The 56,073-nt window shown below is 72.8% G+C and carries 51 protein-coding genes and 2 pseudogenes (1 of these 53 cut by a window edge); 33 read left to right on the plus strand and 20 right to left on the minus strand.

Annotated elements, in window-relative coordinates:
• Nucleotides 1–595: the 3' end of a DUF4139 domain-containing protein gene (locus OG580_RS01095; RefSeq protein WP_267041730.1), read on the plus strand. 1,496 nt of this gene lie to the left of the window's left edge; 595 of the gene's 2,091 nt are visible here — the last part of the coding sequence; the start codon falls outside the window, past its left edge; its stop codon occupies nt 593–595.
• Between the two features lie 8 nt (nt 596–603).
• Nucleotides 604–2,166 carry a DUF4139 domain-containing protein gene (locus tag OG580_RS01100; protein WP_267041731.1) on the plus strand — a complete coding sequence of 521 codons (1,563 nt, stop codon included), beginning with the start codon at nt 604–606 and terminating at the stop codon, nt 2,164–2,166.
• An 89-nt stretch (nt 2,167–2,255) separates the two neighbouring features.
• On the opposite strand, the gene OG580_RS01105 is transcribed toward OG580_RS01100, so the two are convergent.
• Nucleotides 2,256–3,449 (minus strand): MFS transporter, encoded by a 1,194-nt coding sequence (locus OG580_RS01105; protein WP_267041732.1) that lies wholly within the window; start codon nt 3,447–3,449, stop codon nt 2,256–2,258.
• A gap of 132 nt (nt 3,450–3,581) precedes the next feature.
• On the opposite strand from OG580_RS01105, the gene mgt reads away from it, so the two are divergent.
• Nucleotides 3,582–4,793 carry a macrolide-inactivating glycosyltransferase gene (gene mgt / locus OG580_RS01110; protein ID WP_267041733.1) on the plus strand — a complete coding sequence of 404 codons (1,212 nt, stop codon included), beginning with the start codon at nt 3,582–3,584 and terminating at the stop codon, nt 4,791–4,793.
• 134 nt (nt 4,794–4,927) lie between these two features.
• Here the strand turns inward: mgt and secD are convergent, their stop codons facing one another.
• Together secD and OG580_RS01120 are read right to left on the minus strand one after the other, a co-directional pair.
• Nucleotides 4,928–7,243, minus strand: coding sequence for a protein translocase subunit SecD (gene secD / locus OG580_RS01115; RefSeq protein ID WP_267041734.1), 2,316 nt, complete (start codon nt 7,241–7,243; stop codon nt 4,928–4,930).
• A gap of 144 nt (nt 7,244–7,387) precedes the next feature.
• Nucleotides 7,388–7,804: a hypothetical protein gene (locus OG580_RS01120; protein WP_267041735.1), complete on the minus strand. Its 417-nt coding sequence runs from the start codon at nt 7,802–7,804 to the stop codon at nt 7,388–7,390.
• Between the two features lie 202 nt (nt 7,805–8,006).
• On the opposite strand from OG580_RS01120, the gene OG580_RS01125 reads away from it, so the two are divergent.
• Complete coding sequence (locus OG580_RS01125) at nt 8,007–8,729, plus strand: 1-acyl-sn-glycerol-3-phosphate acyltransferase (protein WP_267041736.1); 723 nt, start codon at nt 8,007–8,009, stop codon at nt 8,727–8,729.
• A gap of 26 nt (nt 8,730–8,755) precedes the next feature.
• Here the strand turns inward: OG580_RS01125 and OG580_RS01130 are convergent, their stop codons facing one another.
• From OG580_RS01130 to OG580_RS01150, 5 genes are all read right to left on the minus strand, one after another.
• Nucleotides 8,756–9,823: an enoyl-CoA hydratase/isomerase family protein gene (locus OG580_RS01130; RefSeq protein WP_267047849.1), complete on the minus strand. Its 1,068-nt coding sequence runs from the start codon at nt 9,821–9,823 to the stop codon at nt 8,756–8,758.
• 381 nt (nt 9,824–10,204) lie between these two features.
• Entirely contained in the window at nt 10,205–10,888 is a 684-nt protein-coding gene (locus OG580_RS01135; RefSeq protein WP_267041737.1) for a GNAT family N-acetyltransferase, read from the minus strand.
• A gap of 285 nt (nt 10,889–11,173) precedes the next feature.
• Nucleotides 11,174–11,914, minus strand: a complete 741-nt coding sequence (locus tag OG580_RS01140; RefSeq protein WP_267041738.1) for a ribonuclease H — start codon at nt 11,912–11,914, stop codon at nt 11,174–11,176.
• 52 nt (nt 11,915–11,966) lie between these two features.
• Nucleotides 11,967–12,884 carry an AAA family ATPase gene (locus OG580_RS01145; protein ID WP_267041739.1) on the minus strand — a complete coding sequence of 306 codons (918 nt, stop codon included), beginning with the start codon at nt 12,882–12,884 and terminating at the stop codon, nt 11,967–11,969.
• Nucleotides 12,885–12,886: 2 nt separating this feature from the next.
• Nucleotides 12,887–14,095, minus strand: coding sequence for an RNA ligase (locus OG580_RS01150; protein ID WP_267041740.1), 1,209 nt, complete (start codon nt 14,093–14,095; stop codon nt 12,887–12,889).
• A gap of 237 nt (nt 14,096–14,332) precedes the next feature.
• On the opposite strand from OG580_RS01150, the gene OG580_RS01155 reads away from it, so the two are divergent.
• Nucleotides 14,333–14,692, plus strand: coding sequence for a hypothetical protein (locus OG580_RS01155; protein ID WP_267041741.1), 360 nt, complete (start codon nt 14,333–14,335; stop codon nt 14,690–14,692).
• 326 nt (nt 14,693–15,018) lie between these two features.
• On the opposite strand, the gene OG580_RS01160 is transcribed toward OG580_RS01155, so the two are convergent.
• Complete coding sequence (locus OG580_RS01160) at nt 15,019–15,588, minus strand: dihydrofolate reductase family protein (protein ID WP_267041742.1); 570 nt, start codon at nt 15,586–15,588, stop codon at nt 15,019–15,021.
• Between the two features lie 156 nt (nt 15,589–15,744).
• Between OG580_RS01160 and OG580_RS01165 the strand changes: the two genes are divergently transcribed.
• The 3 genes from OG580_RS01165 (at nt 15,745) to OG580_RS01175 (ending at nt 19,334) form a co-directional block, all read left to right on the plus strand.
• Nucleotides 15,745–16,326 (plus strand): dienelactone hydrolase family protein, encoded by a 582-nt coding sequence (locus OG580_RS01165; protein WP_267041743.1) that lies wholly within the window; start codon nt 15,745–15,747, stop codon nt 16,324–16,326.
• A gap of 196 nt (nt 16,327–16,522) precedes the next feature.
• Nucleotides 16,523–17,698 (plus strand): YncE family protein, encoded by a 1,176-nt coding sequence (locus tag OG580_RS01170; RefSeq protein ID WP_267041744.1) that lies wholly within the window; start codon nt 16,523–16,525, stop codon nt 17,696–17,698.
• Between the two features lie 259 nt (nt 17,699–17,957).
• A complete protein-coding gene (locus OG580_RS01175; protein WP_267041745.1) occupies nt 17,958–19,334 on the plus strand; it encodes an NAD(P)/FAD-dependent oxidoreductase in 1,377 nt (458 codons plus the stop codon).
• A 52-nt stretch (nt 19,335–19,386) separates the two neighbouring features.
• On the opposite strand, the gene OG580_RS01180 is transcribed toward OG580_RS01175, so the two are convergent.
• Nucleotides 19,387–20,145, minus strand: a complete 759-nt coding sequence (locus OG580_RS01180) for a hypothetical protein (protein ID WP_267041746.1) — start codon at nt 20,143–20,145, stop codon at nt 19,387–19,389.
• A 307-nt stretch (nt 20,146–20,452) separates the two neighbouring features.
• Between OG580_RS01180 and OG580_RS01185 the strand changes: the two genes are divergently transcribed.
• Nucleotides 20,453–21,532, plus strand: coding sequence for a dihydrodipicolinate reductase (locus OG580_RS01185; protein WP_267041747.1), 1,080 nt, complete (start codon nt 20,453–20,455; stop codon nt 21,530–21,532).
• Complete coding sequence (locus tag OG580_RS01190) at nt 21,529–22,017, plus strand: carboxymuconolactone decarboxylase family protein (RefSeq protein ID WP_267041748.1); 489 nt, start codon at nt 21,529–21,531, stop codon at nt 22,015–22,017. Before OG580_RS01185 ends, OG580_RS01190 begins: the two co-directional genes overlap by 4 nt.
• 113 nt (nt 22,018–22,130) lie before the next feature.
• On the opposite strand, the gene OG580_RS01195 is transcribed toward OG580_RS01190, so the two are convergent.
• Together OG580_RS01195 and OG580_RS01200 are read right to left on the minus strand one after the other, a co-directional pair.
• Nucleotides 22,131–23,774, minus strand: a complete 1,644-nt coding sequence (locus OG580_RS01195) for a GMC oxidoreductase (protein WP_267041749.1) — start codon at nt 23,772–23,774, stop codon at nt 22,131–22,133.
• Nucleotides 23,775–24,197: 423 nt separating this feature from the next.
• Nucleotides 24,198–25,316: an asparaginase gene (locus tag OG580_RS01200; RefSeq protein WP_267041750.1), complete on the minus strand. Its 1,119-nt coding sequence runs from the start codon at nt 25,314–25,316 to the stop codon at nt 24,198–24,200.
• 136 nt (nt 25,317–25,452) lie between these two features.
• Between OG580_RS01200 and OG580_RS01205 the strand changes: the two genes are divergently transcribed.
• The 12 genes and pseudogenes from OG580_RS01205 (at nt 25,453) to ehuA (ending at nt 35,334) form a co-directional block, all read left to right on the plus strand.
• A complete protein-coding gene (locus tag OG580_RS01205) occupies nt 25,453–25,917 on the plus strand; it encodes an Lrp/AsnC family transcriptional regulator (protein ID WP_267041751.1) in 465 nt (154 codons plus the stop codon).
• Between the two features lie 94 nt (nt 25,918–26,011).
• A complete protein-coding gene (locus tag OG580_RS01210) occupies nt 26,012–26,800 on the plus strand; it encodes an alpha/beta fold hydrolase (protein WP_267041752.1) in 789 nt (262 codons plus the stop codon).
• An 18-nt stretch (nt 26,801–26,818) separates the two neighbouring features.
• Nucleotides 26,819–27,605: pseudogene (locus tag OG580_RS01215) on the plus strand (M20 family metallopeptidase).
• 259 nt (nt 27,606–27,864) lie between these two features.
• Nucleotides 27,865–28,668 carry an endonuclease I family protein gene (locus tag OG580_RS01220; protein WP_267041753.1) on the plus strand — a complete coding sequence of 268 codons (804 nt, stop codon included), beginning with the start codon at nt 27,865–27,867 and terminating at the stop codon, nt 28,666–28,668.
• Between the two features lie 342 nt (nt 28,669–29,010).
• Nucleotides 29,011–29,514 carry a diaminobutyrate acetyltransferase gene (gene ectA, locus OG580_RS01225; protein ID WP_267041754.1) on the plus strand — a complete coding sequence of 168 codons (504 nt, stop codon included), beginning with the start codon at nt 29,011–29,013 and terminating at the stop codon, nt 29,512–29,514.
• Nucleotides 29,515–29,565: 51 nt separating this feature from the next.
• The gene (ectB, locus tag OG580_RS01230; RefSeq protein WP_267041755.1) at nt 29,566–30,837 is read left to right on the plus strand and encodes a diaminobutyrate--2-oxoglutarate transaminase; all 1,272 of its coding nucleotides are present in this window, start codon (nt 29,566–29,568) and stop codon (nt 30,835–30,837) included.
• Nucleotides 30,838–30,886: 49 nt separating this feature from the next.
• Nucleotides 30,887–31,306, plus strand: a complete 420-nt coding sequence (locus tag OG580_RS01235; protein WP_267041756.1) for an ectoine synthase — start codon at nt 30,887–30,889, stop codon at nt 31,304–31,306.
• A 63-nt stretch (nt 31,307–31,369) separates the two neighbouring features.
• A complete protein-coding gene (gene thpD, locus OG580_RS01240; protein WP_267041757.1) occupies nt 31,370–32,266 on the plus strand; it encodes an ectoine hydroxylase in 897 nt (298 codons plus the stop codon).
• Entirely contained in the window at nt 32,263–33,180 is a 918-nt protein-coding gene (gene ehuB / locus OG580_RS01245) for an ectoine/hydroxyectoine ABC transporter substrate-binding protein EhuB (protein WP_267041758.1), read from the plus strand. Before thpD ends, ehuB begins: the two co-directional genes overlap by 4 nt.
• An 87-nt stretch (nt 33,181–33,267) precedes the next feature.
• Nucleotides 33,268–33,930: an ectoine/hydroxyectoine ABC transporter permease subunit EhuC gene (gene ehuC, locus OG580_RS01250; RefSeq protein WP_323182676.1), complete on the plus strand. Its 663-nt coding sequence runs from the start codon at nt 33,268–33,270 to the stop codon at nt 33,928–33,930.
• Nucleotides 33,930–34,565 (plus strand): ectoine/hydroxyectoine ABC transporter permease subunit EhuD, encoded by a 636-nt coding sequence (gene ehuD, locus OG580_RS01255; RefSeq protein ID WP_267041760.1) that lies wholly within the window; start codon nt 33,930–33,932, stop codon nt 34,563–34,565. The genes ehuC and ehuD overlap by 1 nt, the downstream gene beginning before the upstream one ends.
• A complete protein-coding gene (gene ehuA, locus OG580_RS01260; protein WP_267041761.1) occupies nt 34,555–35,334 on the plus strand; it encodes an ectoine/hydroxyectoine ABC transporter ATP-binding protein EhuA in 780 nt (259 codons plus the stop codon). Before ehuD ends, ehuA begins: the two co-directional genes overlap by 11 nt.
• 111 nt (nt 35,335–35,445) lie before the next feature.
• On the opposite strand, the gene OG580_RS01265 is transcribed toward ehuA, so the two are convergent.
• Entirely contained in the window at nt 35,446–36,294 is an 849-nt protein-coding gene (locus OG580_RS01265; RefSeq protein WP_267047850.1) for an RNA polymerase sigma factor SigF, read from the minus strand.
• 212 nt (nt 36,295–36,506) lie between these two features.
• On the opposite strand from OG580_RS01265, the gene OG580_RS01270 reads away from it, so the two are divergent.
• From OG580_RS01270 to OG580_RS01280, 3 genes and pseudogenes are all read left to right on the plus strand, one after another.
• On the plus strand, nt 36,507–36,932 hold the full coding sequence (locus OG580_RS01270) for an ATP-binding protein (RefSeq protein ID WP_267041762.1): 426 nt from the start codon (nt 36,507–36,509) through the stop codon (nt 36,930–36,932).
• Nucleotides 36,933–37,140: 208 nt separating this feature from the next.
• Nucleotides 37,141–37,359 (plus strand): annotated as a pseudogene (locus OG580_RS01275) (flavodoxin family protein); the annotation flags it as partial.
• A 187-nt stretch (nt 37,360–37,546) separates the two neighbouring features.
• On the plus strand, nt 37,547–38,263 hold the full coding sequence (locus OG580_RS01280; protein WP_267041763.1) for a flavodoxin family protein: 717 nt from the start codon (nt 37,547–37,549) through the stop codon (nt 38,261–38,263).
• Nucleotides 38,264–38,428: 165 nt separating this feature from the next.
• Here OG580_RS01280 and OG580_RS01285 read toward each other — a convergent pair whose 3' ends face one another.
• Complete coding sequence (locus OG580_RS01285) at nt 38,429–39,685, minus strand: MFS transporter (RefSeq protein ID WP_267041764.1); 1,257 nt, start codon at nt 39,683–39,685, stop codon at nt 38,429–38,431.
• Nucleotides 39,686–39,823: 138 nt separating this feature from the next.
• Between OG580_RS01285 and OG580_RS01290 the strand changes: the two genes are divergently transcribed.
• From OG580_RS01290 to OG580_RS01300, 3 genes are all read left to right on the plus strand, one after another.
• Entirely contained in the window at nt 39,824–40,705 is an 882-nt protein-coding gene (locus OG580_RS01290; protein WP_267041765.1) for a winged helix-turn-helix transcriptional regulator, read from the plus strand.
• A 286-nt stretch (nt 40,706–40,991) separates the two neighbouring features.
• Entirely contained in the window at nt 40,992–42,266 is a 1,275-nt protein-coding gene (locus OG580_RS01295; protein ID WP_267041766.1) for a VWA domain-containing protein, read from the plus strand.
• The gene (locus OG580_RS01300) at nt 42,266–43,093 is read left to right on the plus strand and encodes a hypothetical protein (RefSeq protein WP_267041767.1); all 828 of its coding nucleotides are present in this window, start codon (nt 42,266–42,268) and stop codon (nt 43,091–43,093) included. Before OG580_RS01295 ends, OG580_RS01300 begins: the two co-directional genes overlap by 1 nt.
• 118 nt (nt 43,094–43,211) lie before the next feature.
• Here OG580_RS01300 and OG580_RS01305 read toward each other — a convergent pair whose 3' ends face one another.
• The 3 genes from OG580_RS01305 to OG580_RS01315 form a co-directional block, all read right to left on the minus strand.
• On the minus strand, nt 43,212–43,691 hold the full coding sequence (locus OG580_RS01305) for a (2Fe-2S)-binding protein (RefSeq protein ID WP_267041768.1): 480 nt from the start codon (nt 43,689–43,691) through the stop codon (nt 43,212–43,214).
• Nucleotides 43,692–43,705: 14 nt separating this feature from the next.
• Nucleotides 43,706–46,099, minus strand: a complete 2,394-nt coding sequence (locus OG580_RS01310) for a molybdopterin cofactor-binding domain-containing protein (protein WP_267041769.1) — start codon at nt 46,097–46,099, stop codon at nt 43,706–43,708.
• Nucleotides 46,100–46,311: 212 nt separating this feature from the next.
• Complete coding sequence (locus OG580_RS01315; RefSeq protein WP_267041770.1) at nt 46,312–46,668, minus strand: hypothetical protein; 357 nt, start codon at nt 46,666–46,668, stop codon at nt 46,312–46,314.
• A 185-nt stretch (nt 46,669–46,853) separates the two neighbouring features.
• On the opposite strand from OG580_RS01315, the gene OG580_RS01320 reads away from it, so the two are divergent.
• The gene (locus tag OG580_RS01320) at nt 46,854–47,732 is read left to right on the plus strand and encodes a type 1 glutamine amidotransferase (protein WP_267041771.1); all 879 of its coding nucleotides are present in this window, start codon (nt 46,854–46,856) and stop codon (nt 47,730–47,732) included.
• 193 nt (nt 47,733–47,925) lie between these two features.
• Nucleotides 47,926–48,363, plus strand: coding sequence for an OsmC family protein (locus OG580_RS01325; protein ID WP_267041772.1), 438 nt, complete (start codon nt 47,926–47,928; stop codon nt 48,361–48,363).
• 24 nt (nt 48,364–48,387) lie between these two features.
• On the opposite strand, the gene OG580_RS01330 is transcribed toward OG580_RS01325, so the two are convergent.
• The 3 genes from OG580_RS01330 to OG580_RS01340 all read right to left on the minus strand — a co-directional run bounded on the left by OG580_RS01330 (nt 48,388) and on the right by OG580_RS01340 (nt 53,814).
• On the minus strand, nt 48,388–50,616 hold the full coding sequence (locus OG580_RS01330; RefSeq protein ID WP_267041773.1) for a sulfatase-like hydrolase/transferase: 2,229 nt from the start codon (nt 50,614–50,616) through the stop codon (nt 48,388–48,390).
• A 257-nt stretch (nt 50,617–50,873) separates the two neighbouring features.
• Nucleotides 50,874–52,310, minus strand: coding sequence for a carboxylesterase/lipase family protein (locus tag OG580_RS01335; protein ID WP_267041774.1), 1,437 nt, complete (start codon nt 52,308–52,310; stop codon nt 50,874–50,876).
• A 55-nt stretch (nt 52,311–52,365) separates the two neighbouring features.
• Nucleotides 52,366–53,814, minus strand: coding sequence for an MFS transporter (locus tag OG580_RS01340; protein ID WP_267041775.1), 1,449 nt, complete (start codon nt 53,812–53,814; stop codon nt 52,366–52,368).
• A 343-nt stretch (nt 53,815–54,157) separates the two neighbouring features.
• On the opposite strand from OG580_RS01340, the gene OG580_RS01345 reads away from it, so the two are divergent.
• From OG580_RS01345 to OG580_RS01355, 3 genes are all read left to right on the plus strand, one after another.
• The gene (locus OG580_RS01345) at nt 54,158–55,108 is read left to right on the plus strand and encodes a LysR family transcriptional regulator (protein ID WP_267041776.1); all 951 of its coding nucleotides are present in this window, start codon (nt 54,158–54,160) and stop codon (nt 55,106–55,108) included.
• Between the two features lie 42 nt (nt 55,109–55,150).
• On the plus strand, nt 55,151–55,516 hold the full coding sequence (locus OG580_RS01350) for a hypothetical protein (RefSeq protein ID WP_267041777.1): 366 nt from the start codon (nt 55,151–55,153) through the stop codon (nt 55,514–55,516).
• A 176-nt stretch (nt 55,517–55,692) separates the two neighbouring features.
• Entirely contained in the window at nt 55,693–55,989 is a 297-nt protein-coding gene (locus OG580_RS01355; protein ID WP_267041778.1) for a hypothetical protein, read from the plus strand.
• The last annotated feature ends 84 nt before the right edge of the window (nt 55,990–56,073 follow it).

Consider the following 56,073-nt stretch of genomic DNA (forward strand, 5'->3'; position numbering starts at 1 on the left):
GTCGGACGGCACCTGGCACACCGTCACCGTGGGCGAGATCGCGGTCGGTCTGCGCACCGAGTACCTGACCGTACCGTCCGTCGAGCAGACGGTGTACGCGACGCTGGTGCTCTCCAACGCCACCGACCAGGCCCTCCTCGCCGGCCCGGTGGAGGTCACCGTCGACGACGACTTCCTGCTCACCGCCGCGCTGCCCACGCTCGCGCCCGGCGGCGTCCGCCGGGTGGGGCTCGGGCCCGCCGAGGGCATCCGGGTCACCCGCCGCACGAACCTGCGCGAGTCGACCTCCGGTCTGCGCAACAACACCACCGTGCTCGACCACCGCGTCCACGTGGAGCTGGCCAACCGGCTCCCGAGGCCCGTCACCGTCGAGGTCCGTGAGCGGGTTCCGGTGACCTCCGAACCGGACGTACGGATCGAGGAGCGCGCCGACTGGACGGCGCCCGGGAACGGCACGGGTCCCGATCGTCACGCACCCGGCACCCGCGTCTGGCGGGTCGACCTGCCCGCAGGCGCCACCACCGCCCTCGACGGCGGCTACGAGATCCGCATCCCGACCGGCAAGGCCCTGGTCGGCGGCAACCGCAGGAGTTGACACCCGCCATGTCCACGCCCCCGAAGCCGATCGCCCTCCCCGTCACCGCCGTCACGTGCCTGGAGGATCGCGCCCACATCGAACGGACCGCCGTGCTGGACCTGGAAGCCGGGGTCCAGCGTCTGCGCCTCGGGCCGGTCAGCGCGCTGGCCGTCGACCGTACCCTCCACGCCGAACTGACCGCCGAGCACTCCGCGACCGTCCTCGACGTACGGATCGTCCGCGCCTGGACACCACGCGGGCCGCTGCCGTCGGCCGACGACGACTCCCCCCTGCGTCTGCGCGCGCAGGCCCTCGAAGAGGAGCGGGCGGCCCTGGGCCGCCGATGCGATCGGTTGCGGGCCCGCCTCGACCTGCTCGGGCGGCTCGCCGCCGACCTGTTGCGGGAGATCGGTGAGGGCGTCGGCTACGGAGAGCCCGAACGCCCTCGCTGGTCCCAGGAGTTGGACCGGGTGGACGCGGAGCGCGACACGCACGGCGAGGAACTCCGCGCCGTGGAGGCGCGCCTGGTCGTCGTCGAAGCCGAACTCGGTGGCACCAAGCGGGCCATGAGCCTCGCCGAGGAGGAGCCTGCCGAGCTGGTCGGACATGTCGAGCTGACCGTGGAGACCGCGGCCGCCGGGCCGGTGGCGCTGCGGCTGAGCCATCTCACCCCGTGCGCGCTGTGGCGTCCGGCCTACCGGGCCGTGCTCGACGGGGACTCGCTGACGCTGGAGACCGAGGCGATGGTCTGGCAGCGCACCGGCGAGGACTGGTCGGACGTATCACTCACCTTGTCGACGGCCCGTTCGGCGCTGGCCACCGATCCGCCGCGGCTGGACGAGGACCGGCTGGCGCTCCAGGAGCGCTCCGCGGCGGAGCGCCGTACCGTCGACGTCGAGCTGCGCGAGGAGGAGATCGGAACTCTCGGGCCGGTCCCCGTGCTCGGCCTGCCGGGGGTGGACGACGGTGGCGAGACCCGGGTGCTGCGGCCTCCGGCTCCGGTCTCGGTGCCCGGGGACGGCCGCGCCCACCGCGTGCCGCTCTCCGCGTTCACCACGGCGGCGCGGAGCGAGTACGCCTGCGCTCCGGAGCTGTCCCCCCTGGTCACCCAGGTGGTCCGGTGTGACAACGCGTCCGGTCACGTGCTGCTCGCCGGGCCGGTGGACCTGGTCCGCGACAGCGGGTTCAGCGGCCGCGGGACCCTGGAGTTCACCGCCGTCGGCGCCCCGGTCGAGCTGGCCTTCGGCAGCCGCGACGACTACGGAGTGGTCCGGGAGACCGAGGAGTCCCGCGACACCGCCGGCATCACGCAGCGGACCGTGGTCACCCGCACGGTCCGGCTGCACCTGTCACGGTTCTCCGCCCCCGGGGAGCGGGGCGACCGGCTGGTGGCGCTGCGGGAGCGGATCCCGGTCTCCGAGGTCTCGGCGGTGGAGGTGCGTCTGCACAAGGACGCGTGCTCCCCGCCGCCCGACGGGGTCGACGCGGAGGGCATCGCCCGCTGGGACGTCGCTCTCCCGCCGGGCGGGCGCCGGACGGTCACCCTGGTGTACGAGCTGACGGCGAGCTCCAAGGTCACCGGGCTCTGACCCGCCCGCCGGAACCGGCGGGCGGCCCCGGTCACGGGGCGCCTCGGTCCAGGGCGCCCGGTCACGCACCTCTCGATCATCGGCCTCGGTCACGGGTTCCTCACCGTCACCTGCCGCCGGATCAGGTACGCGGCGGCCGAGGCGACCAGGAGCAGCATGCAGGCGATGAACACCAGTCCCGCGCCTTCGAGTCCGAGCGGATCGGCCAGCAGCCCCACGCCGATCACGGGGATCGAGATTCCGGTGTACGCGACCACGAACAGGGTCGAGACCACCGCCGCGCGCTGCCCCGCCGGCGCCGCGGCCGCGACGGAGGAGAGCGCGGCGCGGAAGGCGAGGCCCTGTCCTGCTCCGCCGACCACGGCGGACAGGACGATGAGTACCAGCAGGTCCGTGTACAGCGCCGCCGCGAGGAGGACGAGGCCGGCGAAGAGGACGGCGCAGCCCAGGGTGAGGGAGCGCGCGACCCCGACCCGGCCGACGGCCAGTTGTCCGGCGGTGGAGGCGAAGAAGGCGAGGGCCACGACCAGGCCGCTGACCGCGTGGTTGTCCACGTGCAGGTAGCGGGCGAGGAACGCGGGACTGACCGAGGTGAACACGCCGAAGAGGGCGAAGCCGACGAAGGAGGCGATCGCCGCCGGCACGAAGGCCGCCCGCACCTGGGCCGGGAGGGCGGGCCGCCGCGGCCGTACGGCGGACAGCGGCTTCCGCTCGCGGACGGTCTCGGGGAGCCGTAGGAGGACGACGGCGCTGACGGCCACCAGGGCGAGGTGAACGGCGAACGGCAGCAGCAGGGGTTCGGGGGCGTACTCCGCGAGGACGCCGGCGAGCAGGGGGCCGCAGCCCAGACCGCCCATGTTGGCGGCGGTGGCGACGAGCGTCGCGCGGGACTCGCCGCCTCGGGGGGCCAGTTCCATGACGTACACGGTGGCGGCTCCGGTGAAGAGACCGGCCGAGAGTCCGGAGAGCAGCCGGCCCGCGTACAGCCAGCCCACGGTGTCGGCGCACAGGAAGCAGATGGCGCTCGCCGCCGAGAACCCCAGGCCCCAGAGCAGCGTCGGCCGTCTGCCGATGGTGTCGGAGGCGTTGCCCGCGAGGAGGAGTACGGCGATGACCCCGAAGGCGTACACCGCGTACACGACGGTCACGGTCAGCTCGGAGAACCCGAACTTCTCCTGGTAGAGGGGGTAGAGCGGCGTCGGGAGCGTGGTGCCGGCCATGCACACGACGAACACGGCCCCGCCGAGCAGACACGGGAGCCAGCCTTGGCGTTCACCTTGCATGCCGCCGACCGTATCCCCGCACCCGGGCGACCCTGCGGCACGAACTGCGGAAACCGCTCCGACGTCACCCGGCTCGTCCCGCCATACGCAAGCGAGTAGACGATACGTATCGTCTCGTCTACAGTGGTCGTCATGACCACCCCTTCCCCCGCACACATCGCCATGTTCTCCATCGCCGCCCACGGGCACGTGAACCCGAGCCTGGACGTCATCAGGGAACTCGTCGCGCGCGGGCATCGCGTCAGTTACGCCGTCCCCGCCTCCTTCGCCGAGAAGGTCGCGGAGACCGGGGCCACGCCCGTCGTCTACACCTCGACGCTGCCGACCGATGACGACCCGGACGCCTGGGGCACGGAGCTGATCGACAACATCGAGCCGTTCCTTGCCGACGCCGTGCAGGCGCTGCCCCAGCTCGCCGAGGCCTTCGACCAGGACCGGCCGGACCTCGTGCTCCACGACATCACCGCCTACCCGGCCCCCGTCCTCGCCCACACCTGGGGCGTGCCCGCGCTCTCCCTGTGGCCGAACCTCGTACCGTGGGAGGGGTACGAGGAGGAGGTCGCCGAGCCGATGTTCGCCGAGCTCAAGGCCTCGCCGCGCGGCAAGGCCTACTACGCGCGCTTCGAGGCGTGGCTCGCCGAGCACGGGGTCGACACCCACCCCGACCGGCTGATCGCGCGGCCGCGGCGCGCGGTCGTCCTCATCCCCCGGGCGCTCCAGCCGAACGCCGACCGGGTCGACGAGTCCGTCTACACCTTCGTCGGCGCCTGCCAGGGCTCGCGTGCCGACCAGGGAGAGTGGCACCGGCCGGCCGGTGCCGAGAAGGTGGTCCTGGTCTCGCTGGGCTCCTCCTTCACCAAGCAGCCGGACTTCTACCGGGCCTGCGTGGAGGCCTTCCGCGAGCTTCCGGAGTGGCACGTCGTCCTGCAGATCGGGAAGTTCGTCGACCCGGCCGAGCTCGGCGAACTGCCGGACAACGTCGAAGTGCACTCCTGGGTGCCCCAGTTGGCGATCCTGCGGCAGGCCGACGCGTTCGTCACCCACGCGGGTGCGGGCGGCAGCCAGGAAGGCCTGGCCACCGGCACCCCGATGGTCGCCGTCCCGCAGGCCGTCGACCAGTTCGGGAACGCCGACATGCTCCAGTCACTGGGGGTCGCGCGCCATCTGCCGATGGACGACGTCACCCCCGAGCGGCTGCGCGAGGCCGTGCTCGGTCTCGTCTCCGACCCCGAGGTGGCCCTCCGGGCCGCTCGGATCCAGAAGGAGATGGCCGAGGAGGGCGGTACGCCGCACGCCGCCGACCTCGTCGAGGCCGAACTCGGCCTCGGCGGCGACCGCCCCTGACACCCCCACCTCCCGTCTGCCCCCTACTGAAGGCGCCCGAGGGCGACCGGATACGGCGGGTGTCAGCCGTGCCCCGCGCGAGGCGGCCCTGCCGACGGGACCGGCCGCGCGCGCGGCCGGTCCCCCGGACAGGGTCAGACCACGGCGCCCGACCGTTCCCGTTCGACGCCGGCCCGCTGCCGGGGCGCGGCGGTTCCCCGGGGCGTGGGCGCCGGGTGGCGGGACTCCAGGGTCACGGCCAGCGGCATCGCGGTGAAGACGGTGGAGGCCATGCCGATCACCACGCCGGCCAGCAGGGCGACGGAGAAGTCCGTCAGCGAGTCGCCGCCCAGGACGGCCAGCGCCACGAGGACGAACAGCGCCCCCATGCCGGTGTTGACCGTCCGCGGGAGGGTCTGGGCGACGGCCCGGTCGGCGAGGTCCGCCAGCGGGACACCGCCGCCCCGGCGCCGCAGTTCCCGCAACCGGTCGAGGACGACCACGGAGTCGTTGACGGAGTAGCCCACGACGGTCAGGAGAGCCGCCAGGAACACGCTGTCCACGGGCTTCCCGAGCCAGGCGAACAGACCGACGACCAGCAGCACGTCCTGGGTCATCGCCGCCACCGCGGCCGTCGCGTACGTCCAGCGGAACCGTACGGTCAGGTACAGGAGTTGCGCCGCCACGGCCAGACCGAGCGCGATGAGAGCGTGTGTACGGAGTTCCCCGCCGAGGCTCGGGCCGATCAGGTCGTCGCGCTCCACCTCGACCGGGCCCGCGACCCGGGTGAGCGCCTCCCGGATCTCCCGCTGCTCGCCGTCCCCGGTCTCCCGGGTGCGTACCGAGACGTCCTGGTCGCCCGTCGTCTGGACGACGGCGTCGGCGAAGCCGGCGGCCACGACCGCGGCGCGGGCCGTGTCGGCGTCCACCGGGCGTTCGGCCGTGTACTGGACGACCCGGCCGCCGGTGAACTCGACGCCGAGCTCCACTCCCCGGACGCCGATCCCCGCCAGCGCCACCGTCAGGAGGACGACGCAGGTGGCCAGCCAGCGGCGTCGGCGGGCCATCAGCCGGGGCACGCGACGGTTCAGCCGCGTCCGCAGCCGGCCGAGGCCGGCCATGCCGGTCACCGCGGGCCGCCGCCGCGCCACGGGCAGCCTCAGCGCCCACTCGGCGAGGAGCCGGGTGATGACCATCGCGGTGAGCATCGAGGCGACGACGCCGATGGCGAGCGTCACCCCGAAGCCCTTGACGGGGCCCGAGGCGAAGACGAACAGCAGGCCGGCCGCCAGCAGGGTGGTCACGTTGGAGTCCGCGACCGCGCTCCACGCCTTGCCGAAGGCCGTCGCCACCGGTCGGCGTGGATCGCGCGCGACCGTCGTGCGGCCCAGCGCCGCGTACTCCTCCCTGGCCCGCTCGAAGACCAGGACGTTCGCGTCCACGGCGATGCCGACGGCCAGGACGAACCCCGCGAGTCCGGGCAGCGTGAGGGTGGCTCCGAGGGCGACCACGGCGGCGTACGAGATCAGCCCGTACAGGAGAAGGGAGACGGTGGCGAGGGCGCCGAGCAGGCGGTACACCACGATGACGAAGATTCCGGTGCAGGCCAGGCCGATGACGGCGGCGAGGGCGCTGGCCCGGATCGCGTCGGCGCCGAGCGTCGGGCCCACGGTGCTCTGCTCGACCGTCGTCACCGGGACGGGCAGCGCGCCGCCCTCGACGAGCGCCGCGAGGTCGCGCGCCTCCTGCGCCGAGAACCCTCCGGTGATCTGCGTCGCGCCGCCGCCGATGCCGGCCCCGCAGGGGACGCCCGTCTGCATGGCGGGAGCGGAGACGATCCGGTCGTCGAGCACGATCGCGACCCGGCGCGCGGGATCCCCGGGCGCCGCGCAGGCGGCCTGGCCGGTGAGCTGCGACCAGGTGTCCGCCGCTCCGTCGCGGAAGGCGAGATCGACGGTCCAGCCACGGGCGTTCACGGTGTCGAGCACGGCCTCGGCGTCCTCGACGCCGTCGCCGGTGAGCGCGGGTGCGGCGAGTGCGAGGAAGCGACCCGGGGCGTCCGGGTCGGCGAGGACCCGCGACCCGTCACGGGCCGGCGCTCCGGCCGGCCCTTCGGTGGCGCCGGTGACGGCGTGGAGGGTGAGCTGCGCCGTACGGCCGATGACCTCGGCCGCCTTGCGCGGGTCGCGCAGTCCGGGGAGTTCGACGACGATGCGCCGTTCGCCGGACCGGGCCAGCGAGGGCTCCGCGACGCCGAGGCCGTCGACGCGCTTGCGGAGCACCTCCAGGGCGCGGTCGGTGGCCGCCGCGTCGGCGCGTACGGAGGGCGAGTCCCGGGTCTCCAGGACGATACGGGTCCCACCGCGGAGGTCGAGTCCGAGGCGGGGCGGGGTGGTCAGGGTGATCCAGAGGGAGAGCGCGACGACGGCGAACGCGAGGAGCGCGCGCCAGAGGACGGCACGAGAGGACATGAGGGACTCCACGGACGGCGCACGGGCGGCGGGCGACCACTCGGGTCGAGCCCTGCCGTCCGTGCCGGACGAACGGTCGGATGCGCGCCGATGACGGACCGTCCGGGACATGCCGATGGCCCGGACGGCGGGCGCGGGAGAACGTCAGCTGTGCCGGGGAGAGGGAGGACCGCGGGGATCCCGCGGCTCGTGGCGGTCGCCGGGCGGCGCGCGCTCACGGCGGGCATCGCCCGCGAAGACGCCACGGGAGGGTACGGAGAGGTCGGCCACCGCGGCGGCCGGCGCCGCGGGAGGCATCGGGAACCGTACGGAGTGCTCGACGGCGACCGGGAGTTGCGCGACGGCGACGGGCGCGAGGTGCGGCTCCGGCGGCGCGACGACGCGCACGGGGGACGGGGTCTCCGCGACGGGCGCGGGGACCGGGGCCGTCGCGACGCGGCCGTGGCTCGCGGCGGGCGCCGCCTCGGCCGGGCCGCCCGGGGTCTGGAGCAGGAGGAGGGACCACAGCGCGACGAGGATCGCGGGCAGGAGGGCCGTGAGCTGCCGCGCGGTACGTGACACCGGTCCACCCCCTCCTCGCCGTACGGCCCGAACTTCCTTCGGCCACAGCCTAGACGGCACTGCTGACGCCCCGCCACCGCCTCCCTCCACGGGGGTCCGGCTACGCAGCTCGGATGAGTACGCGTGCTCATGCCGGTCCTGCGGGGCCCCGGGACGATGGTCGTGTCACCGCTTCGGATACTCGGATCCAGGGAGCCCGCCCGTGCTCAGCCGTATCGCAGCGCACCTCGTCCCGTTCTTCGGGCGCCTCACCGTCACCACCGACCCCGGGGCCCGTCTCGAACCCGGCAGCATCCTCGTCGTGAACCACACCTCGCTGGCGGACCCGGCGCTCGTCCTCGCCGCGCTCCGCGGGCGATTGGCCGTGGAGCCGGTCCTGCTGGCGGCCGCGGGGCTCTGGCGGGTGCCGGTCCTCGGCCGGGCGCTGGCCCGTGAGGGCCACGTGCCCGTGCACCGGAACTCGGCCCGGGCCGCCGCCGCCCTCGACCACGCCGCGGTCGCGCTCGCCTCGGGGCGGCACGTGATGCTGTACGCGGAGGGCCGCATCCCGCCCCGCCGCGACGCCGCGGAGAACCCGCCGGAGCTGTTCCGCACGGGGCTCGCGCGGCTGGCGCGGGCGACCGGCGCGCCCGTCGTCCCGATCGGGCAGGCCGGGGCGCGCCGGATCACCTCCGGAGGCCGGACGAAGCAGATCGCCGGGGTCCTGACGGCCCCCGTCCGCCGGCCCGGCCTGCACGTCCACATCGGTACGCCCATCCGGCTGCCCGCGGACGTGGCGGAGGCGACCGCCCTGGCCCACGGCGCGGTCACGGAGGCCTGGCGGACGGCGGCCGGCGCCCTCGGTGAGCCGGCGGCGATCGGCGGGACGGGTTCCGTCGCTCCGTCGCCCACCCGGCGGCGGTGGCCGGCGCGGCGCCGGGGCTGACGCCGGATCCGGCGTCAGGCGCTCCCCTACGCGGACGGGAGCGTCGCCGCCAGTCCGAGGTCGCCGCCGCGCGGGGGCGAGAAGTAGCGCGTGACGTCCGCGTCCGTGACCTCGGGGAGGGTCGGCGGGGTCCAGTGGGGGTCACGGTCCTTGTCGACGACCTGCGCGCGGATGCCCTCGACGAGGTCCGGGGTGGCCAGCGCCGCGCAGGAGACGCGGAACTCCAGGTCCAGGACCTCCTCCAGCGTGGCGAGCGCACGGGACCGGCGGAGAGTGGCCAGGGTCGCCTTGAGTGCGGTCGGGGACTTCGTCAGGAGGGTGGTGGCCGCTTCCTTGGCCGCCGGGACGCCCGTCCCGAAGAGGCTCTCGACGATCGCCTCGACCGTCTCGGCGCGGTAGCAGGCGTCGATCCACTCGCGCTGCTCGGCGAGGATGCCGGGCGGGGGCGTCACCGTGTGGCGGGCGACGGCCTCGTCGGCGGTCAGCCGGGTCAGGTCCCGGGCCAGGGCGGGCAGTTCGGCGGAGGGCACGACATGGTCGGCGAGGCCGGTGAGGAGGGCGTCGGCGGCGCCGACGTGGCCGCCGGTGAGGGCGAGGTGGGTGCCGAGTTCACCGGGAGCGCGGCCGAGGAGGTACGTACCGCCGATGTCCGGGACGAAGCCGATGCCGGTCTCCGGCATCGCCACCCGCGAGCGTTCGGTGACGACGCGGACGGAGCCGTGGGCGGAGACGCCGACGCCACCGCCCATGACGATGCCGTCCATGAAGGCGACGTACGGCTTCGGGTAGCGCGCGATCCGGGCGTTGAGCCGGTACTCGTCCCGCCAGAAGGCCTCGGACGCGGTGCCCCCGGCACGGGCGTCGTCGTGGATGGCGCGGATGTCGCCGCCGGCGCAGAGGCCCCGCTCCCCCGCACCCTCGATGACGACGGTGGTGACGTCCGGGTCGTGCTCCCAGGCGGTGAGGGCTTGGTCCACGGCGAGCACCATGGTGTGGGTGAGCGCGTTGATGGCACGGGGGCGGTTCAGGGTGATGAACCCGGCCTGGCCCTCCGTCCGGAGCAGTACGTCAGGCGTTCCGGTCGGCACGATCACTCGGTCCCTTCCCACGGCGGCTCGCTGTCCCGGTCACCGTACCGGGCCCGTGCGGGGTACGGATCGATCTGATCGAACAGTCTGTCGGGGCGGGCTGAGCGCCCGGGACGCCGGCCGGCTTCAGCCGCCGAAGAGCACCGAGTAGCCGGTGATGCCGGCGCAGCAGACGTTGATCATGCCGGTCACCGTAGGCGCGGGAGAGCGTGAGGGCGGGAAGGACTCATCCGCTTCTCGCGGATCCTGATTGCACGGTGCACGGCCAGTGATCGACCGCTACCCCGCGTCCTCGATTGCGAGTCCTTCCCGTCCCCTCCATGGAACCACCGCTCCGGCGGGGGCGCGAGCGCCCGTCGGAGCGGTGGTCCGGGTCTCCGGGGCGTGTCAGGCCGGGAGCAGGTCCTGCGGGACGCGCACCTGGCGGGGGGTCGCCAGGCGGAGCTCGAGGATGTCGCGGACCGTGGGCCACTCCTCGTCGAGGACGGAGTAGAAGGCCGTGTCGCGGACCGCGCCGTCGAGACCGCGGGAATGCGCGCGGCGGACACCTTCGCAGGTGACGCCGAGGCGTTCGATCGCGATCCGTGAGCGGGTGTTGCGGGCGTCGGCACGGAGGGTGATGCGGCGGACGCCCCAGGCTTCGAAGGCGTGCCGGAACATCAGGTACTTGGCCTCGGTGTTGATGCCGGTGCCCCGGGCGTCGCCGGCGATCCAGGTGTTCCCGATCTCGGCGGCGTCCGGCACGGCGGTCAGGGGATCACCGTGGGGCAGGCCGGGAACGGGGGGCCAGACCAGGGGGCCCCGCCAGTAGTCGAGTTCGAGGAATCGGGTCGATCCGATGACCCGTTCGTCGGCCGTACTGATCACTGCGAACGGCAGGCATCTGCCCGCCGCCTGATCTGCGAGTGCGCGGCCGATGTAGTCGAGGGCCGATTCCAGGCCGTCGGGTACGGGGGTGAAGGCGTAGGCCGCTCGGTCCGCCCCGCCGGCCCGGGCGAGGGCTTCGGCGTGCCGCATCGCCAGCGGCTCCAGGCGCACGGTGCGCCCGGTCAGGAGAACAGGTACTGGCACGGATCCTCGGGTCTTTCACGGGCAGGGGCAGCTCCCACCGCGGGGTGGCCGCGGCGGCAGCAGGAGGGAGGTTCTCGCCGGGTGCCGATCACGTCAAGAGCGACAAACAAGCAGGTAAAACGGTTCGTCACCGGTGCGAGGAGGAACAGTATGCAGCCACAACCGCTCGGAGAACAGAACCCGGAACGAACCCGGATACACGCGTGGGTGAAGCCTGTCGCGTACCCGGATTCGCCGGTCTCACGGGACGGACGGAGCCTCCCGCCAGTCGGACAGCCAGTCCGCTCAGACGCAGGTGGGATGGCCCCAGCCATCGGTGTTCTTCGCGATGGTCTCGCCCTTGTCGTACGCCTTGCCGCAGCGGCAGCGGCCCGAGAATCGGGCCTTGAGCGTGCCGCCGTTCGGGCGACTCCTGCGGGCGGAAGAGGCCTCGGAACGGGCCGAGGAGGACCCCGACGGCCCTGCCGACCCCACCGACCCGGCGGACGCCCTGGGCGCGAACGCGCGCGTACGGGGCGCGGAGGCGCGCGTCGAGGGTTCGGGCGGGGGCAGCGGGGCGCCCGTGGCGGAGCCGAGGGGCTCCTGCGTACGGGCACTGTGACTGGCCGCGCGGTCGGCGGCGTCGTTGAGGGGATCGCCGTCGACCTGGTGCGCCGGGACGTACACGAAGTCGACGTCCCGGCCCGTGAGCAGCGCGTCGATCCGGACGACGAGGTCCTTGTTGGCGACGGGGGTGCCGGCGGCCGTCTTCCAGCCCTTGCGCCGCCAGCCCGGGAGCCAGGTCGTGACGGCCTTCATGGCGTACTGCGAGTCCATGCGGACCTCGGCCGGCACGGCCGGGTCGAGGGTTTCGAGCAGCCGTTCCAGGGCCGTGAGTTCGGCGACGTTGTTCGTCGCCCTGCCGAGCGGGCCGGCCTCCCAGCGGTCGACTGATCCGTCGGCGCCGCCGATGACCCATGCCCAGGCCGCGGGGCCGGGGTTTCCCTTGGACGCGCCGTCGCACGCCGCGATGATCTTCTGAACCATCCCACGATCCTGACACGGCTGCGGGGGTGGGCGGCCCCACCCCCTCCGCCGGTCAGAAGTTGCCGTAGTTGACCTGCCAGGTGGGCAGGCCCATGCGGCGCCAGAGGGCGACGACGCGGTCGCGGTCGTCCAGGGAGACACGGACGGCGTAGCGGTGGCGGACGTGGGCGTCGAACAGCTCCGCCTTCACGATGTCGTCGCCACGGCCGTCGCCGGAGGCCCGCATCCACAGCTCGTCGTAGGGCACACCGTGGCGGGCGAGCCACTCCTCGGTCATCACCCGGGCGTCCTCGCTCCGCCCGGACAGCAGGACGATCCGGTCGCTCTCGGCCTGCCGGAAGGCGCGCAGCGCGTCGCGTACGGAGACGTTGAGCAGGTCGAGGTCGCAGCGCGTGAAATCGAAGGGACCGCGGTCGCCGCGCAGCGCGAGGGTGCCGTCGATGTCGCACATGACGGCCGACGGAAGGGCGGGGTCGGGGACGTACGGCGTGCCGGCCGACTCGCCGCCGAGCCACTCCGCCGTGAGGCGCCAGCCGCCGCGGGTGGCCTTGGCGTGCTTGTCGGCGAGGATCCGGATGATCTCCTCGCCGACGGGCCGCTCGCGGGCCGCGTCGCGGCGGACGCACTCGTCGACGGGGACGTCGGTGAAGTCGTGGACCACGAAGGTCACGGGCCGGCCGACGACGGCGGCCTTGAGCCGCTTGGGGATGTGCGGGGTCAGATGGGTGTTGTCGACGACGACGTCGAATCCGTCGTCGACGGCGGCCCGGACGGCCGCGTCCTGGATGTCGAGGACGGTCCGCTCGTGGGTGTGCGAACGGCCGCGCTCGGGGGCGGGCACGTCGAGCATGGTCCGGAGGTCGTCGAGGTTGACGCGGCGAACGCGCCCCTCGGCGGCTGCCTGCAGGGCGCGGGCGGCCGTCGTCTTCCCGGAGGCCGGGAGTCCGGTCATGACGTGGACGACAGGCACGGTCAGTTCTCCTCGTCGCGAGTGAAGGGGTCGGTGGCCTCGGGGCGCAGCTGGCGCCAGACGAGGAGGTCGGTGGGGCGGCCGTCGAGGCGCAGGAAGAGCAGGGCGCGCAGGGCCTTGTCGGGCACGCCCGCGGCGGCGCGGGCGAAGGCGGCGCGGTCGCCCGCGAGGTGGGCGAGCGGTCCGTACGCCTCGTCGAGGGCGCGCTCGCGGCGGGTGGCGGCCTCTTCGAGGCCGGTGATCACCTCGCGTACCCAGGCGTCGAACTCGTCGGGGACCTGGTCCAGGAGGGCGTCGAGCGGCTTGCCGCCGGCGGCCTCGACCTCGGCGACGGAGCAGCCGAGGCCCTTGGCCAGCTGTGCGGCGGGCACGGCGGCGAAGCGCTGGATGCCGTGGCCGCGCCAGATGTCCCGTTCGGTGACGCCGGTGAGCACCTTGTGGAGGCGGACGTACTCGGCGATCTTGGCCTTGGCGCGCACGCCGGAGGCGAAGCGGAGGACGAAGCCCTCGGCGTCGGTGCCGGTGGCGGGGGCACCGCCCGGGAGGGTGTTGGACTCGGTCAGGGCGACGAGCTCGGCGACGGTCATCGCGGGCCAGACGCGGACGACGGAGCCGACGGGCTCCCAGGCGCCCGCGGCCTCGGCGAGGGGCTTCTCGGTGCCGTCCGCGTCGAAGGCGGCGAGCAGGACGAGGTCGCGGCGGTCGCCGTAGTTCACGACGATCCGGTTCTGCGGGTAGAGGATCTCGGCGAGGTACGTCACACCGGGGGTCAGGCCCGTGGTGTCGGCGGCGTCCAGCCGGCGCTGGGCCCAGGTGGCCTGGGTGCTCGTGAAGGAGCCCTTGGAGGCGGCGCGCCAGCGGCCCTCGTAGTGGAAGACGACGGCGAGGCTGCCGTCGACCTTGTCGTACACCTCGAAGGGCTCTTCGGGCAGCGGCGGCGCGTAGGGACGGCCGGAGGTGTGCTCGGAGAGGTTGAAGAACTTGGGGAGGGGCAGCGCGACGATCCGCCCGCTGGTGTCGTCGGCGACGAGTCCACGGCAGCGGGTGGTGGCCCGGTTCCAGCGCTGTTCGTACTGGCACGCGCGCGTGTACGTGTAGATCGACAGCGGCAGCTCGGGGTGGCGCTTGCGGGTGATGTACCCGGCCGTGAGGGCTTCGTCGAGCTCCTCGGGCGCCATCAGGTCGTGCAGAGTCAGGGTCGCCTGGCTCATGGTGGTCCCTCCCATTGGTCCGGTGATCCATTCTCGGGGCGGGGTGACCGGAGGGACAGCGAATATTGCCCGTGGGAGGCGGGGTGGAGGCCCGTCGGGGGCGGCCGAGGACTCCGGCGGGGGCCGGGATCGGGCAGACCTCCGGGCTCCCCGATCCCGGGCGTGTCGGTGGTGCCCCGTAGACTCGCCGTCTCCCCGTCGGTGACGGAACCGGCGCAGTCGAAGGAAGCGAGCCCCATGAACCACGCGGACGGCACGGCACCGATCTACGCCGAGCTCATACGGGAGCGGGGGGATGTTCCGGGCGACGTCCGCCAGGTCGCGGAGGAGGTTCTGCGGGACCTGAGCCGGGTGATCCAGGTTCCGCCGCAGGGTGTCCCCGCACCGCAGGGCGGCGTCGTCCACGCCGGTGCCGGCGGCCCGATGGGCGTCGGCGGGCACCCGGGCGCGATGGGGCAGCCGATGGGGCAGGGCGGTCCGATGGGCCAAGGCGGTCCGATGGGCCAGGGCGGTCCGATGGGGCAGCCCGGCGCGATGGGGCAGGCCGGGGCGATGGTCCAGGCCGGCGCAATCGTGCCGCACCGGCCCATGCGCTAGAAGTGCGGTCCGTTTCTCGCCTCATGCCGTGATGATCCCGGTGTGGGGCGAGGGGATCCTTCGGACGACCGGTGGGCCGTGCCGGGGCCGTTTCCGCCGGTCGTGATGCTCGGCCGCTCCGTCCGCGAGTCTAGGGGGTGTCTTGTCGATCAGGCCGGATCAGGGAGCGGGGTCTGGTGCCGTGGATCGCAAGGCGGAGGAGGGAGTCGACACGGTGGGGGCACCTCCCGTGCCCGAAGGGCTACGGGGGACGTCGGCGAGTGACGACAACGCGGCGAGGCGCGGTGCCAGACCCCGCGAGCCCGGCCTGATCGACAAGACACCCCCTAGGCCTGGCGCGCCACGCGGTAGCGGAGGTAGACGAATCTGGAGCTGAAGGTGCGGGTCTCGACGAGTTCGAGATCCACCTGGCGCTCGTGTCGGGGAAAGAACGGGATGCCACCGCCGACCAGCACCGGATAGACCACGGCCCGGTACTCGTCGATCAGACCCGACGCGGCCACCTCGGCGGCGAGCGTCGCGCCGCCGATGGCGATGTCGCCCTCCCCCGGCTCGGCTCGCAACCGCTCGATCTCCTCCGCCGGGCTGCCGGAGGCCAGGCGGGCCTTGCCCTGCACCGCCGACAGCGTGGTGGAGAACACCACCTTGGGGAGCGGATTCCAGAGCGCGATCCACTCCCGCGTCGGGCCATCGAGCGAGGGATCCTGGTCGGCGGTCTCCCAGTACAGCATCGTCTCGTACAGCCGTCGTCCCAGCAGATGGACGCCGACCTCTCGGATCTCGTCGATCCAGAAGCGGAAGACCTCCTCGTCGGGCACCGACCAGTCGAAGCCGCCGTCCGGCCCGACGATGTAGCCGTCGAGTGAGACGTTCATCGAATAGGTCACGCTGCGCATCAGAAGTCCTCCTCGGGAACAGCTTCGAACGACAACCGCACGGCCAGGTCGCCCGCCCCCACGGTCCGGGCGTTGTCAGTGCCGTACGTCACGCTGTGTTCCGTAGGCCCGTGCCGCGAGAGCACGGGCTCCGTACGGTGATCAGGGGACGACGACATGGCCGAGGTTCTGCTCTTCCATCATGCTCTCGGACTGACGGAGGCGATCGGTGCCTTCGCCGACGGACTGCGACGGTCCGGGCACACGGTGCACGTGCCCGATCTGTACGAGGGTCGAACGTTCGCGAACCTGGAGGCGGGGGCCGCGTACGCGCAGGAGGTCGGGTTCGACGTCCTCACGGAGCGGGGCGAGAAGGCGGCCGAGGGGCTGCCCGAGAAGCTGGTGTACGCCGGGTTCTCGCTCGGCGTGCTGCCCGCGCAGAAGCTGGCGCAGACCCGGGCGGGCGCTCTCGGCGCCCTGCTGTTCAGTGCCTGTGTGCCGGTGAGCGCGTTCGGCGCGGCCTGGCCGGTGGGCGTCCCCGTGCAGGTGCACGCGATGGACGCGGACCCGTACTTCGTCGGCGACGGGGACCTGGACGCGGCGCGCGAGCTGGTCGCGGGCGCCGGGGATCGCGAGCTGTTCCTGTACCCGGGGAGCTCGCACCTCTTCGCCGAGCGCGGTACGGCGTCCTACGATGCGGCGGCGGCCGGACCCTGTGTCGAGCGGGTCCTCGGCTTCCTGGGAGGCCTCACGGTCTGAGGCGGCGGGCGTGGTGGGGCGGGCGTGGTGGGGCGGATCAGCCGATCGGTCGACCCCGGGGTCGACCGTCCGACCGCCGGGCGGGGGCCGGGCGGCGGACCGTGCGGGGCCGGGTGCGGGCGGAGGATCGGGGCAGGCGCGGAGACCGCCTGCCGGCGGTGCCGATCCGCGTGTGTCCCGTACCGAGGAGTCCGAGATGACGAAGTTCCGCCGCGCGTCCCGATCCGCCCGGGTCCTCGTGCCCGGAGCGGTGGCCGTCGCCCTGCTCGCGGGCTGCGCGCAGGGATCCGGCGGAGCCGCGACCTCCTCGCGGGAGGGCGCCTCGTCCACCGCCGGGTCCTCCGTCACCGTCACGCCGGTCCCGGACGGGTCCTCGCCCGACGCACCGGCCCGTCCGGCTGCTCCGGGCACGCTGCTCGTGACCGACTTCGGCTCCGACACGGTCACCTTCGTCGACCCCGGACGCGGGGCCACCGGCTCCGTGAAGGTCGGCACCGCTCCGTACGGTCTCGTCCTCGGCGCCGACGGGCGGGCCTGGGTCGCGACGGCCGAGGGCGTGGCGGTCGTGGACACGGCCCGCCGGGAGCGGCTGGCCCTCATCCCGTACCGGACGGGAACGGGTCCCGTGACCACCGGCGAGTACCGGGGCGGCGGCATGGGGATCGCGCTCTCGCCGGACGGGCGGCGGGTGTACGTCGGGGTCAACGTTCCCGGCGGGAACGGCACGCTGGAGGTCGTCGACACGGTGGCCCTGCGGGTGACGGACACGGTGCCGGTGGGCCGGCGCCCCTTCGACGTGGACGTGTCGCGGGACGGCTCGGAGGTGTACGTGACGAACCACGACTCCTTCGACGTCACCGTGGTCACGGCGGGTTCACTGGCCCCGCGGCGCGTGGAGGTCGCCCCGTACGGGACGGAAGGCGGGCTCGGTTCGTGGCTCAAGCCGCACTACGCGGCCGTACGGCCCTCCGACGGGAGTCTGCTGCTGCCCTTCGAGGGCGAGCGGCTCGTGGTCGTCGATCCCTGGACGGGCCGGACGACGATCGAGCCGATGACGGCGAACACGCACCAGCACGGTGCGGTGGCGACCGCCGACGGGACGCTCCTGACCGTGGGCACCGGACCGATCGACCCGGACGAGGACGAGGGGCCCTCGCTCACCGTGCGCACGCCCGACGGGGCCGAGCGGATCCACCCGCTGGAGGGGCCCCACGAGAATGTCGCCGTGTCCCGGGACGGGCGCACGGCCTATGTGACGGGTGGGTTCACCCGGGACGGGTACTGGGACGGGCTGACCGTCGTCGACCTCGACTCGGGCGACACCCGCCGGCTCCCGGCGGGCTCCCGGCCGCTGGGGATCGTGGTCCTCTGACGAACCGACCGCCCGACCGACCCGACCCGACCGACCGACCCGACCGCCCGACCGACCCGACCGACCGATCGACCCGGCCGGCCGATCGCGTATCCGGTGGCGGGTTCGGCCGGGCCCGGAGTGGACCATGCCGAAGAGCGATCCCGCCGCAATGACGATAAAAAGGATGAACCACGGATAGTCAGCGAAACATTGCGATATGGGCTTACTCAGTCGTGACTGAGGGCATTTTGCACGCTCATACGAAAGGGCGGACAGCGTGACTCGACCGAGGATTCTCGTGGTGGGCGCCGGATTCGCCGGAGTGGCCTGCGTGCGGCGGCTCGAACGGCGGCTGACGGACCGGGAGGCGCTGATCACGCTCCTGTCACCGTTCTCGTACCAGCTGTACCTGCCGCTGCTCCCCCAGGTCGCTTCGGGCGTGCTCACCCCCCAGTCGGTCGCGTTGTCCCTGCGGCGCAGCGAGCGGCACCGGACGCGGATCGTGCCGGGCGGGGCGGTCGGAGTGGACACGGCGGCGAAGGTCTGCGTGGTCCGGACGATCTCCGGCGAGTTCGTGACGGAGCCGTACGACCATCTCGTACTGGCGCCCGGCAGTGTGACCCGCAGCTTCGACATCCCCGGTCTCGCCGAGCACGCGCGGGGGATGAAGACGCTCGCGGAGGCCGTGTACATCCGGGACCATGTCATCGCCCAGCTGGACCTCGCGGACGCGAGCAACGACGAGGCGGAGCGGGCCGCGCGGCTGTGCTTCGTGGTGGTCGGCGGCGGTTACGCGGGCACGGAGACGGCCGCCTGCCTGCAGCTCCTCACGCACAACGCGGTGAAGCGGTACCCACGGATCGATCCCCGGCTCATCAAGTGGCATCTGGTGGACATCGCGCCGAAGCTCATGCCCGAGCTGGGCGACAAGCTCGGCACCGCGGCGATGGACATCCTGACCGGCCGGGGCATCGAGGTGTCGCTCGGTGTGTCGGTGGCCTCGGTCGACGACGACGCGGTGACCCTCACGGACGGGCGGGTGCTGCCGAGCCGGACGTTGATCTGGACGGCCGGGGTGGCGGCGAGCCCGCTGATCGCCACGCTCGGCGCGGAGACCGTCCGGGGCAGGCTCGCCGTCACCCCCGAGATGGGCGTACCCGGGCTCGACGGGGTGTGGGGCCTCGGCGACGCGGCGGCGGTGCCGGATGTCGCCAAGGGCGAGGAGGGGGCGATCTGCCCGCCGACCGCGCAGCACGCGATGCGGCAGGGCAAGGCGCTCGCCGACAACGTGGTGGCGACGCTGCGCGGCGAGCGCACCCAGCCGTACGTCCACAAGGACCTGGGGCTCGTGGTCGACCTCGGCGGGATGGACGGGGTGTCGAAGCCGCTCGGCGTGGAGCTGCACGGGATGCCGGCGCAGGCGGTGGCCCGCGCCTATCACTGGTCCGCGCTCCGGACGAACGTGGCGAAGACCCGGGTGATGACGAACTGGCTGCTCAACGCCGTCGCCGGGGACGACTTCGTGCGGACCGGGTTCCTGGCCTCGAAGTCGGGGACGCTGCGGGACTTCGAGTACACGGACGTGTATCTGACGCCGGAGCAGGTACGGCTCCACACCGCCTCGTTCCGCGGCGGGGCGGTCGGCGCCGGCTGAGGCCGCCCGCACGGGACGGCACCGGCCCCCGGGCTCGCGCGTGAGTTCGTCCTCAGCGCGCGAGTTCGGGGGCCGGTCCCATGACGACGACCGGTTCACGGGCCGGGTCGAGGGCGACGAGGAGCTCGCGCAGGATGTCGCGTTCCAGGGCCACGCAGGCCTGCGTGGGGCCGCCGTGGTCGACGTGGATCCAGACGCCGCCGCCCTTCTCGGCGCCGAGCGGCCGTTCCTTGTCGAGCGGGGTACGGCCGGGGACCCGGTTGTAGTCGATGGCGATGACGTGGTCGAAGGAGCCTTCGAGGGACTCCCCGGAGAAGCCGGTGCCGCTGATGGCGAACTCCTCGTCCTGGTCGTACGGGAGGCGGGCGCCCGGGTCGGGCAGCCGTCCGCCGGCGTCGCCGAGCCGGAAGACCCCGATCGGGGTGCGCAGGTCGCCCGCGTCGTGGTCGGCGGTCCAGCCCCGGAGGGCGTTGTGGGCGGGCCACGGCCCGGCGGCCACGGTCCACCGGCCCGCCGCGTCCCGTTCGTGGAGCACGGCCGTGGCGGTGTTGCTGTCCACCGTGGCCCCGGTGACGACGAAGGCCTGGGAGGTGCCGTCGGGGATGCGGGCGAGGGTGGCCGGGCCGATGCCGGGGATCCGTGGTGCGCGATCCGGGCGGGCGTCGCCGGCGGCGGGGGCGGCCGAGGGGGTCGGGGTGGCGGGAGCCGGGGCGGGTGTGGGCGGGGCGGTACGCGCGCAGCCGGTGAGCAGCAGGGCCGCGCACAGTGTGCCGGCGCTCAGCAGCGCGGGGGCGCCCTTGCGAACGGGCATGGGACGGCATCCTCCTGGCCGGGGGCAATGCAGCGATCCGTACCCGTTCGACGGTCGGCACTGCCGTCACATCCGTGCCCTCACCCGTACGGACCACTCCCCGGCCTCCGCGGTGCAACGGGAAACGGGGTGGCCGGCCGCACCGGGCGCGGTTCCCCGCCGGGATGAACGATCTTCGTATCGAGCGGGCCCGGAGCGAGGCGCCGTCGGATTCCGGGCCTGACCTCAGACATTCGGCCTGACGAATCGTCAGATCAGGTTCGTCACGGGTCTGGGAACCTTCGGGGCCCGGCGCTACCCTCCGCGCATGATTCGGACAGTGGTGTGGGGTACCGGAAATGTCGGGCGCGCGGCCATCCGTGCCGTGGACGCCCATCCAGGCCTCGAACTCGCGGCTGTGCTGGTGTCCGACCCGGCCAAGGTCGGCCGGGACGCGGGCCGGCTCGCCGGGCTCGGGTGCGACCTCGGGGTGGTGGCCGTCGACGACGTCGGCGCGGTGCTCGACGGGCGGCCGGGGGCGGTGGTGTACGCGGCCTCCGGCGACACCCGGCCCGACGGGGCGCTCGCCGACGTGGCCCGGGCGGTGGCGGCCGGCGCGGTGGTGGTCACCCCCGCGCTCTATCCGCTGTACGACCAGCGCAACGCGCCGCCCGAGTTCCGGGATCCCGTGCTCGCGGCGGTCGCCGAGGGAGGCGGCTCGCTCTTCGTGTCGGGTGTGGATCCCGGCTGGGGCAACGACGTGCTCCCGCTGCTCGTGAGCGGGCTCGCCGCCACGGTGGACGTGATCCGCTGTCAGGAGATCTTCGACTACTCGACGTACGAGCAGGAGGAGTCGGTCCGGGAGCTGGTGGGGATGGGCCGGCCGATGGAGTACGAACCGCCGATGCTGTGGCCCTCGGTCCCGACCATGATCTGGGGCGGGCAGGTGCGGTTGATGGCACGCGCCCTGGGGGCCGAGCTCGACGAGATCCGCGAGACGATGGAGCGCCGCCCGCTGGAGACCACCGTGAAGACGCGGACCATGGGCGTCTTCGAGGCGGGGACGCAGGGCGCGATCCGCTTCGAGGTGCAGGGGATCGTCGGCGGCGAGCCCCGGATCGTCATCGAGCACGTCACCCGCATCCACCCCTCGTGCGCGCCGGACTGGCCGGTGCCGCCGGACGGGGCGGGCGCGCACCGGGTGATCGTCGAGGGCAGTCCGCGGATCGAGGTGACGGTGGCGGCGACCGACGAGGGCGAGAACCGCTCGGCGGGCGGGAACGCCACGGCCGTGGGCCGGCTCGTCGGGGCGATCGACTGGCTGGTCGCGGCGGAGCCGGGACTGTACGACGCGTTGGACGTACCGCTGACGCCGGCGGTCGGGAAGCTCGGAAGGAGACCACGATGATCATCGACATCCCCGAGGGCCAGGAGCCGATCGGGTACGTGTGGGGCGACATGGTCCCGGAGATCGGGACGGCGGCGGCGGCCTTCTCGCTGTCCGTGTACGCCCATACGACCCTGGGGCTGCGCGAGTTCGAGGCGGCCCGGCTGCGGATCGCGCAGATCAACGGCTGCGGCTTCTGTCTGGACTGGCGCACCGAACGGGACGGCGTGAAGGTCGAGGACGGTTTCGACGAGGTCGTCGCCGCCTGGCGGAAGACGGAGGTGTCGGAGGCCTTCGACGAGCGGACCCGGCTCGCGGCCGAGTACGCGGAGCGGTACGCGCTGGACCACCACGGCCTGGACGAGGAGTTCTGGGCGCGGATGACGGCACGGTACAGCCAGGCGGAGATCGTGGAGCTCTCGATGAGCATCGGCTCGTGGCTGGCGTTCGGGCGGCTCAACCGGGTGCTCGGTCTCGACACGGTGTGCGTGCTGCCGACGCAGTAGGGGGTGTCGTGCCGATCAGGACGGCCTGATCGGCACGACACCCCGGCGGTGGTGCGAGGAAGGGGCCGACCGGTTCGCCGGTCGGCCCCTTCCTCGTCGGGCGTGCTTCCGGCTCAGAAGTCCTCGGTGACGATCCGCTCGATGTTCCGCTCGGCCAGTGCCGTGATGGTCACGAACGGGTTGACGCTGGCGTTGCCGGGGATCAGGGCGCCGTCGATGACGTACAGGCCCTGGTAGCCGTGGAGGCGGCCGTGGTTGTCGGTCGCCTTGCCCAGGACGGCGCCGCCGAGGGGGTGGTAGGTGAGGTGGTCGCCCCAGATCTTGTACGCGCCGAAGAGGTCGGTGCGGTAGATCGTGCCCTCCTTGGCGTTGATCTTGTCGAAGATCGTCTTCGCCGCGTCGATGGAGGTCTGCTTCCATGCCTGCTGCCAGGAGAGGTCGACCTTGCTCGTGGCCGGGTTCCAGGTGAACTCGGCCCGGTGGGGGGTCTTGGTGATGGAGAGGTAGAAGGAGGCGTACGTCTCGATGCCGGTCGGCAGCGGGGCGACCTCGGCGAAGGCGCCGCCCGCGTCCCAGTTGTCGATGCCTGCGGTGGGCATGGACGACTGGAGCTTGCCGGTCGGGTCCCACATGTGGTTGGCGCGGCCGCACATGACGTTGCCGTTGTCGCCCCAGCCCTTGCCGATCTGGTCGTTGAGGGCGGGCAGGGCGCCGGTGGCCTTGAGCCGGGTGAGCAGCTTGCTGGTGCCGACGCTTCCTGCGGCGAAGAAGACCTTGTCGGCGGTGACGGTCTTGCTCACGAGGGTGACGCCGGTGGTGTCGATCTGGTCGATGGTGACGGTGTAGCCGCCGCCGGGCGCCGGGGTCACCGACGTGACCTTGTGGAGGGCGGAGACGGTGACCCGGCCGGTGGCCGCCGCCTGGGCGAGATAGGTCTTCTGGAGGGTCTTCTTGCCGTGGTTGTTGCCGTAGATGACCTCGGCCTCGAGGGCGGACTTCGGTACGGCGCCTGCGGCCTCCTGCTTCATGTACTCCCAGTCGTACACGTTCGGTACGAAGACGAACGGGAAGCCGGAGCGCTGGGCGTGCTTACGGCCGACGCGGGCGTACTGGTAGCAGGCGGCGCTCTCCCACCAGGCCGGGTCGACGGCGGTGACGCCGAGCCCGGCGTTGGCGCGCGGGTAGTACGTCGCGTACATCTCCTGCGCGTCGACGGTCGGGAGGATGGCGGCGAAGTTCTCGCGACGCGGGGTCACGGCCATGCCGCCGTTGACGAGGGAGCCGCCGCCGACGCCCCGGCCCTGGTAGACGGTGATGCCGGCGAAGTCCTCGGCGTCGAGGATGCCGGTGTGACAGGGGACGTCCTTGTCGAGGGGGAAGCCGAGGAAGTTGCTCAGGGGCTGCTTGGTGCGGCTGCGCAGCCAGAAGGAGCGGTAGTCGGGTTTGGTGGTGTTGGCGAAGATCTTGCCGTCGGGTCCGGGGGTGTCCCAGGCCATGCCCATCTCGACCATGTGGACGTCGACGCCCGCGTTGGCGAGGCGGAGCGCGGCGACGGATCCGCCGTAGCCGGTGCCGACGACGAGGGCGCGGACGTGGGCACCGCTGGGGATGGGGGTGTTGGCGAGGCGGGTCTCGGCGTGGGCCGGGGCGGCGTGGCCGACGAGGGCCGCGGCGCCGAGAAGGGAACCTGTTCCCGCGAGGAACCGGCGACGACTGACGCCGCCAATTCCCTTGGCGGACGTGGGGTGTTCACTCATGTGAAGTTCCTCACTCGGGAGCGAATGGGAACATGTTCTACTGTCGACGATCCGGGAAGTCACGAGAAACCGACGGGTAACTTAAGTCCGTATCGTCCGGATCTTCCTCTCGAACGACCGGAAGCCGCGGCCGGGGCGGAGAGCGGCGGGGCCCCGAGGCGCCGGTCAGCCGCTCGGGGGGACCGGTTCGGCGAGCCGGCGCGCGGGCGGCGGAGCCTTCTCCAGGGCGGGTTCGGCCACGCCCGTGCCGGGACCGACCCGGAAGTTGATGCCGGCTCGCGGGCGGGGGGTGGGGAACACTCCGCCCGCGAGCCGGTGGTCTACGGGGCCCGGGTCAGGGGCCGGTGGCGCGGGGCGCCCTGGTGTGGGGCGCCCGGGTGCAGGTCGCCCGAGTGCGAGGCGCCCGGGTGCAGGTCGCCCGGGTCAGGAACGCGTGGCGACGGCCGAGGCCGAGCGGGAGCCGCCCGTGGCGAAGGCCGGTTCCGCGCGGACGGGGCCTTCGAGGAGCCGGCGCAGAAGGGCGGTGCGGCGCACGGGGTCCGTACCCGTGACGCCCTCCCCCTCGGCAAGGAGGGCGGCGAGGACGGCGATCCGCGCCTGGCCGGCCCGGAGCGTACCGGTGAGCAGCGCTCCGGCGGCGACGAGGTCGACCGCTCCGCCGCCGGTGTAGATCTCGGCGAGCGGTCCGGCGGGGACGCGGGTGGTCACGGCGACGAGGACGCCCCGGGCGACCGCGTCCGCGACGGCTGCGGCGATCTCGGGGGTGGCGTTGCCCGCGCCGGTCGCTTCGAGGACGACGCCCCGGGCGCCGGCGGCGATGGCCGCGTCGAGGAGGAACGAGTCGCCGTCGGAGTGGTGCGTGACGATGTCGACCCGGGGCAGCGGGGCCGCGCCGGTGGCGCCGGGGGTCGCGGTCAGGGCGGCGGCGGGGAGCGGCAGCGGCGCGGGGCGCTCGGGGAGCCGTTCGATGTCGACGCGGGAGAAGCCGACGCGGCCGAGACGCTCGGCGGAGGGGTCGGAGAAGGCGTCGGCGGCGAGGGTCTGGGTCTTGACGGTGCCGCGGGCCGCGTGGACGCGTCCGTCGAAGACGACGAGGACGCCGAGCTCACGGACGGAGGCGGCGACCTGGAGCGCGTCGTACAGGTTCCCGGGGCCGTCGCCGTCGCCCGTACCGAAGGGGCGCTGGGCGCCGGTGAGCACGACCGGGCGGGCGTCGGTGTGGTGGAGGTCCAGAAGGAAGGCGGTCTCCTCCAGGGTGTCGGTGCCGTGGGTGACCACGATGCCGTCGACGCCGGGGTCGGCGAACGTCTCCTGGACGGTGCGCAGCAGGGCGAGCTGGTGGGCCGAGGTCATGCGCGAGCTGTTCACGTTGAACAGGTCGACGACCTCGACGGTGACGCCTTCGGGGAGGGGTGCGGTGGCCAGGACGTCGCTGCCGGAGGCGTCCGCCGCGTAGCCCGTGCCCTGCCAGCGGCTGGCGATGGTCCCGCCGGTACTGATGACGACGATCCGGCGCGGTTCTCCGTCGTTCGTCCGCTTCATGGCTACCCGCCCTCACTCCGTACCGATGGGTGCAGTGCCCGCATGGACCCTACGATCGCAACGATAGGACAGGAGACGCGCAAGACGATTGCCAATTCAGCCCGGTCGGCGCTGATCCTTGGTGGATAATTGCGTCATGGACCGAATCGATCTCCATATCTTGCGCGAGCTCCAGAGCGACGGCCGGCTGAGCAACCAGGAGCTGGCCCAGCGGGTCGGGCTCAGCCCCTCCCCCTGTCTGCGCCGGGTGCGCCAGCTGGAGCAGGACGGGGTGATCCAGGGGTACCGGGCGATCATCGACCCGGAGGCGGTGGGGCGGGGCTTCGAGGTGCTCGTCTCGGTGGAGGTGCGGCGCGACCGGGAGACGGTGGAGGCCTTCGAGGAGGCGCTCCAGGACGTGCCGGACGTCATCGAGGCGTACCGGCTGTTCGGGAGCCCGGGCTGCCTGCTGCGGATCGCGGTGGCCGACCTCGCGGCGTACGAGCGGCTGTGGATCGAGCGGCTGACGACGCTGGCCGGGGTGACCGAGGTCAACTCCCAGATCATCATGAAACGGATCAAGGAGCCGAAGGGGATGCCGGTGGATGTCCGGGGCCTCTGACGGCCCAGGGAATCCCGGCGGGTGGACCGCTCCCCGGACGGCGTCGGGGCGGGGACGACGGGACGTCACGAGCGGGCGCGCGTAGCGTGGTGGCATGGCCACGGTGCAGGTGAGCGGAGTCGAGGTCGCCTACGAGCGCGTGGGCCACGGACCGCCCCTGGTGTTCGTGCACGGTGCGGGGGTCGACGGTCGCATGTGGCAGCCGCAGCTCGCGGCCTTGGCCGACGAGTTCACGGTCGTCGCCTGGGACGAACCCGGCGCGGGCCGCTCCTCGCGGGTGCCCTCCGATTTCGGCCTCGCGGACTACGCCGGGTGCCTTGCGGCGGTGATCGACGAGCTGCGGCTCGGCCCCGCCCACGTCGCAGGACTCTCCTGGGGCGGAACCGTCGTACTCGAGCTCTACCGCTGTCGTCCGGAGCTGGTCAGGACACTCGTCCTGGCGGACACGTACGCCGGATGGAAGGGCTCGCTGCCGCCGGAGGAGGTACGGGCCCGCGTCGACGGCGTGAGGAAGATGCTCGCGGCTCCGCCGGAGCGGTTCGACCCGACCCTGCCGGGGCTGTTCGCCGGTGACCCGCCCGCCGAGTTCGTCCCGCTGCTGGCCGCGATGGCGGACGACGTGCGTCCGGACAGCCTCGGGTTGCAGCTCACCGTCATGGCGGAGACCGACCAGCGCGACCTCCTGCCCGAGATCGCGGTTCCCACCCTGCTCGTCTGGGGCGAACTCGACGCGCGGTCACCCCTGGGTGTCGCCCACGCCTTCCAGGAGGCGATCCCGGACGCCGCGCTCGTCGTGCTCCCCGGCGTCGGCCATGTCGGCAACCTCGAGGACCCGGAGCGCTTCAACCGGGCTGTCCGGGGGTTCTGCCGTACGCATCCGTGATCCGGTGCTTCAGGAGGGATCGGACCAGATCCGGCCGCCCTGGACGGGCTGCCGTTGGAGGTCGCCACGGGGAACCGGCTGACCTCCGTCACCGCGGTCCTGCGGGGCGACCGCCCCGGCCCGACGGTGCTCCTGCACGCCGACATGGACGCGCTGCCCGTCGCCGAGCGCGCCGGTCTCGCGTACGCCTCCGGTGAGCGGCCGGTCGCCGCCTACGCCCTGCACGTGACGTCGGCGGGCCACCCGAGCGGGATGTTCGCGACCCGTCGGGGCCCCGTCCTGGCCTCCTCCGACACTCTTCATGTGACCGTCCGCGGCGCGGGTGGCCACGGCTCGATGCCGCACCTGGCCAATGACCCCGTACCGGCGGCGTGCGAAATGGTCATCGCGCTGCAGACGTTCATCAGCCGCAGGTTCGATCCGTTCGACCCCGTGGTGCTGACCGTGGGCACCTTCCACGCGGGCACGGCCGCCAACGTCATCCCCGACGAGGCCCGGTTCACCGCGACCGTGAGGTCGTTCTCCACGTCGTCGCACGGCCGGATCAAGGACGGTGCCGTGCGGCTGTGCCGGGGTATCGCGGCCGGCCACCGGCTCGGAGGACTTCTCCCGCGTGCTGGACGAGGTCCCCGGCGCGTTCGTGATCCTCGGGGCCTGTCCGCCGGACCGGGACGTACAGCGGGACCCGTTCAACCACTCTCCCCTGGCTGTCTTCGACGACGGCGTGCTCGGGGACGGAGCCGCGCTCTACGCCGAACTCGCCCTGCGGCGCCTGGCACAGGCGGTGCCCGCCCCCACCTGCTGACTTCGCCGCCCGCGGCCCCGAGGCGCCGCACCTCTGTGCCGTGCCGCCGTCCCGCGCCGCCGACGCGCGGACACTGAGGGACTGTCAGTGGTTGCGGCGTATGCGAGAACGTCACGGAAAAGTCCCCTTCCGGTTACACGACCGACCCCTCCCCTGTGCCACGCTCCCGGCTGAAAGCAGTCAACACGCGTAGAACGCGATGCCCTTGAGTCGGGCGTCGCGTTCCGCCGCGTGCCGTCCCCGGGAAAGGGCTCCCCCCATGTCCGTTGCGCAGACAGGCAGATGGAAGGCGTGGATCGCGGCGATATCCGCCGTCCTCGTCGGCCTCACCCTTCCGACGGTCACCGCGACTCCCGCGAGCGCCACGACCACCGCCTACGACAGCACGTACTACAAAAACGCGATCGGCAAGACCGGCACGAGCCTCAAGTCCTCGCTGCACACGATCATCAGCAGCCAGTCCAAGATCTCGTACGACGCGGTCTGGAACGCGCTGAAGGTCACCGACCAGGATCCCAACAACACGAACAACGTCGTCCTGCTGTACAGCGGCGTCTCGCGCAGCAAGTCCCTCAACGGCGGCGACGTCGGCGACTGGAACCGCGAGCACGTGTGGGCGCAGTCCCACGGCAGCTTCGGCACCTCGGCGGGTCCGGGTACGGACCTGCACCACCTGCGGGCGTGCGACGTGCAGGTCAACAGCACCCGCGGGAACAAGGACTGGGACACCGGCGGCAGCGCGGTCAGCGGCGCGGCCGGCAGCTACACGGACTCCAACTCCTTCGAGCCGCGCAACGCCGACAAGGGTGACGTGGCCCGCATGATCCTGTACATGGCCGTCCGCTACGAGGGCGACGACGCCTGGGCGGACCTGGAGCCCAACGAGTCGACGTCCAACGGCAGCGTCCCGTACCACGGCCGGCTCGCGATCCTGAAGCAGTGGAACGAGCAGGACCCGCCGAGCGCCTTCGAGGAGCGCCGGAACGACATCATCTTCGGCACCTACCAGGGCAACCGCAATCCGTTCATCGACCACCCCGAGTGGGTCGAGGCGATCTGGTAGGTCGAGCACGACCGAACGAACACAGCCGGGCCGGGTGCACCACCCCTGGCCCGGCTCTTTCACGTCCCGAGGAGAGTCGACCCCTACGCCTGACCGCTCTCGGCACCTTCAAACGTGAAATCGCGGATCTTCTCACGCTCTTCGCACACCCGTAAGGGGACCCAGAAGGCGTTACTCATCCGTGATAAACGGTGATTTCGCCCACCCTTGCCCCTGTTTGCCGCACACCGAAGGATGTATTCCCGCCACGGTGGCCACCGACGCATCTATCATCTTCCACCCGCGTCGAACAAGGCCTTGGGGCGAGGAAGTTCAGAGGTCCACTGGGTAACTTCGGCGCCCATGACCACTGCCCTTACGACACCCCCGACGATCGAGGACGGCGCCGAGCTCTGGCGGATCGCCCGCGGCTCGGGGGAACTGGACCTCAACTCTCCCTACAGCTATCTGCTGTGGTGCCGGGACTTCGCCGACACGACCTCCGTCGCCCGTGACGCCTCCGGACGCCCGATCGGTTTCGTCACCGGCTACGTGCGACCCGACGCGCCGGAGACGCTCTTCGTCTGGCAGATCGCCGTCGAGGGTTCGCACCGCGGAAGCGGGGTAGCCGGGACACTGCTCGACGCCCTGTCGGCACGCGTGGCGGCCGAGCAGGGAGTCAGCCGCGTCGAGGCGACCGTCACCCCGGGGAACCTGGCGTCCGACCGGCTGTTCCGGTCCTACGCGCGTCGGCACGGCGCGGAGGTGACCCAGGAGGTCCTCTTCCCGCCGGCCGCCTTCCCCGCGGCGGGACACGACTCGGAGGTGCTCTACCGCATCGGTCCGCTCGCTCCCCCGGCGCCCTGAGCCGTCGTCCGCGCACACCACGCCCGAACCCCACCCTGGAGAAGAGACTTCGTGACCCTGACCGACATCGCCGCCCCCTCCGTCTTCGAGACCCTCGAATCGGAGGTCCGCAGTTACTGCCGCGCCTGGCCCGTCGTCTTCGAACGGGCCAGCGGCAGCCGGCTGTACGACGAGCAGGGGCGGCCGTACCTCGACTTCTTCGCCGGCGCGGGCTCACTGAACTACGGCCACAACAACCCCGCGCTCAAGCGGGCGCTCCTCGACTACCTCGCCGACGACGGCGTCACCCACGGCCTCGACATGTCGACGACGGCCAAACGCGCCTTCCTCGAGACCTTCCACGAGACGGTCCTGGAGCCCCGCGCCCTGCCCTACAAGGTGATGTTCCCCGGGCCCACGGGCACCAACGCCGTGGAGGCCGCCCTGAAGCTCGCCCGGAAGATCACCGGGCGGCAGACGGTCGTCTCCTTCACCAACGCCTTCCACGGCATGTCGCTCGGCTCGCTCGCGGTGACCGGCAACGCCGCGAAGCGCGCCGGCGCGGGCGTCCCGCTGAACCACGCCATCCGCATGCCCTTCGACGACTACCTCGACGGACACCTCCCCGACTTCCTCTGGCTCGAGAGGCTCCTGGGCGACGCCGGCTCCGGTCTCGACCACCCCGCGGCCGTGATCGTCGAGACCGTCCAGGGAGAAGGCGGCATCAACGTCGCACGGGCCGAGTGGCTGCGCGAGCTCGCGAAGCTCTGCCGCCGGCACGACATGCTCCTCATCGTGGACGACGTCCAGATGGGCTGCGGACGCACCGGTGACTTCTTCTCCTTCGAGGAGGCGGGCATCACGCCCGACATCGTCACCCTGTCCAAGTCCATCAGCGGCTACGGCCTGCCCATGGCCCTCTGCCTCTTCCGGCCCGAGCTGGACGTGTGGCAGCCCGGCGAGCACAACGGGACCTTCCGCGGCAACAACCCCGCCTTCGTCACCGCCACGGCCGCCCTCGACGCCTACTGGCGGGACGGCGCCCTGCGCGAGCACACCCTGAGCCGGGCGGACCGCGTGGAGCGCGCCCTCCTCGACCTGTGCACGGGCGACGGGCGAACGGGCCTGGGGGTCCGCGGCCGCGGACTGGTGTGGGGCCTGGAGTTCACCGACGGGGAGCGCGCCGAGGCCGTGTGCCGGCGCGCCTTCGAGACCGGCCTCCTCGTGGAGACCTCGGGGCCGCGCGGCGAGGTAGTGAAGCTGCTGCCGCCCCTGACCGTGACGGACGACGAACTCGACGAAGGCCTCGGTGTCCTGGCCCGTTCCGTCCGCCACACCGCCTGACCCTCGCCGCCCGATCCCCCGGCGGCACGCACCCGAAAGGCGACACCCCATGATCGTCCGTTCCTTCGACGAGCTGGAGAACACCGAGCGGCACGTGAGGGCCGCGTCGGGCACCTGGGAGAGCAAGCGCATCGTCCTGGCCCGCGAACGGGTCGGCTTCTCCCTCCACGAGACGGTGCTGTACGCCGGCACCGAGACGTCCATGTGGTACGCGCACCACGTCGAGGCCGTCGTCTGCACGGCCGGCGAGGCCGAGCTCACGGACCTCGAGACGGGGCGCACGTACACGATCGTGCCCGGAACGATGTACCTGCTCGACGGACACGAACGCCACATCCTCAAGGTCAGGCGGGACTTCCGCTGCCTGTGCGTCTTCAACCCGCCCGTCACGGGTCGTGAGGACCACGACGCGAACGGCGTCTACCCCCTGCTCACCGAACCCGACGGGGCCGTCGGGGACGGCGCCTGAGCCACGGCACGACGCCGGACGACACCGCACGACACCCCTGCGAGAAAGGAAGCACTCTCCCTCATGCCCTCCGCACCCACCCGACCCGTCGATCTCTACCCCACCCGTGGCCCCAAGGAGGAGCTCATCGGCCGCAAGGACCCCGTCGTGTGGTCCGAGCCCGGCACGGCGGGCCCCTTCTGGGCCCGTGAACTGGAGGAGTACGACCGCGACGGCTTCGTCACGGTGGACGAGATCGTCACCCCGGACGAGGTCGACGAGCTTCGGACGGAGCTGGAGCGGCTCGTCTCCGACCCCGCCGTACGGGCGGACGAACGCGCGATCGTCGAGCCGCGCTCCCAGGAGATCCGGTCCGTCTTCGAAGTGCACCGGATCAGCGAGGTCTTCGGCCGGCTGGCCGAGGATCCGCGGGTCGTCGGGCGCGCCCGCCAGATCCTCGGCTCCGACGTCTACGTCCACCAGTCGCGGGTCAACGTCAAGCCCGGCTTCGGCGCCAGCGGATTCTCCTGGCACTCCGACTTCGAGACCTGGCACGCGGAGGACGGCCTGCCGAGGATGCGGACCGTGTCGGTCTCGATCGCGCTCACCCCGAACCACACCACCAACGGCAGTCTGATGATCATGCCGGGTTCGCATCGCACGTTCCTGGGCTGCGCCGGGGCGACGCCCCAGGACAACTACAAGAAGTCGCTCCGGATGCAGGACGCCGGAACACCGTCCCACGAGGCGCTGACCACCTTCGCCGACGCCTGCGGCATCCGCCACTTCACCGGTCCGGCGGGTTCGGCGACCTGGTTCGACTGCAACGCCCTGCACGGCTCGGGCGACAACATCACCCCGTACCCCCGGAGCAATGTGTTCCTCGTCTTCAACAGCGTCGAGAACCAGCCGGAGGCTCCCTTCGCCGCCCCCGCCCGACGGCCCTCCTTCATCGCCGCGCCGGCCTGGGACCGGTCATGACCGGTCCCGCGCCCCTCGACCGCCGTCGCTTCCTCGGCAGAACGGCGCTCCTGGGCGGACTCGCCCTGACGCCCGGGCTGCTCGCGGCCTGCACCCGCACCCAGGTGGGGACGGGGGCGCCCGAGGACGACGGCGCGCTCCTGGCGCGCCTGCGGAAGCAGGGCTTCGTACGGGTCGGATTCGCCGGTGAGGCGCCGTACGGCTTCCAGGACGGCGCCGAGCTCGCCGGTGAGGCCCCGACGCTGCACCGCGAGATCTTCACGGCCCTCGGCGTGCGCGAACTGCGCCCGACGCTCACCGAGTTCGGGGCGCTGATCCCCGGGCTCCTCGCCGACCGGTTCGACGTGGTGAGCGCGGGCATGTCGATCACGCCCGAGCGCTGCGCCAAGGTGATCTTCTCCGAGCCGGAGTTCGTCTCGCCCACCGCCCTGATGGTCCGCAGGGGCAATCCGAAGGGGCTGACGGACCTCGGGTCCTGTGCGGAGAAGGGCGTCACGGTCGGTGTGCTGTCCGCCGCGGTGGAGGCGTCCTACGCCAAGGCGGCGGGTGTCCCCGAAGGGTCGGTGAAAACGCTGGCCAAACAGCAGGACGGTCTCGACGCCCTCCTGGCCGGCCGGATCGACGCCTTCGCGCTGACCGCCATCTCCCTGCGCTGGCTGGCGCGGACGAACCAGGGCGCCGCGGTGGAGGTGGCCGAGCCGTTCGTCCCGGTGGTCGACGGCGTACGGCGGCTCGGCGCGGGTGGAGCCGTGTTCCGGCCGGGTGCGAAGGGGCTGCGAGACGCCTTCGACGTCGAGCTCCGGAAGATCACCGGCGCTCCGGACCGGTTCGTGGAGCTGATCGGGCGCTACGGCTTCACCACGCGCGAGGTGCCTCCCCGTTCCCTGCGGACCGCCGACCTGTGCGTTGGTTGAGGGGTGGCTGGCGTGGCTGACGTCCTGTCCGTCGGGGCCGGCTCGCAGTCGTTCGGGTCCGGGTCTGTGACTGTCGCGGCCGACTTCCTGCCCGAGTTCCGGCGCGCGGTGCCCCGGCTCGCCGACGGACTCCTGGTCACGGTGGAGGCCACGGTGCTCGGCGCCGCGCTCGCCCTGGTCCTCGCGTACGCGCTGGGCCTGCTGTCCCGGTCGGCGCGGCTGCCGGTGCGCGGAGCGGCGCGGCTCGTCGTGGAGTTCTTCCGGGGGACCTCGCTGTACGTACAGCTCTTCTGGTTGTTCTTCGCGTTGCCGATGCTCGGTTTCCGGCTGGAGCCGCTGGCCTGCGCCGTGCTCGCGCTGGGGCTCAACTTCGGGGCGTACGGCTCCGAGGTGGTGCGGGGCGCCGTGGCCGCGGTGCCCCGGGCCCAGACCGAGGCGGCGATCGCGCTGTCCCTGGGGCCCGCGCTGCGCCTGCGGCGGGTGGTGCTGCCGCAGGCGCACGCCCTGATGGTCGCGCCGTTCAAGAACCTGCTCGTCCAGCTACTGAAGGCGACGCCGTTGATGTCCCTGGTCACGGTTCCCGATCTCACCTTCCAGATCGACCAGTTGCGCTCCGCGACGGGCTCGACGGCCGCCTCGTATCTGCTGCTCCTGGGGCTCTACTTCGGCATGGCCGTCGTCCTGAGCCTCCTCATGAACACCCTGGAGCGGGCCGCGAAGGCCCGTCTCGGGCAGGAAGGAGGCGTGTGATGTGGGACGGGGAGGCCGCCCGGGCCGCTCTGCCGACCGTTCTCGAGGGGTTCGGCGTCACCCTGGTCGCGACCGTGCCGGCCTTCGCCCTCGCGGCCGCCCTGGGTCTGGCACTCGCCTTCGTCCAGCGCGCGGGTCCACCGTGGCTGGCCCTGCCGGTGCGCGGGGCGGCCGGCTTCGTCCGCTCGACTCCGCTCCTGGTGCAGTTGTTCGCGGCCTGGGTGCTGATCCCGGGGCTCGACGCGCCGACGCTGGGCGTCCTGGTCCTCGGCGTGCACTACGCCACGTACCTCTCCGAGGTGTACCGGGCGGGCATCGACGCCGTACCGAAGGGGCAGTGGGAGGCCTGTACGGCCCTGTCGCTGCCGCGCCGGCGGGTGTGGCGGGCGGTGGTCCTGCCACAGGCCGTCCGCAACGTGCTGCCGCCGCTGGGCAACTACGCGGTCTCCATGCTCAAGGAGACTCCGCTGCTGTCGGTGATCACCGTGCACGAGATGGTCCACGAGGCGAACGCGTTCGGCAGCACCCACTTCGCCTATCTGGAGAGCTTCACCCTGGCCGCCGCGGTGTTCCTGCTCGCGAGCTGGCCGACGTCCGTGCTGATACGACGACTGGAGGCACGCCTTGCCCACTGAGGACCTCGCGGTCCGCTTCGACCGGGTCACGAAGCGGTACGGCGACCACACCGTGCTCGACGGCCTCGACCTGGAGGTCGCCCGCGGGGAGCGGGTGACCCTGATCGGCCCGAGCGGCTCCGGGAAGACCACGATCCTCCGGCTGCTCATGACGCTGGAGCGGGTGACGGACGGGGTCATCCACGTGGACGGGCTGCCCTTCTCCCACATGCCGGGCGGATCCGCCGGGAAGCTGGTGCCCGCGAGCGAACGTCATCTCGCCGCGCGACGGCGGAGGATCGGCATGGTCTTCCAGCAGTTCAACCTCTTCCCGCACATGAGTGTCCTCGAGAACGTCGTCGAGTCCCCCGTGCACGTGCTCGGCGAGGACCGGGAGGAGGCCGGCCGCAGGGCCCGGGAGCTGCTCGACCTGGTGGGACTCTCCGACAAGGTCGACGCACGGCCGACCCGGCTCTCCGGCGGCCAGCAGCAGCGCGTGGCCATCGCCCGCGCGCTGGCGATGCGCCCCGAGATCCTGCTCCTGGACGAGGTGACGTCCGCGCTGGACCCGGAGCTGGTCGCGGAGGTGCTCGACGTGCTGCGGGACATCGCCCGGTGGACCGACATCACGCTGCTGTGCGTGACGCACGAGATGGGCTTCGCCCGGGACGTCTCCGACCGGATCCTGATGTTCGACCGTGGCCGCGTCGTCGAGTCGGGCCCGGCCGAGGCCCTCCTGGACGCGCCCGCCGAGGAACGCACCCGCGCGTTTCTCGGCGCGGTCCGGTGAGGGGAGCGCGGCCCGGCGGAGGCCCGGCCGCGCCCTTCCACGGCCGGCCGGCCGCCCGCTCGGCCGTCGGTTGCCGACTCCTCGCTCAGCCGTGGGTTCCCGGCTCCCCGCTCAGCCGTCGGTTCCCGGCTCGACCATCCCTTCCCGCAGCCGGTTCAGGCTCCGGGCCAGGAGCCGGGAGACGTGCATCTGGGAGACGCCAAGCCGCTCACCGATCTGCGTCTGGGTCAGCTCCTCGACGAAACGGAGGTGCAGCAGCAGGCGGTCGCGCGGGTCGAGGGCCTCCACCAGCGGGGCCAGGGTGTGGAATTCCTCGAACAGTTCGAGCGCAGGGTCCTCCTGACCCATGCGATCGGCCAGGGCGGCGTCGTCGTCCTCGCTGTCACCGCCGGGGATCGTGGCGTCCAGGGACGTCGAGGTGTAGCCGTTGGCGGCGACCTGGGCCTCGACGACCTCGTCCTCGGACAGCTCCATGACCGGCGCGAGTTCGGCGGTCCGAGGGGCCCGGCCGAGCCGCGCGCTCAGTTCGTCGGTCGCCTTCGCCAGCTCCAGCCGTGCCTCCTGGAGCCGGCGCGGAACGTGCACCGCCCAGGTGGTGTCTCGGAAGAACCGCTTGATCTCGCCCACGATGTACGGCACGGCGAAGGTGGCGAACTCCACCTCGCGCGAGAGGTCGAAGCGGTCGATGGCCTTGATCAGACCGACCATGCCGACCTGGAGGATGTCCTCCCTCTCCTCGCCCCGCGCACGGAACCGACCCGCCGCGTACACCACCAGCGACATGTTCATCTCGATCAGGGTGTTCCGGACGTACTGGTGCCCCGCCGTCCCCTCCTCCCGCGCCGCCAGTTCCCGGAAGAACACCTTCGACAGCGCACGCGCGTCCCGGGGTGGGATCTCGTGCGGCGCGTCGAGCACGGGCAGGTCCTCACACGCGCCGTTCGTCACGCACGTCGTCATCGCCTCGGCCGGATCGGTCCGCACGGGGACAACCTCCTCTTGCTCACGGTCCGTTCAGCGGTCCCGGTTCTCGTACCCCCGCTTCCCGGAGGCACTCCTCCTCCGTGGACGGCCGCTCCGGGCCTCGGCCGCGGAGGACACGCATCACCCTGGTTCGGACGGGCAGGCGCAACCCATCGCCTGTCGACGCACCAGGAAGAAGGGGACCCGTCATGAAGACCCGGAACGACCAGAGGTCCCGGGCACCCGGGACTGACCCGCACGGCGCCGGGAACCGCGGATCGTCCCCGGTCCGGACACCGGCCGAGGCGCGGCATGTCGTCCGCCACACGCTCGTGGCCCTCGGCCCCCTGCGGCCGTCCCAGATCGACGACCTGCTCCTCGTCACCTCGGAACTGGTCACGAACGCGCACCGTCACGGGGGCGGCGTCACCGGTTTCGGACTGAAGGTCGGGCACGACCGGGTGACCGTGTCCGTGTCCGACGCCAGTAGGAACCTCCCGCTCCACGAGCTCCGCAAGGAGCTGCGTCCCGGCGGCTTCGGCTGGCCGATCGTGCTGCGGCTCTGCCGTGAGGTGACCGTGGACACCCATCCGGACGGCAAGACCATCCACGCGGTGGTGACGTTCGACCGCTGAGCGACACCGGCGGCCCGCGACGCCAGGCTCCTCCTGCGTTCGGTCGCACCGGATGGCCCGGCGTCGCCGTCCAGGCTGGGAGTGGTCCCCGGAGGGGCCGCCCCCGGAGCGAGGAGTCCGCCGACGGCCGTGCCCGAATCCCCCCCGGTACCGGTACGACGATCTCAGCGCCCTTTCTCTCGACTGCACGCTCAAGCGCTCCCCCGAGGTGAGCAACACCGAAGGCCTGATCGAGCGCAGCCGGTCCGTGATGGAGGGCCAGGGCGTGACCACCTCGCTGGTGCGGGCCGTCGACCTCGACATCGCCACCGGGGTCCGGCCCGACATGACCGAGCACGGCTGGGCGTCGGACGCCTGGCCCGAGCTGTACGAGCGGGTGATGGCCGCCGACATCCTCGTGCCGTGCGGCCCGATCCGAGTCGGGGATACCTGTCATCGGTGCGGGCCATGTGGGTGATCGGGGCCGCCCTTGGCGCGGCGTTCGGTCATTCCGCTCAACGAGGCGAGACAGTAGACGGGATTTTCGGCCGGACCAACCCGGGGCCCTATCGACGTCGGCAACCGGGCGTGTTTCGCCGCCCGACCCGCCCACTCGTCCGCAGGGGAACGCATCCATGACCGACACCGCCGCGTCCTACCGTGGTCTCCGCGCCCTGGTGATCAATTGCACGCTCAAGCGTTCGCCGGAGCGCAGCCACACTCAGGGCCTGATCGACATCAGTAGCGGAATCATGGAGCGCCAGGGCGTCGAGGTCGAGGTGCTGCGAGCGGTGGACATCGACATCGCGACCGGTGTGTGGCCCGACATGACGGAGCACGGCTGGGAGACCGACGAGTGGCCCGTCATCTACTCGAAGGTCATGGCCGCGGACATCCTCACCTTGGCTGGACCTGTATGGCTGGGAGACAACTCCTCGGTCATGAAGAAGGTGATCGAGCGTCTGTACGCCTGCTCGTCGATCCTCAACGAGCAGGGCCAGTACGCCTACTACGGTCGTGTGGGCGGCTGCCTGATCACCGGCAACGAGGACGGCGCCAAGCACTGTGCGATGAACGTCCTCTACAGCCTCCAGCACCTCGGATACGTCATTCCGCCGCAGGCGGACGCGGGCTGGGTCGGCGCGGCCGGCCCGGGCCCGTCGTACCTCGACCCCGGCTCCGGCGGGCCGGAGAACGACTTCACGAACCGCAACACGACCTTCATGACCTGGAACCAGCTCCACCTGGCGAGGATGCTCAAGGACGCCGGGGGCATCCCCGCCCACGGAAACCAGCGCTCCGAGTGGGACGCCGGCTGCCGGTTCGACTTCGAGAACCCCGAGCACCGTTGAGCGCGGGCCGGATCGGTCGGAGGTCCGGCGGAAGTCAGCTCCGGATCGACCCGGTCCGTCGTGCGGCCTGGCGCACCACACGCGATCCAGGCCGTGCAGATCGTGCGCCGTCGCCGGAACGCGCCTACGTGGTCGGCGATCTGACGGTGTCGTGGCGCCAGGGCGTCAGATGAGGTCGCGGTGGCGGCCCACCGTGGTGGAGAAGAGGTAGAGCGGGGGCAGGAGGGCGGCGGCACAGACGGTCCAGAGCGCGGTGTGGGCGCCGACCTGGGTGGCGAGGAGGCCGGCGGTGAGCGCGCCGAGCGGCAACGCGCCCCAGGAGACGAAGCGGACCGTGGCCATCACGCGGGACAGCAGTTCCGGGGGCGACTGCGTCTGCCGGTAGGTGCGGGTGGTGATCGAGCCGATGACGGTGCCGAAGGCGAAGCCGGCGTTGCCCAGGGCGAACCAGTACGCGTCCCCCGCCGACGTGGTCAGCGGGGCGAGCAGGAGCAGCGCGCCGCCGGCCAGATCGGCCATGATGACGCCCCGCGCGGTGCCCAGGCGCGTGGTCACGCGGACCGCGACGGCGGCGCCGGCGAGCGCGCCGACCCCGTCCATGGCGAGGACGAGACCGAGCTGTACGGAGTCGAGGCCGGCCTCGCGGACCAGGTAGAGGGGGGTGAGGGCGACGAGGGCCGCGTTGAGGAAGTTGGCGGCGGTCGCCCAGATCATGCAGGGGCGCATGACCGGGTGCTTGGTGACGTAGCGCCATCCCTCGCGCATCAGCCGCAGCGCGCTCTCGCCGGTGCGGGGCGCGGGGCGGCTCTCGGGGAGGGTGCGCAGGAGCACGGCGGAGGCCAGGTAGCTGGCGGCGTCCACGACGAGCGCGCCGATCGGGCCCGTCGCGCCGGTCAGGACGCCGCCGAGGGAGGGGCCGCCGGTGTCGGTGACGGCGTGCGTGCCCGACATGACGCTGTTGCGGGCGGCCAGCTGCTGGGCCGGGACGACAGCGGGCAGGAAGGTCGAGTTGCCGATGTCGAACAGCACGGTCGCCGAGCCGGTGACGAGCGCCGCGAACAGCAGGTGCGGATACGTGAGCGTGCCGATCCACGAGGCGAGCGGCAGCGATCCGAGCGCCGCGAACCGTACGAGGTCGAGCGTGACCTGGAGTCGGCGCAGCGGCACGCGCTGCGCGAGGACGCCCGCCGGGAGGCTGAGCAGCAGCCACGAGACCTGCCCGGCGGCGGCGAGCAGGGCGACCTCGAAGGCGGTGGCGTCGAGGACGGTGAGGGCGACGAGCGGCAGGGCGAGGGCGGTGACGGCGGTGCCCGCGCCGCTGACGGTGGCGGCGGCCCAGAAGCGCCAGAAGACGCCCGGCGACGAGGTCTCCCGTTCGTCGTCGCGTCGGTCGTGTTCCTGGATCGCTTGTGTTCCGCTCATACGGCGCCCACCCCCGGGTCTTGTTAGTCTCTTTTGGGAACTCACTGGTTCCAGGTGAGTTTCTATCCGGAACCGACCTCATGGCGCAAGATGGTCCCGACGAGCGGCCGCCGTGCGCGCAGAAGTGGAGACGCAGTGATGAGGTCGGTTCCCGAGCGGGACGCCGCCTGCGCGATCGCGCAGGCCGCGTCGGTGGTCGGCGACTGGTGGAGCCTGCTCCTGATCCGGGAGACCGCCCGAGGGCACCACAGGTTCGACGCGCTCCAGGAGGAGCTGGGCATCTCCCGGAAGGTGCTCACCGAGCGCCTGGCGCACCTGGTGGAGACGGGGGTGCTGGAGAAGGTCCCGTACCAGGAGCGGCCGACGCGGCACGAGTACCGGCTGACCGAGAGCGGCCGGGGGCTGCTGCCGGTCCTGCTGTCGATGCAGGACTGGGCCGACCGCTGGCTCCTCGGCGACGGCTCGCTCAGCGGCACCGCCGACGAGACGAGCGCGGAGGCACGGCGCGTCGCGGACCTGACGGGCCGGCGACTGCCGCGCCTGCGGCTGCCCGGTCACCGGGACGGCGCGCCGGTCGACCCGGTGGCCGGCGGCGTGGCCACCGTCCTGTTCTGCTATCCGGCGACCGGGAGCCCCAGCCCCCTGCCGGAGGGCTGGTCGCACATCCCCGGCACCGTCGGCTGCACGCTGGAGAACCGGCTCTTCCGGGACGCCTACGAGGACTTCCGCGCCGCGGGCGCGGAGGTGCGCGGCGTCAGCACCCAACGCCCCGACGAACAGCGCGTGTTCGCTAGCCAGGAGGACATCCCCTTCACCCTCCTCTCCGACGTCGACCTCCGCCTCGCCGCCGCCCTGCGCCTGCCTACCTTCCGCGCCGGACAACTGCTGCGACTGAAACGGACCGTGCTGGTCATCGACCGTGACGGCACGGTGCGGCACGCGCGGTTCCCGGTGACGGACATCCCGGCAGCGGTGAGCGAGGCGCTGGCCGAGGTACGGCGCTTGGCCGCGGAGGACTGACACCTACGGGATGCCCGAGGGAAGACCGCTCGCGGACCTCCGTAGACCGTGGAAAGCGCGCGCGGGGGCGCCGGTGCGGCAACCTGGTGGGACGGCTGGTGTCCCTCGCCCCGGAGGCGAGCGAAACCCTGCGGGTCGTGGCGCACTTCGACGGGCTCCTCACCCGGGCGCCGGACTCGATGGGACGCCGGCCGCAAGCCGGAGTTCCCGAACCCCGAGCACCGCTGACCGGACGCCCCGTCACCCCCGTTTTGGATTGTCGGAGGATCATCAATACGATCCGGCGATGATCACGAGAAAACGGCTGGCGACCGGGGCCTGCGCACTGCTCGCCGCCCTGACCGCCGCGCTCCTGCCGACGAGCGCGGCCGCCGACGGACCGCCGGCGAAGGAATCCCCCAAGGTCGAGCTGGTGCTCGACGTGAGCGGCTCCATGCGGGCCAAGGACATCGACGGCAAGTCCCGCATGTCCGCCGCCAAGCAGGCCTTCAACGAGGTCCTCGACGCGGTGCCCGAGGAGGTCCAGCTCGGCATCCGCACCCTGGGCGCCGACTACCCCGGCCCCGACCGCAAGCGGGGCTGCAAGGACACCCGGCAGCTCTACCCGGTCGGCCCGCTCGACCGCACCGAGGCCAAGACCGCGGTGGCCACCCTCGCCCCGACCGGGTGGACCCCGATCGGACCCGCGCTGCTCGGCGCGGCCGAGGACCTGGAGGGCGGCGACGCCACCCGCAGGATCGTGCTCATCACGGACGGCGAGGACACCTGCGCCCCGCTCGACCCCTGCCAGGTGGCTCGGGAGATCGCGGCGAAGGGCATCCACCTCGTCATCGACACCCTGGGCCTCGTCCCCGACGCCAAGACCCGGCAGCAGCTCATCTGTATCGCGGAGGCGACCGGAGGCACGTACACCTCGGTCCACCGCACCGATGAACTCTCTCGCAGAGTCAAGCAGTTGGTCGACCGTGCCGCCGACCCCGTCGTGACCCCCGTGGGCACGAAGGGCGCGCCGCGCTGCGCCGACGCCCCGCAGCTCAAGGCCGGTCTCTACACCGACCGCGAGACCTTCGGCGAGCACCGCTGGTACCGGGTCGACCTGCTGCCCGGCCAGGAACTGCGCGCCTCCGTCAGCGTCTCGGCCGACCGCGCCGTCAACAACGACTACGGGGTACTGCTGCGCGCGGTCACCCTGAGCGGTCGCGAGATCGTCCGCGGCTCCGAGGCGGGCGACGGACGGACGGACGTGATCTCGACCGGTCTGCGCTACCCGAAGCCGGACCTCGACGACGGGCCCGGGGACGCCAAGCCGGCCGCCGAGACCGTCTGCCTCCAGGTCAGCAACTCCTTCTCCGCTCCCCCGTCGGTCAAGACGACGCCCGGTATGCCGATCGAGCTGACGGTGGACGTCGTCGACGGTCCGTCGGCCGCGTCGGACGTGGCCTCCTTCGGGCTCGGCCGCGGCTGGTGGCTGCTCGGCGTGCTCGTGCTCGCCGGGTTCCTGGCCGGTCTGGTCTGGGGCTGGGTGTCCCGCTGGCGCGTCGCTGTCTGGAGGACCAACTGATGCGTACCGTACGTATGCTCGCCACGGTCGCCCTCGCGGGCGCCGCGCTCCTCGGTGTCACGGCGCCGGCCGCGCTCGCCGACTCCCCCACGCCCACGGCGGACCCCGCCGCGAGCGCCGGGCCGACGGAGGCCGGGACCACGTTCCGTACCGCCACCCGGTTCCTTCCGGGGCAGCAGGCCACCGCGCAGGCCGCCACGGGTGACTACCTGTACTGGGTGTTCCCCGCCGACACCGGGCAGCGGCCGACGGTGAGCGCCTCCGTCACGCTCCCCGACGCGGCGCTGCGGCACGGCCCCACCACCTGGCGGGTCGACGTGTACGACGGGCTGCGGCGGCGTCAGCCGTGCATGTACGGGACGCAGTCCCGTACCGCGGCGAAGGAGACCACGTCCGTGTCGCTGGCCTGTGTGCTGCGGCCGGTCCGTGCCTCCGCCGACGCCTGGGCGAACGACCCGCTGCCCGGCAGCTACTACGTCCGCCTGACCGTCACCGGGCTCCCGGACGAGGACCTCGGCCAGCCGTTCACGGCCCGGATCGGGGTGACCACCCTCGATCAGGGCGGTGCCTACGCCACCGACGGCTCGCTCGCCGCGCCGCTCGTGCCGGGGGCGACCACCGCCGACCAGGCGGAGGCGGACGCCGAGGCGGGCCGGCCCTCCGCCGTGGAGGCCGCGGCCCCGGAGGACGGCTGGTCCTCCGGCTGGTGGTCCGACCGCTGGATCTGGACCGTGGCGGGCGGCGTCCTCGCGGCGCTCGCGGGCGTCGGCGGCTATGTGCTGACGCGTGGCTCGGGCCGTGCGTCACGGATACCGCCGGCCGTCTGAGTCCGACCCCACGCCGTACGGCACACGACAGGAGGCCCCCACCGCGCTGCGCGGTGGGGGCCTCCGTACGCTCCGGGCGTCCCGTCAGGACGGGTCGGCGCGTCCGCCCGTCCCCCGGTCAGTCCATCCGGCGGGCGCCTTCCAGGACGGCCTGGCGGATGCGGTCGTAGGTGCCGCACCGGCAGATGTTGCGGATCGTGTCGAGGTCGGCCTCGGTGATCTCCCGCCCGGCCTCCCGCGCCCGGCGGACCGTCGCCACCGCGGCCATGATCTGGCCCGGCTGGCAGAAGCCGCACTGGGCGACGTCGAGGTCGAGCCAGGCCTCCTGCATCGGGTGGAGCTCGGTCCCGACGGTGTCCGGGAGGCCCTCGATGGTGGTGATCTCGTCGGTCGGGGCGAGGTCGTCGACGGGCACGGCGCAGGGCGTGAACGCCTTGCCGTTGAGGTGGCTCGTACAGGCCCGGCAGACGCCGACGCCGCACCCGTACTTGGGTCCGGTGACGCCGAGGACGTCCCTGAGGACCCACAGGAGCCGGACGTCACCCTCGACGTCGGCGGTGACGGCCTTGCCGTTCAGGATGAAGGTGTGCTGCGGCACGGGGACTCCAGCTCTCAGATGGTGCGGTCGCGGCCGTCGGTGGGCGAGGCGGGGACGGGCGGGACGGTCGGCAGGGGGGTGAAGGCGAGCGGCTCGGCGTGGTTGACGGGGAAGACCGTCGGCATCGTGCCGGTGGCCCGGCCGTAGGCGCAGGCGACGGCGGCCATGGCTCCGGCGACCGCCAGCTCACCCGCTCCGCCGGGCTTCTCGCCGTCGGAGGGCATCACGATGATCTCCAGCGCGGGCGGGGTGTTCCACTGCCGGGTGTAGAAGTACTGGTCCCAGCTGCCTTCGAGGAAGTGCCCGTCGCGCAGGTGGAGTCCGGAGGTGAGGGTGAGGGCGATGCCGTCGGAGATGCCGCCCATCATCTGGGCCTCCAGACCGCGGGGATTGACGGCGAGGCCGACGTCGACGGCGCAGACGACCTTCGTCACGCGCGGTCCGGTGTACGCGTTCGGGATCTGCCGCCCGGTGGTCCCGGGGCGGCAGTCGATCTCGGCGAGGACGGCGACGACGGAGTGGTACTCGGCGTGGACCGCGATGCCCTGGGCGGTTCCGGGGGCCATCGTCCGCCCCCACTCCCCCACTTCGGCGACCTTGTCGAGGACGGCGCGGGCCCGCGGGTCCTTCGCGAGACGGCGCCGCAGCGCGTACGCGTCCTGGCCCATGCGGCGGGCCAGTTCGTCCATGACGAGTTCCTGGGCGCAGCGGACGTTGGGCGAGTAGATGCCGCGCATGGAGCCGGTGTTGTAGCCCTTGTCGGTCTCGGAGAGCAGCTGGGTGGTGACGCCGAGGTGGTAGGGGCTCACCTGGGTGAGCTGGAACATCGTCTCGGAGAAGGTGAGATCGGCGACGGGAAGCCGGGCCACCTCCGCGGTGAGGAGCTCGCCGATGCCGTGCCCGAAGTCGGTGGCGACGGAGGTGTGGCGCTGCTCGTACGTGAGGACCTCGCCCAGCGAGTACGTGGCGCGGACCCGCGAGGTGGACATCGGGTGCGTACGGCCCTGGCGGAAGTCGTCGGTGCGGTGCCACATGAGCTTGACGGGCTTGCCGAGGGCGCGGGAGATCTCGGCGGCCTCGTGGGCGGCGTCGTGGAAGAGCTTGCGGCCGAAGGAGCCGCCGCCCTCGGTGACGTGGACGCGGACGGCGGTGGGCGGCAGGCCGAGCTTGAGGGCGATCTGTTCCTGGGCGACGATCGGCGCCTTGAGGGAGGCCCAGATCTCGGCGGAGTCCTCCCGTACGTCGGCGATCGCGCAGTTCGTCTCCAGGGCGGCGTTGCTGGAGAAGTGGAACGTGAAGCGGGCGTCGACCGCCTTGGTGAGGAGAGGCAGCGGCGGGACGACCAGGGGGAGTTCGGCCCGGCGGAGCTTGTCCAGGACGGTGGCGTCGGAGGCGCCCTCGGCGGTGCCGGGACCCCAGTCGACGCTGAGGGCCCGGACGGCGTCGACGCACTGACCGAAGGTGCGGCCGCGGACGGCGACGCCGGTGGAGACGGTCACGACGTCGGTGATGCCGGGCATGGCTCGGACCTCGGCGAGGTTGGCCACGGAGCGGACGGTGCCGTTGATGGTGGGCGGGCGGCAGACCATCGTGGGCAGGGCGTCCGGGACCTGGAGGTCCATCGCGAACTTCTTGCGGCCGGTGACGGCTTCGAGGGCGTCCAGTCTGCGCTGCGCGGTGCCGATGACGCGGAAGTCGGCGCGGTCCTTGAGCGTGACCTCGACGGCCGTGTCGGTGAGGGCGGCCGCCTTCGCGGCGAGTTCGCCGTAGCCGAGGAGCGTGCCGGCCGGGGAGACGACGGCGCCGGCCTTCGTGGTGAGGGTGTCGACGGCGTCGCCGAGGATGAGGGCGGCGGCGCGCAGCAGGCGGCCGCGGGCGACGGCGGCGGCGACCCGGATCGGGGTGTAGGTGGAGTAGGTGGTGTTGGAGCCGCCGGTCAGCTGGTTGAAGAGGAGCTCGGGCCGGGCGTCGGCGAGGGTGACCTTCACCTTGTCCAGGGGAAGGTCGAGTTCCTCCGCGACGATCATGGCGCTGGAGGTGGTGACGCCCTGACCCACCTCGGCCCGGGGCAGGGCGAAGTGGGCCGTGCCGTCGGCTTCGATGCGGATCGTGAGGAGGTTGCTCGTCGGCAGGGCCGCGAGCGTGAGCAGCTCGTTGAGGTCGAGGAGTTCGGCCGGGCCGGGCAGCGACGGGATGAGCGCGGGGGCCGCGGCGGCGGCCTGCCGGGGCGCGAGGGCCTCGGCGCCGAGCTGGGCGGCGACGGTGAGGGTGGGAGCGGCCAGCACGTAGCCGAGGAACCGGCGCCGGGCGATGCCGGGTTCGTCTCCGGCCGGGGGCGCGGGGGGCGCGGTTCCGTCCCCGGTGCCGCCCGATGGGTGGTCGTCCCGCGCAGGGTGCCGCCTCGGCATTCGGTGTGCCTTTCGTCATGGTCCCGGTCCTGCTACTGCCGGGTATCCTCCGATGCGACGATCATCGCCCATGTGGGGGACGTCCGGGGACCGTTCGGCGGGGACACATCGCGGGGCGCCTCCCTAGGGGGTGTCTTGTCGATCAGACCCCGCGAGCCCGGCCTGATCGACAAGACACCCCCTAGACCCGCGCGTCACGGCCACCACCGCTCCTACGCTTCTGTCGCCGCCGCCTGCTCGGCGGGGCGCTCTCCCGGTGCTCGGCGGCGCACAAGTCGGCCCGCCCGGTGCGGAAGCCGGTCCCCCACGGCGGCGACGCCCCGGGCCTTCCTGCCGGCCCGCCGGCCTCGCGCCTGAACCCGGCCGCCGCAGGAGCGGAGCTGCGCCCGCGAGATCCGGGCGCGCTGACCGCCGCCCGCGATGAGGGCGTTGACCGAGGCCATCGGGTCGCCGCCCGCCGACCGCACGAGCAGGGCGCCGATCACCACGGGCCCGAGAGCCACGGCGAGGGCCGTGCCGGTGGCGGTGACGTGCTGGAGGGGGCGGTGGCGCCGGGCGTCGGAGGTCATGGCCCTATTCCAGCGGCGGCCGGCCGGCCGCGTATCGGTCGACGTACTCAGCCGGGGAGGCGCGGCCTACTCAACCGATCACAGGGGAGGTCCCCAGGGGCTCCCGCTCGTGCACTTCTTCGGAGATCCTCGGGGAGACCGCATCCCCGGGGCGTCCCGGGCCGGAGCGTGGAGGCACGACCACCGTGACGAGCGAGACGACTGTGACCGACGGGATATCCGGGACGGCCGGGGCACCGGCTGCGGCCCGGAACTCCGCCGGGGCCGGGGCCCGTGCGACGGCCCCGGCCCGTCCGACGGCCGGGCCCCTCGCGGCTCAGGGCGCCGCACCCGCCGTGCTCGTGGTGCAGCACGAGGAGGACGCCGGTCCCGGTCTCGTCGGTGAGTGCCTCGTACGGGCCGGTCTTCGTCTCGACGTGGTGCGTGCCTGGCGGGGCGAGCCCCTCCCGGAGGGCCTGGGCGGCCACGCGGGGCTGCTCGTCCTCGGCGGGTCCGTGAACTGCGAGGCCGACGAGGCCGCGCCGTGGCTGCCCCGCGTCCGTACGCTCGTCCGCGAGGCGGTGTCCCGCGAGGTGCCGCTCCTCGGGATCTGCCTCGGCGGCCAGATCGTCGCCCACGCCCTGGGCGGTTCGGTCGTGACCCGGGCCCGGGGGCCGGAGCTCGGGGCCGTACCGCTGCGGCGGCTGCCGGCGGCCGAGGGCGACCCGGTGCTCGGCGCGGTGCCGGAGGGCGCCCTGGCCGCGCAGTGGCACTGGGACGAGGTGGACCGGCTGCCGCCCGGTGCCGTACCGCTGCTGACCGGCGACGACTGCCCGTACCAGGCGTTCCGGGTCGGGAGCGCGGGGTGGGGGCTGCAGTTCCATCCGGAGGTGGGGGCCGGCACGGTCGCGCGGTGGGCGGAGGCCGATCACGCGCAGGTCCGCGCGGAGGGCGTGGACCCGGAGGCCGTCGTGACCTCCGTACGGGAGGCGGAGGCGGAGCTCCGTACGGTCTGGGGCGCGGTGTCGGAGGCATGGGGCGCGGTCGTGCGGGCCCACGCCGTCGCGCACCGCTCCCGCGCCTGATCGGGGCCGGTCGCCCGACGGAGTCGGGGTGCGGTCGGCCTGGGCCCCACCCCGCGCGCCGGCCGTGGCGCACGGGTGCGGATACTCGTGTCCGGGGTGATCGCGCGACCGGCGCGTCCCCTTGGCGGGACGGTGACCGTGGGGTTGCGTGGCGGGCGACCGTACCGCACGACAGCGAAGGAGCACCGCCGCCATGGCCGACTACCGGATCGAAACCGTCCGCACCGGGTACCGGAACTGGACCGCCCGTAACGACCGGGGCGCGGAGGTCCGGATGGCCGCCGCGGACGACGCGGACGCGCAGCCCTCGTTCACGCCGGTCGAGCTGCTGCTCGCCGCGATGGGCGGGTGCGGCGGCCTCGTCGTCGACCGGACCGCCCGCGCCGTGGACCACGACGACCTGCGGATCGTGGTGGAGTCGGTGTCGGGGCCCGAGGACGACGGCCGGCTGGGCCGGATCAAGGTCAGTTACGAGTTCGACCTGCCGGACAACAACCCGCGGGCGGCCGAGGTGTTCGCCCGCGCGGTGCGTCTGACGCACGAGAAGTTCTGCACGGTGAGCCGGACCGTCGAGCACGGCGCGCGGGTCGAGGCGATCCTGCCGGACGGCACGGTCGGCTTCGAGGGCTGACCGGACGGCCCGCGAGGGCCGGCGCTACACGACCGTGACGTGGGCCAGGGCCCAGGACGTGTGGTCGAAGGACGTCCTGGCGTTGGCGTCCGTCACTTCGAGCCGCAGGACGCGGACGCCGCGGATGTCCACGTCCACCGGTACGGGGCCGGTGGCGGCCGTGAGGGTGGGCGTGGTGACGAGGACGCGGTCGTCGCCGTAGACGGTGGCACGGGTGGCGCCGACGGAGCTCTGGCCGGCCGAGAAGTCGTCGATGCCGACGAGAGCCGTGAACCGGCTGCCCGCGCCGCCCAGATGGAACGCCACGTCGCTGTACGCGTGGACCCCGAGGCCCTTGGGGTAGGTGGTGCCGCGGAAGGCGATCGGGGTGCCGTCGCCGGCGGCGTTCCTGCCGTTGGAGGTGTCGCGCTCGACCGGGCCCCAGCCGTTGACGGCGGTGATCCAGGGAAGGTCCGAGAGATAGCCGTCCCGGGTGGGCGCGGGGGGCGGGGTGGTGACGACCCCGTCGGCGGCGTACCGCACCGGGCCGCCGGGGGCGAGGGCGGTGCCCTCGGCGGTCAGCGTCCACGGGGTCGCCGCGGGCGCTCCGGCGGCCGGGGTGACCTGCCAGGTGGCGGCGAGCCGGGCACCGGGGGCGAGCTGGGTGCCGGCCGTGGGCGTGGTGGCCCGTACGGTCCAGCCGGCCGGGGCACGCAGAGTGAGGGCGGCCGAGCTCCAGGCCCTCGCCGATCCGTTGGAGAGGCCGGCGGTGACGTCGAACGCCACTCCCGGCACGGCGAGTCGAGGAACCGTCAGCTGCACGCCGAAGGGGGTACGGGGGTACGCGTCCTGCCAGGAGGCGCGCATCAGCCCGACGAGTTCGGCGACCCGCGCGGGGTACCGCGCCGCGAGGTCGGAGGTCTCGCCGAGGTCGGTGGCCAGGTCGTACAGCTCGACCTGCCACTGGTCGTCGGGCAGGGCGTGGTCACGGACGGGGGCGAAGCGCACGGCCTTCCACCGGTCCTTGCGGAGGGATTCGGCGAGCCACGTGGACCGCTTCCGGTCCTGGGCGTCGGCGCGGCTCGTGACGCCCCGCTCGTCGCGGAACCAGTAGAGGTGGTCGTGGTGCGCGGCGTTGCCGCCGCCGGTGAGGAGGGGCGCCGCGGACAGGCCGTCCACGTCGGAGGGGGCGGGGGCGCCGCCGAGTTCGGCGAGGGTGGGGAGGAGGTCGGTGAGGGGCGTGGGCCGGTCGCTCGTTCCTGGCAGGACGCGGCCGGGGCCCCAGGCGATGAGGGGGACGCGCACCCCTCCCTCGTACAGATTGCGCTTGTAGCCGCGCAGCGGTCCGTTCGCGTCGAACAGGTCGGGGTCGACTCCGCCCTCCTCGTGGGGGCCGTTGTCGCTGGTGACGAGGAGGACGGTGTCGTCCTCCAGGCCGAGGGCGCGCAGCCGGTCGACGACGTCGCCGACGAGGGAGTCGAAGAGACTCACCTGTGCGGCGTGCCCCTTGTTGGCGGCGGTCCAGCTCCGGGAGGCGTACGCGCCGGTGTCGGGGATGTCGCTGGGCGCGTGCGGCACGGTCGGGGTCAGTAGGAGGAGGAACGGTTCGTCGGCGTGGCGGTCGAGGAAGTCGAGGGCCCGCTGCCGCAGCAGCTCCGGTGCGTAGACACCCTTGGCGCCGGCCGCGTTGCCGGGGACGAGTTCCTTGGCGCCGTTGTGCCAGAGGTACTCGGGGTAGTACTGGTGCGCGTGACCGTGGTCGATGTAGCCGTGGAACTCCTCGAAGCCGCGGGCGTTGGGGTGGCTGTCCTGACCGGCGCTCTCCGGCCCGAAGCCCCACTTGCCGATCACGCCGGTGCGGTAGCCGCGGGCCCTGAGGAGCTGGGCGAAGGTGGTGTCGGCGGCGGTGAGGGAGCCCTGGGCGCCGGACGGGTTGGCGCGTACGGTCGCGTGGCCGGTGTGCAGGCCGGTGAGGAGGGAGCAGCGGGACGGGGCGCAGACGGCCGCCGTCGAGTACGCGTCCGTGAACCGCAGGCCGTCGGCGGCGAGTCCGTCGATGCGCGGGGTGGAGATGAGCCGCTGGCCGTAGGCGCCGAGCTCGCCGTATCCGAGGTCGTCGGCGAGCACGACGACGAGGTTCGGCGGACGGGTCGTGTCCTCCGGCACCGCTGCGACGGCCGGGTCCGCGGCGGCCTCGGCGGCCCCGGTCACGGGCAGGGCGCCGAGGCCCAGCGTGGCGGCGGATCCGGCGAGGAAGCGGCGGCGGCTGGGCATGGCGAGGCTCCTTGGACGGGACGGCGAGCGCGACTGACGGATCGTCAAACGGTGTCCCGGGGCCGCGTCGTGCGACCCCGGGCTCACCGACGATCATCGGCGCGCCCGTCCCGACGGACCATGCACAGCGCATGAAGAACGTGTGACACGGCCCGCCGGACACCGCCTGGTGCACTCGCTCCGCCCGGACGGAGCTTCCACTCACCCGGGCCGGATCGACCGACCCCACTCACCCGGGCCGGATCGACCGACCCCGCTCAGCCGAGCCAGATCGAGCGGACCCCGCTCAGCGGGTCCTCGGCGGTCCCGGACTCGGCGTCCCAGACCATCGTGGTGCGCTTGTCGGTGGTGTAGCGCGGCCATTCCTCACCCGGGTCCTGGTCCGTCACGAAGCCGACCCAGGCCCGGTGCATGGCGTCGGCGAGAGCGCGCGGCGGCGTCTCCCCGGCGACGGGCGCGACACCTTCGGCGTCGAGGACGTCGAAGGCGAAGGGCAGGTCCAGGCAGTGGAAGGCGATACCCATGACCGGCGAGCGCCAGGCGAACTCGTAGAGCCAGGTGGGCCGTTCACGCGCGGCGCGGGCGTCCGCGACGGCGAGGTTCGGGGCCCGGAAGGTCGCGTCGGTCAGCGCCTGGCCGAAGAGGAGGGCCTCGCCGCCCGCCACGTACGCCTCGGTGAAGGCCTCGATCCGGGCGGCGTCGAGGCCGAGGCCGCCGAGCACGAGCGGCACCGGCAGGCCCTCGGGCGCGGGGATCATCGTGAACTCGTGCTCGGTGAAGCCGAGCATCAGCGGTACGTCGCCGCCCGCGTCCCCCGCCGTGAGGGCCTCCTGCACGGGTACGGGTATCAGCTCGCCGTCCGCGAAGGGCGCGAGGGTCAGCAGCGCCGGCACCCCCTCGCGGTCCGGCCCCTCCTCGGCCAGCCGGTCCTGGAGCGCGAGGATCTCGTCGTCGCCGAGGTCCCGCAGCGCGGCGGCGGTGGCGGGAATGCCGGTGCGGGAGGTGAGGAGCCGCGAGACGGAGCGGGCGACCTCGGGGCCGTCGGGCCGCAGGGCCGCGCCCGAGACGGAGATCACGCCACGGAACAGGCCTTGGGCGGAGGGAACGGCGAGGAGGGTCTGGACGGCGCCGCCGCCCGCGGACTGGCCGGCGATGGTGACCTTCGCCGGGTCGCCGCCGAAGGCCGCGATGTTGTCGCGGACCCATTCGAGGGCGGCGATCCAGTCCCGTACGCCACGGTTGTCGGGGGCGTCGTCCAGGTGGAGGAAGCCCTCGATGCCGAGCCGGTAGCCGAGCGAGACGACGATGACGCCGTCCCGGTTGAACGTGGCGCCGTCGTACCAGGGGCTGGCGGCCGAGCCGGCGACGTAGCCGCCGCCGTGGATCCAGACGAGGACGGGGAGGGCGGCCTCCGGGTCGGCGTCGGGGGTGAAGACGTTCAGGTTGAGGACACCCTCGCCCGGGATGGTGGGCTCGGGAATGATGACGATCTCGCCGAAGGGCCGACGCTGGGCGGTCGGGCCGTACGCGGTGGCGTCGAGCGGCTCCGTCCACGGCTCCGGCGGGACGGGCGCGGCGAACCGCAGGTCGCCCACGGGGGGCTGCGCGTACGGGATGCCCAGGAAGCGGAGGCTGCCGTCGGCGCGGCGTTCGCCGCGGACGGGCCCACGGGTGGTGGTGACGGTGGTGCTCATGCTGCTCCTTCTGCGCGGGGGCGACACGGGGGCCGGGAAAGGAGCGTGTCACCGCTTACTTACACGTGTCAATCTCCGTGTCCGCCCGCATGTCGCTCGCCCCCTCCCGGCGAGGCAGCAGCAGCGGTGTCGCCAGGAGGCACGCGCCCGCGAGCCCGATCGCGGCCCGGGGGCCGACGAACCCCGCGAGGAGGCCCCACAGGGCGGTCAGGGCGGCAACGGTCGCCTTGCCGGTGACCGACCAGGCCGTCAGGGTGCGGGCGACCCGGCCGGTCTCCGTGAGGGCGAGGCGGTGGGCGGCGAACACCGGGTTGAAGACGCCGATGCAGGTGATCAGCGCGAGCTCGACGGCGATCACGAGCAGGAGGCCGGTGACACCGGGGTGGACGAAGACCAGACCGACGGGCCAGCACACGCGCAGGGTGCCCGAGACCAGGAGGACCCGGTGGCGGCCGAACCGGTCCACGAGCCCGGGCGCCAGGCGTGCGCCGACGAGGCCGCCGACACAGGGAAGGGCGAAGGCGAGCCCGTACTGCCAGGGAGCGAACCCCAGCGGCCCGAGCATGAGGACGGCGAGCAAGGGCGAAGTGGCCAGGATGAGGCCGTTGACGAGAACGGTGTGGAGGAAGAGCGGGCGAAGGACCGGGTGGGCGAGGATGAGCCGCCAGCCTTGGGCGAGGGGGCCGAGACGCGAGCTGGGGCGCTCGGGGGGCTGGGGGGTTTCGGGTGGCCTGGGGGTCTGAGGGGTCCCAGGGGCCCGGGGAGTCCTGGGAGTCCTGGGAGTCCCAGCCGCCCCGGACGCCGCAGCCGTCCTGCCCACCCCAGCCGTCCCGCCCACCCCAGCCATCCTGTCCGCCCCAGCCGCTCCAGGTACCCCAGGTCTCCCAGGTGTCCCGGATGGGTCGTCTCTCGCGGGATGGCCCTCCGCACCACCCATGGCCCGGATGCCGGCCGCCGAGAGCAGGTAGCTGACGGCGTCGGCCATCACCGTGGCCACCGGGCCGAGCAGCGCGATCAGGGCGCCGCCGAGCGGCGGCCCGACGACGGTCGCGGTCCAGGACGTGGATTCCAGGCGCGCCTGGGCGACGACGAGGTCCGCGGGTCGCACGAGGGCCTTCAGGCAGGCTCCGGCCGCCGCGCCGAAGGTGATGTCGGCCGCGGCGACGACGACCGCCACGAGCAGGAGCTGGCCGAAGCCGAGCCGGCCGAGCGCGTACGCGACGGGGACGGTCAGCAGCGCCGCGCAACGGGCGAGGTCCATCGCGACCATCACGGACCGCTTGCGTCGGGCCTCGACCCACGGCCCGAGCGGCACCGCCACCGCCGCGCCGACGGCGGCCCCGAGCGACGCGAGCGCCGCGACCTCGGCGGCACCCTCGTGGAGGACCGTGATCGCGAGCAGGGGGAAGGCGCCGAACGCGAGCCCGGTACCGAGGGCGCTGGCCCCGTACGCCGCCCATAGCCAGCCGAAGTCACGCCCCGGCCCCGAGCGTCCGCCCGCCATGCCCGTACCCCTCTCCTCGCGGCGTCGCACAACCGCGCGTCGACCTCGGCCATCCAAGCGAGGAGCGGACCTCGCGATCAAACAACCGCAGGGCACGGAGACAACAACCCACAGTTGTCGCACGGGACAGGCCTAGGGCCTGTCTGACAATTGGCGTCGGATAGGCCGGGTCGTTCGGTGCGTGCGATCGGCGTGCGGCCGGGGCGTCCTCGTAGCGGTGGGGGTACCTCCCGTGCCCGAAGGGCTACGGGGGACTACGGGGGCGTCACGGCCGTGCGGCGAGCGTGCGTGCCGGGCGGGCCGGACCCGACGGGAATTGTCAGACAGGCCCTAGGGTGAGGGCGTGGATCTCGAAGCCGTACGCACGTTCCTCGCCGTCCTGGACGAGGGCCGCTTCCGGAAGGCCGCCGACGAGTTGGGGATCACCCAGCAGGCCGTCTCCAAGCGGGTCGCCGCGCTGGAGAAGGAGCTCGGCGTCCGGCTGCTCACCCGCACCGCGCGCGGCCCCGAGGTCACGATCGACGGGCAGGCCTTCCTGCCGCACGCCCGCGCCCTGCTCCAGGCCGAGGCCCGCGCGCTCGCCTCCGTACGCCCCGGCAGTCGGGCGCTTCGGGTGGACGTGATCGGACGGCGGCTCGCTCCGGCGGCCCTGCTGCGCGGGTTCCATGGGGCGCATCCGGAGATCGAGCTCGACGTCGTGACGCTCTTCGACGCCGACGCGGCGGTCGCGGCCCTGCGGTCCGGCACGATCGACGCGTCGTTCCGGGCCGTCACGATGCCCGGCCGGCAGCTCCCCGAGGGGATCGAGGCCCTGCCGGTCCTGGACGAGCCGCTCGAACTGCTCACGGGACCGGCCCACGCGCTGGCGTCCGCCCGTTCCGTCACGCCCGCGCGGCTCGCGGGACACCGGATCTGGGTGCCCGGCATCGTGAGCGGCACCGAATGGGCCGCCTACTACGCCGACCTCCGCGCCGCGTTCGGGCTCACCATCGAGGTGACGGGCCCCGACTTCGGCACCGAACCGCTGCTCGACACCGTCGCCGACTCCCCCGAACTCGCGACCCTCGTGGGCACGGGGACCCGCCTCGTGTGGCCCGACTCCCACGATCTGCGACGCATCCCCGTGCACGACCCGACGCCGGTCTACCCGCACTCGCTGATCTGGTCCGCGGACAACCCCCACCCCGCGCTCGTCGCCCTCCGCGACCACCTGGCCACCACCGCGTCGGGGCTCTCGGGAACCGACATCTGGACACCCTCCTGGGCACGCCCGCGCGAGCGGCAGGCACCCTAGACTCGGATCGATCGACGTGTGTACGGGGGAAGGCGGCGCGCGATGCGATGGAACCTCGACGTCGTGGTGGGGGTACTCGTGGGGCTGGTCGGCACGGGACTCATCGTGGCGGGTGTCGTCTGGAAGGGCCGCGCCGTACGACCGTTCGCCGCCTCCCGGGCGCGGTCCGTCGCCCAACGGGAGTACGCGCGCGACCTGCAGCGGGCTGCCGACCACGTGATCGCGACCGCCCGCCGCTCCGCCGGCGACGGCGAACCGGCCATCGTCACCGTCGAGGCCGTGGTGCGGGTGACGCGGGAGCGCTACGGATACACCGTGGTGGAGCGTCACCACGCGGCGGCAGCGCTGCGCCGACGGTTCGAACACTGGCGGTGTGCCGTCGACTGCGTCACGGACGCCTTCAGCTGAGCCAGGTATCCACAGTGGATCTGTGGGCAGGTCCGGCGGTCGGCCTCTCGCGCGGACTTAGCCAGGCGTGACCATCCAGTCCACAATGGAAAGGGTGACTACGTGCGACGCGGCGCCCACCTCCGAACGTCTGCGTCGATTCGTCGAACGACACGACACCGAACGAGGAGGACCCCATGTACGTCGTGGTCCAGCACAAGATCTTGAACCCCGAGATGGCGTTCCCCCGTGGCCAGGCCCTTATCGACGGCACCGGAGCGCCCGACGGCACCCGGGTGCTGCAGTTCTACCCGCACGTCGACGGATCCGTCGTGACGTGCCTCTGGGAGACGGAATCCGTGGCGGACGTCCAGGGCTTCGCCGACACCACTCTCGGTGACTCGAGTGTCAACGTGTGCTACGAGGTCGACGCGGAGAAGGCATTCGCCGACCGCCCTGCCGGCCTGAGGCCGAAGTCGGTTCCTGTCACCTAGGTTTCCGGATCACCTCGCGGACGCTTTCTTGTGGCCGGCGATCCGGTCGACGGGCTGGGGGATCACCGCACGGACGGAATCCCG

Source organism: Streptomyces sp. NBC_00094, assembly GCF_026343125.1.
Classification (GTDB): Bacteria; Actinomycetota; Actinomycetes; order Streptomycetales; family Streptomycetaceae; genus Streptomyces.

Excerpts from the sequence above, each read along its gene's own strand:
- OG580_RS01100 (WP_267041731.1), top strand. The coding sequence starts at position 604 with ATGTCCACGCCCCCGAAGCCGATCGCCCTCCCCGTCACCGCCGTCACG.
- OG580_RS01105 (WP_267041732.1), bottom strand. The coding sequence starts at position 3,449 with ATGCAAGGTGAACGCCAAGGCTGGCTCCCGTGTCTGCTCGGCGGGGCC.
- mgt (WP_267041733.1), top strand. The coding sequence starts at position 3,582 with ATGACCACCCCTTCCCCCGCACACATCGCCATGTTCTCCATCGCCGCC.
- secD (WP_267041734.1), bottom strand. The coding sequence starts at position 7,243 with ATGTCCTCTCGTGCCGTCCTCTGGCGCGCGCTCCTCGCGTTCGCCGTC.
- OG580_RS01140 (WP_267041738.1), bottom strand. The coding sequence starts at position 11,914 with ATGGTTCAGAAGATCATCGCGGCGTGCGACGGCGCGTCCAAGGGAAAC.
- OG580_RS01150 (WP_267041740.1), bottom strand. The coding sequence starts at position 14,095 with ATGAGCCAGGCGACCCTGACTCTGCACGACCTGATGGCGCCCGAGGAG.
- OG580_RS01155 (WP_267041741.1), top strand. The coding sequence starts at position 14,333 with ATGAACCACGCGGACGGCACGGCACCGATCTACGCCGAGCTCATACGG.
- OG580_RS01160 (WP_267041742.1), bottom strand. The coding sequence starts at position 15,588 with ATGCGCAGCGTGACCTATTCGATGAACGTCTCACTCGACGGCTACATC.
- OG580_RS01165 (WP_267041743.1), top strand. The coding sequence starts at position 15,745 with ATGGCCGAGGTTCTGCTCTTCCATCATGCTCTCGGACTGACGGAGGCG.
- OG580_RS01170 (WP_267041744.1), top strand. The coding sequence starts at position 16,523 with ATGACGAAGTTCCGCCGCGCGTCCCGATCCGCCCGGGTCCTCGTGCCC.
- OG580_RS01180 (WP_267041746.1), bottom strand. The coding sequence starts at position 20,145 with ATGCCCGTTCGCAAGGGCGCCCCCGCGCTGCTGAGCGCCGGCACACTG.
- OG580_RS01185 (WP_267041747.1), top strand. The coding sequence starts at position 20,453 with ATGATTCGGACAGTGGTGTGGGGTACCGGAAATGTCGGGCGCGCGGCC.
- OG580_RS01190 (WP_267041748.1), top strand. The coding sequence starts at position 21,529 with ATGATCATCGACATCCCCGAGGGCCAGGAGCCGATCGGGTACGTGTGG.
- OG580_RS01195 (WP_267041749.1), bottom strand. The coding sequence starts at position 23,774 with ATGAGTGAACACCCCACGTCCGCCAAGGGAATTGGCGGCGTCAGTCGT.
- OG580_RS01200 (WP_267041750.1), bottom strand. The coding sequence starts at position 25,316 with ATGAAGCGGACGAACGACGGAGAACCGCGCCGGATCGTCGTCATCAGT.
- OG580_RS01205 (WP_267041751.1), top strand. The coding sequence starts at position 25,453 with ATGGACCGAATCGATCTCCATATCTTGCGCGAGCTCCAGAGCGACGGC.
- OG580_RS01210 (WP_267041752.1), top strand. The coding sequence starts at position 26,012 with ATGGCCACGGTGCAGGTGAGCGGAGTCGAGGTCGCCTACGAGCGCGTG.
- OG580_RS01220 (WP_267041753.1), top strand. The coding sequence starts at position 27,865 with ATGTCCGTTGCGCAGACAGGCAGATGGAAGGCGTGGATCGCGGCGATA.
- ectA (WP_267041754.1), top strand. The coding sequence starts at position 29,011 with ATGACCACTGCCCTTACGACACCCCCGACGATCGAGGACGGCGCCGAG.
- OG580_RS01235 (WP_267041756.1), top strand. The coding sequence starts at position 30,887 with ATGATCGTCCGTTCCTTCGACGAGCTGGAGAACACCGAGCGGCACGTG.
- thpD (WP_267041757.1), top strand. The coding sequence starts at position 31,370 with ATGCCCTCCGCACCCACCCGACCCGTCGATCTCTACCCCACCCGTGGC.
- ehuB (WP_267041758.1), top strand. The coding sequence starts at position 32,263 with ATGACCGGTCCCGCGCCCCTCGACCGCCGTCGCTTCCTCGGCAGAACG.
- ehuD (WP_267041760.1), top strand. The coding sequence starts at position 33,930 with ATGTGGGACGGGGAGGCCGCCCGGGCCGCTCTGCCGACCGTTCTCGAG.
- OG580_RS01265 (WP_267047850.1), bottom strand. The coding sequence starts at position 36,294 with ATGACGACGTGCGTGACGAACGGCGCGTGTGAGGACCTGCCCGTGCTC.
- OG580_RS01270 (WP_267041762.1), top strand. The coding sequence starts at position 36,507 with ATGAAGACCCGGAACGACCAGAGGTCCCGGGCACCCGGGACTGACCCG.
- OG580_RS01280 (WP_267041763.1), top strand. The coding sequence starts at position 37,547 with ATGACCGACACCGCCGCGTCCTACCGTGGTCTCCGCGCCCTGGTGATC.
- OG580_RS01285 (WP_267041764.1), bottom strand. The coding sequence starts at position 39,685 with ATGAGCGGAACACAAGCGATCCAGGAACACGACCGACGCGACGACGAA.
- OG580_RS01290 (WP_267041765.1), top strand. The coding sequence starts at position 39,824 with ATGAGGTCGGTTCCCGAGCGGGACGCCGCCTGCGCGATCGCGCAGGCC.
- OG580_RS01295 (WP_267041766.1), top strand. The coding sequence starts at position 40,992 with ATGATCACGAGAAAACGGCTGGCGACCGGGGCCTGCGCACTGCTCGCC.
- OG580_RS01300 (WP_267041767.1), top strand. The coding sequence starts at position 42,266 with ATGCGTACCGTACGTATGCTCGCCACGGTCGCCCTCGCGGGCGCCGCG.
- OG580_RS01310 (WP_267041769.1), bottom strand. The coding sequence starts at position 46,099 with ATGCCGAGGCGGCACCCTGCGCGGGACGACCACCCATCGGGCGGCACC.
- OG580_RS01315 (WP_267041770.1), bottom strand. The coding sequence starts at position 46,668 with ATGACCTCCGACGCCCGGCGCCACCGCCCCCTCCAGCACGTCACCGCC.
- OG580_RS01325 (WP_267041772.1), top strand. The coding sequence starts at position 47,926 with ATGGCCGACTACCGGATCGAAACCGTCCGCACCGGGTACCGGAACTGG.
- OG580_RS01330 (WP_267041773.1), bottom strand. The coding sequence starts at position 50,616 with ATGCCCAGCCGCCGCCGCTTCCTCGCCGGATCCGCCGCCACGCTGGGC.
- OG580_RS01335 (WP_267041774.1), bottom strand. The coding sequence starts at position 52,310 with ATGAGCACCACCGTCACCACCACCCGTGGGCCCGTCCGCGGCGAACGC.
- OG580_RS01340 (WP_267041775.1), bottom strand. The coding sequence starts at position 53,814 with ATGGCGGGCGGACGCTCGGGGCCGGGGCGTGACTTCGGCTGGCTATGG.
- OG580_RS01350 (WP_267041777.1), top strand. The coding sequence starts at position 55,151 with ATGCGATGGAACCTCGACGTCGTGGTGGGGGTACTCGTGGGGCTGGTC.
- OG580_RS01355 (WP_267041778.1), top strand. The coding sequence starts at position 55,693 with ATGTACGTCGTGGTCCAGCACAAGATCTTGAACCCCGAGATGGCGTTC.